The following is a 46,495-nucleotide window of genomic DNA, read 5'->3' as shown; positions in this document are numbered from 1 at the left end:
AGAGAAAACGCACATACCTACAGGATGAGAGTAAGTAAAAGCGCTTACATATAACGATTTTATAAAACCATATATAACCAAAAAAATCGGTCGAGAAAAAAATCTCCCACAAAGTCTTGACTCAAACGTGTTTGGCCTTCTGCTTTCCGCTTTTCTTGTATTATGCTAAAATGAAAAGCGTGAGAAAAGGAGGAACGAGGCGTTGATTGAATTTATTCGTGGATATGTCGATTACGTTTGCCCGGAATATGTTGTCATCGAAAATAACGGAGTAGGCTATCAAATTTTTACTCCCAATCCGTTTTCGTTTCAAATGAACAAACAGCAACAAATTGTTGTATATACATATCAGTACGTGCGTGAAGATGTGCTTGCGCTCTACGGTTTTCATACTCGCCAAGAGCGAACGTTATTTGCTAAACTATTGCAAGTATCAGGCATCGGACCGAAAGGGGCGCTTGCCATTTTAGCAGCTGGTCAGCTTGAGCAACTTGTTGAAGCGATTGAAGCAGAAAACGATCAGTTTTTATGTAAGTTTCCAGGTGTCGGGAAGAAGACGGCGCGGCAAATGATTTTAGATTTAAAAGGAAAACTGCAAGCCATTGTACCTGATGCTTTCCCGAATTTATTTACAGAGCCACTTGAAGAAACGAATGCGCTTTCTGAAGCGCTTGAAGCGTTAAAGGCGCTCGGTTATGCAGACAAAGAAATTCAAAAAGTTGTGCCGATGCTAAAACAAGAACGGTTATCGACAGAAGGATATATTAAGCTTGCTTTACAAAAACTACTAAAGTAAGGGGGATGCATGATGGAGGAGCGTCTCATTTCAAGCGCAGCTGACTATGATGACGCATCGCTTGAATACAGTCTTCGCCCGAAACAGTTGCGGGAATATGTTGGACAGCAAAAAGTAAAGGAAAACTTAACTGTATTTATTGAAGCGGCGAAAATGCGCGGGGAGACGCTTGATCACGTGTTGTTGTACGGTCCACCAGGGCTTGGAAAAACAACGCTTGCCGCGATTATCGCAAACGAAATGGGGGTGCAATTGCGTACAACAGCGGGACCAGCGATTGAGCGGCCCGGCGATTTAGCCGCGATTTTAACAACGCTTGAACCTGGTGATGTGCTCTTTATTGATGAAATTCATCGTCTGCCGCGAGCAGTAGAAGAAGTGTTGTATCCGGCAATGGAGGACTTTTGTTTAGATATTGTCATCGGTAAAGGACCAGCTGCTCGTTCTGTCCGCCTCGATTTACCACCATTTACGCTCGTAGGGGCAACAACAAGATCTGGGGCGCTTTCTGCCCCGCTGCGTGACCGCTTTGGTGTATTAAGCCGTTTAGAATACTATACCCCTGAGGAGCTTGCGCATATTGTGAAGCGAACAGCGCACATTTTTGCAGTACAAATCGAGGAAGAAGCCGCGTTTGAAATTGCTCGTCGTTCACGGGGCACACCGCGCATCGCAAACCGACTGTTGCGACGTGTACGCGATTTTGCCCAAGTGCGCGGTGATGGGACGATCACGTTTCTTTTAGCGAATGAGGCGCTCGAACAATTGCAAGTCGATCGATTAGGATTAGATCATCTTGACCATAAACTATTAAAAAGTATGATGGAAAAATTTCGCGGTGGGCCTGTCGGATTAGAAACGATTGCCGCAACGATTGGGGAAGAAGCACAAACGATTGAAGACGTATATGAACCGTATTTGTTACAAATCGGTTTTTTACAACGAACACCGCGTGGACGAATCGTTACACCGCTTGCATACCATCATTTTGGGATGGAGGTGCCGCAATGACGAACCTACCAAAAACAATCATGCTGATTGGTGTCGTTCTTATCATCGTCGGTTTTTTGATGCAATTTGTGAAACTTGGTCGATTACCAGGAGACATCGTCATCAAAAAAGAAAACGCAACATTTTATTTCCCGATCATGACATCTGTTATTTTAAGTGTCGTTTTATCGCTTATTTTTTATATTATCGGCCGTTTTCGTTAATACAATAAAGAAAGGGACGCGAATATGAAAATCGATTTATTTGATTTTTATTTACCAGAAGAACTCATTGCACAAACCCCGCTTCCGAATCGTGAAGCATCACGCCTTATGGTGCTCGATAAAAAAACAGGCGAAGTGACACATGAGCCAACATTTCGTTCTATTTTATCGTATTTGAAAGAAGGCGATTGCCTTGTTTTAAACGATACGCGCGTATTGCCAGCCCGACTATATGGAGAAAAAGAAGAAACAGGGGCGCATATCGAAGTGCTTTTATTGAAACAGCTCGATGGCGATCAATGGGAGACGCTTGTCAAGCCAGCGAAGCGTGTAAAAGTTGGAACGATCATCTCATTTGGTGACGGTCGTTTACGTGCGGAATGTGTCGCGGAGCTCGAACATGGTGGACGCATTCTTTCGTTTTCGTATGATGGTATTTTTCTTGAAGTGCTTGAGTCGCTTGGCGAAATGCCGCTTCCTCCTTACATTAAAGCACAACTTCATGACCGCGAACGATATCAAACGGTTTATGCTCGTGAAGCAGGATCAGCTGCGGCTCCGACAGCAGGGTTACATTTTACAGAGCAACTTCTTGAAGATGTACGGAAAAAAGGGGTACATCTCGCCTTCATTACGTTGCACGTCGGATTAGGGACGTTTCGTCCTGTGAATGTAGAAAACATTGAAGAACATGATATGCATGCAGAGTTTTATCAAATGTCAGAACAAACTGCGCAATTGCTGAACGATGTAAAAGCGCAAGGCGGACGTATTATCGCTGTTGGGACGACTTCAACACGCACGTTGGAGACGATTGCATCCCGTCACGATGGAACGTTTGTCGCTGAAAGCGGTTGGACGGACATTTTTATTTATCCGGGTTATACGTTTCGTGCAATTGACGGCATGATTACAAATTTCCATTTGCCAAAGTCGACGCTCATTATGCTCGTTAGTGCGCTAGCAGGTCGAGAGCATGTGTTGCGCGCTTATGAAGAAGCAGTAAAAGAGCGTTATCGGTTTTTTAGCTTTGGCGATGCAATGCTCATTATATAAGTTGAGAAAGGGGACTATATGTGACACCAATTCGTTACGAACTCATTAAAACATGTAAACAAACGGGGGCGCGCCTCGGTATTCTTCATACGCCGCACGGCTCGTTTGAAACACCGATGTTTATGCCTGTCGGTACACTCGCGACTGTAAAGACGCTTTCACCTGAGGAATTGAAGGAAATGGGAGCAGGCGTCATTTTAAGTAACACATATCATTTATGGCTTCGACCGGGGCATGATATCGTCAAAGAAGCAGGCGGGCTCCATTCCTTTATGAATTGGGATCGCGGTATTTTAACAGACTCTGGTGGATTCCAAGTATTTAGTTTAAGTGAGTTTCGCCGCATTGAAGAAGAGGGAGTATATTTCCGCAACCATTTAAATGGCGATAAACTATTTTTATCGCCAGAAAAAGCGATGGAAATTCAAAATGCGCTTGGATCTGATATTATGATGGCGTTTGACGAATGTCCACCGTATCCTGCTACGTATGAGTATATGAAGCGGTCAGTTGAGCGAACGAGCCGTTGGGCGGAGCGGTGCTTAAAAGCGCATCAGCGTCCGAATGAGCAAGGACTATTCGGCATTGTGCAAGGCGGGGAGTTTGAAGATTTGCGCAAACAAAGCGCGCAAGATTTAGTGTCGCTCGATTTCCCAGGATATGCAGTCGGCGGCTTGTCCGTTGGTGAACCGAAAGAAGTAATGAATCGGGTGTTAGAGTTTACAACGCCATTATTGCCAGCGAATAAACCGCGTTATTTAATGGGAGTTGGCTCGCCAGATTCTCTCATCGATGGGGCGATTCGCGGTATCGATATGTTTGACTGCGTACTACCGACGCGCATTGGTCGCAATGGGACAGTGATGACAAGCGAAGGTCGCGTCGTCATTAAAAACGCCAAATATGCGCGCGATTTTACACCGCTTGACCCGAATTGCGATTGTTATACTTGCCGTAATTATACAAGGGCGTATATTCGTCATTTAATTAAATGCGATGAGACATTCGGTATTCGCCTAACCTCTTACCATAATGTGTACTTTTTGATAAAATTAATGGAGCAAGTGCGACAAGCGATTCGCGAAGATCGCCTTGGCGATTTCCGAGAACAGTTTTTTGAACAATACGGTTTCAATAAGCCGAACGCGAAAAACTTTTAGAAAGGGGTGAAAATATGGAGACGTTAGCAAGCTTATTACCGCTTATTTTATTCTTTGCGATTTTTTACTTTTTGCTTATCCGCCCGCAACAAAAACGCCAAAAGGCTGTTCAACAAATGCAGGCAAATTTGCAAAAAGGAGACAAAGTCATTACGATTGGCGGATTGCATGGCATCATCGATTCACTTGATGAAAATACGGTCGTTATTCGCGCGGGCGACGGTTCGCGCCTTACATACGATCGTGCGGCTATTCGTGAAGTCGTCAATGAAAAATAAGACAGGTTTGTTGCCTGTCTTATTTTTATGCGCTTCGTGAGCGAGATGTCGCTACGTTGACGCCGATCATTCCGCCAATGATGGCTGTGATGAGAAATCCAGCATGGTATCCCCATTGTTCAATTGAAAACGTTTGATCCATGCCGAGAAATTGAAATAAAAAAATGATGGTTGTAAAAATGACACCCGTTGCCCCGCCAAGCATCCAGCCGCGCGTTTTCCCTTTTCCACCTGCAATAAACCCACCAAAAAACAATGATAAAAATGCGAGGCCGTGCATCACCCATTGCAATGATGTTTCGTCATAACTTGTCAACTTCAACAAAAGAGCGAATATAAAGCTGCATATGATAGCACTTATAAAAATTGTTATAACCCCATAAAAAATAGCACGAATCATTCGTAACCCTCCTTCCTGCATTTAGTACAAACATATTCGGTTGTCTATTTGTTTAGAATAAAAACGTAGCAACAAACGAGGAGGAATGAATGTGGAGTACGTCACGATTATTTTTCGAACGTTACTATTGTACGGTGTCATTTTATTTATTTTTCGTATGATGGGAAAGAGAGAGATCGGGGAGTTAAGCATTTTAGACTTAGTTGTGTTTATCATGATTGGGGAAATGGCCGTCATTGCAATCGAGCAGCCGAAAGATCCGATTTTTCACACGGTCGTACCGATGATTGTATTGACAACCGCTCAAATTGCTTTTGCGTATTTTTCTTTAAAAAGTGAAATGTTTCGCCGCCTCGTCGATGGATCACCGACGGTCATTATTAACAACGGAAAAATCGATGAAAAAGCGATGCGAAAGCAAAGATACAATTTTGATGATTTACTTATTCAGTTGCGGGAAAAAAATATTAAAAACGTTGCTGATGTCGAGTTCGCCATTTTAGAGCCGTCTGGTAAACTGTCTGTATTTGAAAAAGAAAGAGGAAAAAAGGAAACACCGTCTTTAGCGTTGCCGCTCATTAAAGACGGCGTCATTCAAGAAGAACATTTAGCGCTCATCAATCGAACAGCTGCATGGTTAATCGAACAACTAAAAAAACGTGGATATGAGCAGATCGATCACATTTCATATTGTACATATGAAGATGGAACGTTTTATATTGATGAAAAAGATGAGTGATTAACGAAATAATTGGCGGAACTCATCTTTTTCAATGAGCCGAAACGATTGAGCAAGAGCGAGATATACGAACGCCATAACTGTGATTGCGACAATTGTTTTTGTAAGCAATGAAAATGGCAAAAGCGGAACGAGCCAATGTCCAACTGTTCCAACAGAAACGATGACGAGAAAATGGGCGATGTATTGTTTAACGTATAAAGAGAGTGATATAGCTTTCACGATCGTTGCTGCATGTAATAATGTAACAACCATGATGCCAACGGTGATGGCGAGCGCAGCCCCCATAATGCCGAGCGATGGTTGAGAGGCGAGCCAAAAAATAAGTGCTGTTTTCACGATGGCACCGATCAAACTATTTGTCATCGCCTCTTTCGCTAAGTCGAGTGCCTGCAACACAGCTTGCAGTGGGCCTTGCAAGTAATAAAAGATGAAAAACGGAGCCATCACTTTAACAAAAATTGCAGCTCCATTCGCACCATACATCAATTGCATTATTTCTTCCGCCAATACGTACAACACAACAATCGATAGCCCTCCAGCTAAAAGGGATAGCCGCACAGCTTGATGCAAACGATACTCGATGAGTCGGTGTTGCTTTTGAGCAGCCGCTTCACTAATAGCCGGAACGAGTGAAGTGGCGAGCGCATATGTAATAAATGATGGAAGCATTAAAAGGGGCAGGGCGTATCCAGTCAGCTCCCCATATTGTTTTGTCGCATGGGTTGCAGTGATGCCAGCAAGCGCCAAACTTTGTGCCACGACAATTGGTTCAAAAAACCAGGCGATTGATCCAATCATTCGGCTCCCAAGTGTCGGTACAGCAATGCGCATAAGTGAAACGAACGTATCCTTTCCTTCCTTTACGTAAGCGAAAAAGCGATAACGAATGCGAATCGGCTTTTTTCGTTTAAACGTAATGAATAAATAAACGAGCGATACAAACTCCCCAACGACCGCAGAAACCATCGCCCCTGCTGCGGCATATTCGATACCATACGGCAAAAAAGCGGTTGTAAAAGCAGCGATAAGCGTGATGCGGACCGCTTGTTCAAGCAATTGAGAATACGCATATGGTTTCATTTGCTGTCTTCCTTGAAAATATCCACGCAAAACGGAAGATACAGCGACGATTGGGACGACTGGTGCAATGGCAACGAGCGGATAATAAACGCGTGCATCTGTAAATAACGTTTGAGAAAGAACAGGCGCAATGGCAAGTAGAGCTGGAAAAAAGATCATACTTAAAACAATTGTAATGGATAAAGACACGACTAATATTTTTTTTACTTTTCGTCTGTCGCCCACCGCTTCTGCTTCGGCGACAAGTTTTGAAATGGCGACAGGGAGGCCGAACTGTGTAATCGTAATGGCTAATACAAGTGTCGGAACTGCCATCATATATAAACCGACGCCTTCTTCACCAATGAGACGAGCAACGACGATGCGATTAATAAAACCGAGTATGCGCGTCAACAATCCTGCAACAATTAAAATGATCGTTCCTTTCAAAAATTTGGACATGTTCCTCCCTACCTTCTCAAATGAGGTCATCTTTTATACAATGAAATATATGCACATGTTGGCCAAGCATGACAAAATGGGGGAGATGAATGTGGATCGAAAACAATTAATGCCAGCGCTACAGAGTAAAGTAGATGAACTAAAATTGCTCGGTTATGAGCAAGCGACGATTGAAGATGTATGGAATTGTTTGATGGTGAAAAAATGGAAAAAAAACAAAGAGGAAAAGCGGCTGTTTGAACTTGTTAACGACATTTTATCATTGCGTGCAAGTGATTACATGGCATATGTCGTTCAAAAGGAACAAAAACATGATCATTGGTTTACAGAAGAAGGGCTTTCGGAGTTAGAACAATTGTTTTAATTGTTCGTTTGGAAATTGACAGAAAGTGTACTGTCATTCATAATTTGTTTTGTTGGTAAAAATTCTGGCAGATGCCAGAATAGAGGAGGATTTTTATGGTAAAACGTAGTCGCATCATTGCTTTTTTCCTTCTTGTCGTTTTACTAGGCGGCATGATGGGAACAACAGCGGAGAAAATTGTAAAAAACATTAAACTCGGCTTAGACTTGCAAGGTGGCTTTGAAATTTTATATGAAGTGAAGCCGACAAAAGAAGGAGAAAAAATTACGAAAGACGTGTTGCTTAGCACAGTTAGTGCCCTAAATAAACGCATTAACGTGCTTGGGGTGAGCGAACCACGCATTGACGTAGAAGGAAACGATCGTATTCGCGTTCAATTAGCAGGAGTGAAAGATCAAAATAAGGCCCGTGAAATTTTATCTACAGAGGCGAAGTTAACATTTCGCGATGTACACGATAACGTGTTAATGGATGGGAGCGACCTCGTTGAAGGGGGCGCGAAACAAACGTTTGACGATAAAGGGAAACCAAGCGTTGCCATTCAATTAAAAGACGCCAACAAGTTTAAAGAAGTGACACAAAAAGTATTAAGTATGGCACCGAACAACGTGCTTGTCATTTGGCTCGATTTCAAAGAAGGTGTTGACTCATACGCAAAAGAAGTAGGAAAAGAGCATCCGAAGTTTATTTCGGCAGCACAAGTGAACGAAGTGTTCAACCAGACAGACGTTTCAATCGTTGGAAATTTCACTGTTGAAGAAGCAAAACAATTAGCTGATTTATTAAACGCAGGAGCGCTCCCTGTTGAGTTAAAAGAAATTTATTCAACATCGGTCGGTGCCCAGTTCGGTGAACAGGCGTTACAAAAAACAATTTTTGCTGGCATTATCGGCATTGCCCTTGTCTTTTTGTTTATGCTCATTTTTTATCGTCTTCCAGGAATTGTCGCTGTTGTTACATTAAGTGTATATATTTATCTGATCTTACTTGTTTTCGATTGGATGAATGGTGTATTGACGTTACCGGGCATTGCGGCACTTATTTTAGGTGTTGGGATGGCAGTCGATGCAAACATTATTACATACGAGCGCATCAAAGATGAATTAAAGCTCGGAAAATCGCTCATGTCAGCATATCGCATCGGTAATCGCGGTTCTTTCGGCACGATTTTAGATGCAAACATTACAACGATCATTGCCGGTGTTGTTTTGTTTGCGTACGGGACGAGCTCTGTTAAAGGATTTGCGACAATGCTCATTATTAGCATTTTAGCGAGCTTTATTACAGCGGTATATGGTACGCGTCTCTTGCTCGGTTTGCTTGTGAAAAGTCGCTTATTCGATAAAAAACCACATTATTTTGGCGTTAATCCAAAAGACGTGTTAGATATTGCGAAAGTGACAGATGATACAGATGTGCCGACGAAGTTTGCACGTCTTGATTTTGTGAAACGAAGCAAACTATTTTTCATCATTTCAGGGGCCATGTTTGCCATCGGGCTTGTATTATTGCTAACGGCTAAATTAAATTTAGGAATCGATTTCTCTAGTGGTACGCGCGTTGATTTAATGAGCGAAAAATCATTAACGACCGAAGAAGTGAAGCAAGAGTTAAAACAATTGCAACTCGAACCGAAAGATATTGTCCTGTCTGGCAATAACAACGAAATGGCGATTGTGCGTTTTCTCGGGGTACTTGATCAAAAAGAAATTTCAAAGTTAAAATCGCATTTTAAAGAAAAATACGGGGTAGAACCGAACGTAAGTACCGTATCGCCGACAGTCGGAAAAGAATTGGCGCGCAATGCGTTTATTTCCGTACTCATTGCATCCATCGGTATCATCATTTACGTAACGGTTCGCTTTGAAATGTATATGGCGATTGCAGCTATTGTTGCGCTATTGCATGATGCGTTTTTTATCATCGCCTTCTTCAGCTTAACACGTTTAGAAGTTGATTTAACATTTATCGCTGCTGTGTTAACGATCGTAGGTTATTCCATTAACGACACAATTGTCACATTTGACCGCATTCGCTATTTGATGAAAAAGCGGAAAGTAAAAACGGTTGACGATTTAAAAGATATCGTCAACAAAGCGTTACAACAAACATTTGGACGCTCTGTAAATACGGTTTTAACCGTTGTGTTTACTGTTGTCGCACTTTTATTGTTCGGTAGTGAAGCGATTCGCAATTTCTCATTCGCATTGCTTGCTGGTTTAACTTCCGGCACATATTCTTCGCTTTTCATTGCTGCACAGCTGTGGCTCATTTGGAAAGCAAAGCAATTGAAAAAAGGAAAGCAAAAACGCGACCAACTAGAAGCAGAACCAGAAGTATAACGTCGTGGCGCATGCTGCGACGTTTTTTCGTGGCGTGAATAGGATACACTAAAAAAAACAAAAGGGAAAGGAAGCGAATGGGGTGAATGAACAAGCGCGCTTTCGCCAAGCTCAATTTGCCGCGATGGTTGGTGTTGTTGGCAACGTTGTTTTAGCAGTTATCAAAGGATGGATTGGGATGATCGCAAACAGTAAGGCGCTTATGGCTGATGCGGTACATTCCGCTTCTGACGTAGCAGGCTCACTTGCGGTATGGATTGGGTTACGGGCGGCAAAACAACCGCCTGATGACGATCATCCGTATGGACACGGGAAGGCGGAATCGATTGCTGCCATTATTGTCGCGGTTTTGCTTTTTCTCGTCGGAATAGAAATTGGAACATCTTCTTTTTCTTCATTTTTTCACCCGATTGAACCGCCAAAAATGATAGCTGTATATGCGGTCATCTTATCCATCATCGTAAAAGAAGCGATGTTTCGCTATAAATATGCGTTAGGGAAAAAAATTAAAAGCGATGCGATTATCGTTAATGCGTACGAGCATCGTTCGGATGTTTTTTCTTCGATTGCTGCATGCATTGGCATTGTTGCCGCGATGTTAGGTGAAACATTACATGCACCATGGCTCGTTTATGCAGATCCCGTTGCAGGGCTATTCGTTTCGCTCCTCGTTTTAAAAGTGGCGTGGCAGTTAGGAGCAGAGTCGATTCATCATGCGCTTGATCATGTGTGGCACGAAGAAGAGACGGTGAACTTGCGCGAAGCGGTTTTGTCATTTTCTGAAGTGAAACGCATTGATTCACTTTATGCTCGTCAACATGGGCATTATGTTGTTGTCGATTTAAAAATTGCTGTGTCACCACATTTAACAGTTTTAGAAGCGCATGAGATCGGGAAAAGGGTGAAAGAAAAGCTACTGACGTTTCCGCAAGTGCATAATGTGATGGTGCATATTAATCCGTACGATGAACAATGAATTGCCCCTCAGCCTATTGTTTTGTATAATAAAAAGGTTGAGGGGTGAATGACATGTTAGCATCGAAAACCCGTTGGAATATTCAACAAGTAAACGAGCAACAAGTGCAAATGATTGCGCAAGCGCTACATATCACTCCGCTCGTTGCCTCATTGCTTGTTAGCCGCGGCTACCATACCGTTGAAGCCGCTCGTTCTTTTTTTGAGCGAAAGCAATCATTTCACTCACCATTTTTATTAAACGATATGGAAAAAGCGGTTGAGCGAATAGAGAAAGCGATTACAAACGATGAACATATTCTCGTTTTCGGTGATTATGATGCCGATGGAGTAAGCAGTACAGTCGTCATGGTCAGCGCATTACGAGAAAAAGGAGCGAATGTGTCTTTTTACATTCCGAATCGTTTTACAGAAGGATACGGACCAAATGAACAAGCGTTTCGACTAGCGAAACAACAAGGTGTTTCGCTTATCATTACAGTCGATACAGGCATTTCTGCTTTACATGAAGCCAACGTAGCGAAACAGCTTGGGATCGATTTAATTATTACCGATCATCATGAACCTGGTCCGGTACTACCGGAAGCGTACGCAACGATCCATCCGAAAATAAGCCCGAATTATCCGTTTAAACATTTAGCTGGCGTCGGCGTAGCATTTAAGCTTGCTCATGCGCTTATCGGGCGCGTGCCGTATGAATGGTTGGACGTTGTTGCAATCGGGACAATTGCCGATCTCGTTCCGCTTCAAGACGAAAACCATTTACTCGCTCGGTTGGGCATTGAACAATTTCGTCAAACGAACCGTCTCGGTTTACAGGCACTTTGTAAACAATGTGGCGTATCACATACAGCGGTGACAGAAGATACGATTGCTTTCATGATCGGTCCGCGCGTTAATGCCGCCGGACGTCTCGATTGCGCTGATCCAGCTGTTCAGCTGTTGTTGACGACAGATGCACACGAAGCGGACATGCTAGCGGAGCAAATTGATGCAATGAACCGCGAACGTCAACAACTTGTTAACGAGATAACCGAAGAAGCGATTCAACTTGTCGAGCAACATTATAGAGATGATCGTGTATTAGTTGTGGCGAAAGAAGGATGGAATGTCGGTGTTATTGGCATTGTGGCATCTCGTTTAGTCGAAAAGTTTTATCGTCCGACGATCGTGTTAAGCATTGATCAAGAAAAAGGAATAGCCAAAGGATCAGCGCGAAGTATTGAGGGATTTGACTTATTTGCGAACTTGTCAAACTGTCGCGATATTTTGCCGCATTTTGGCGGGCATCCGATGGCGGCCGGAATGACGCTTTCTTTTCATGATGTAGATGAATTACGTCGTCGCCTAAACGAAGCAGCGGAGCAACAATTAACGGACGAACATTTCATTCCTATCACTCACATCGATTTATGTTGCTCCATCCCAGACGTTTCGCTTGAACTTATCGAACAAATGAATCGGCTTGCACCGTTTGGAATGGGGAATCCGAAGCCGCGTGTCCTTTTCCAACATGTGCAACTCGATACGTTGCGAAAAATTGGAACGGATCAAAACCACTTAAAACTGTTGTTAACGGAAGACGGAAAAACGTTAGAAGCGATCGGATTCGGTTTTGGCAACATCGGTGACGAAATTGCACCGAACGTTCGTCTTTCGATCGTAGGGGAACTTGCTATTAACGAATGGAACAACTTTCGAAAGCCGCAGTTAATGATTCAAGATATAGCAGTGAATGAGTGGCAATTGTTTGATATGCGTCACATTCGTCATCCAAGTAAGTTCATGGCATCGCTACCGAAAGAAAAGCGGTTATTGATCGCTTTTCATCGTGACACAGTAGACGCATTGCAATTGTCGGCATATGCAGATGAAATTGTATATGTGTCGCACGAACAAGAAGCGGTAATTGATGTAGGTGGAAAGTATATTGTTTTTCTTGATTTGCCTCCGTCACAGCAAATCGTTAAAGTTTTATTAAGTTGTAGTTTACCTGAACGCATTTATGCGTTATTCTATCAAAGGGAGAATCACTTCTTTAGCGTATTGCCAACGCGTGAACATTTTAAGTGGTTATATTCCTTTTTGCATAAGCGTAGCCCGTTTGATATGCGACGTTACGCTGATGACTTAGCTCGCTCGCGCGGATGGACAAAAGAAACGATTTTATTTATGATTCAAGTGTTTAAAGAGCTTGGCTTTATAACTGTTGAAAACGGAATCGTTTCTTTAGCTCGCGATGTCCAAAAACGGGATTTAACGGAATCGCCTTCTTACCGATTGAAACAAGCGCAGGCAGAGCTCGAGCATATGTTTTTATACTCATCTTATTCCCAACTGAAACGTTGGTTTGATTCATTGTATGAGGAGGAAAATGTCAATGGATTTAAAACAATACGTCACGATTGTTCCTGATTTCCCAAAACCAGGCATTCAATTTAAAGATATTACAACAATTATGGATAAAGGGGAAGTGTACAAGTACGCAACAGATCAAATCGTCAATTACGCACGTGAAAAGAAAATTGATGTCGTTGTTGGACCAGAAGCGCGTGGTTTTATTATCGGTTGTCCAGTTGCTTATGCGCTCGGTGTTGGATTTGTTCCTGTCCGTAAAGAAGGAAAATTACCTCGCGAAGTCATTCGTGTCGAATACGGTTTAGAATACGGCAAGGATGTATTAACGATGCATAAAGATGCGATTAAGCCAGGTCAGCGCGTCCTTATTACAGACGATTTGTTAGCAACTGGCGGAACAATTGAGGCGACGATTAAGCTCGTTGAACAGCTCGGCGGCATTGTCGCTGGGATTGCATTTTTGATTGAATTAACATATTTAGAAGGTCGCGAAAAGTTGAAAGGATACGATATTTTAACGCTAATGCAATTTTAAGGAAGGAGGGGCAAAACGCTCCTCTTTTTCGCATCATTGCTCTTTACATTTGAGAAAATTTTCATGATAATATTGTCAATACGTTTAAAACAAAGGTGATTGCATGGCAAATGAACAAGTATTAACGGCAGAACAAGTAATTGAAAAGGCGAGCCGTTATTTGTCGAAGGAAGATGTACAGTTTATTGAACGGGCATATGAGTTTGCAAAAGAAGCGCATCGCGAGCAATATCGGAAGTCTGGGGAACCATACATCATTCATCCGATTCAAGTGGCAGGGATTTTAGTCGATTTAGAAATGGACCCTGCGACAATTGCGGCTGGATTTTTACATGATGTCGTTGAAGATACACATGTGACGAAAGAAGATTTAGAAAGAGAATTTGGAAAAGAAGTAGCGATGCTCGTTGATGGTGTAACGAAGCTCGGAAAAATTAAATATAAATCGCATGAAGAACAACAAGCAGAAAATCATCGCAAAATGTTTTTAGCGATGGCGCAAGATATACGAGTCATTTTAATTAAGTTGGCGGACCGTTTGCACAACATGCGCACATTAAAACATTTGCCGATCGAAAAACAACGCCGGATTGCGAATGAGACGCTTGAAATTTTTGCTCCGCTTGCCCATCGGCTTGGAATTTCAAAAATTAAATGGGAGCTTGAAGATACAGCGCTCCGTTATTTAAATCCGCAACAATATTATCGCATCGTCAATTTGATGAAGAAAAAGCGGGCAGAACGTGAGCAATATTTAGAAGAAGTCATCCAAGAAATGCGTGCACGGTTACAGGAAGTCGGGATTCAGGCCGAAATTTCTGGACGTCCAAAACATATTTACAGCATTTATCGGAAAATGGTGTTGCAAAATAAACAATTTAACGAAATTTACGATTTGCTCGCTGTGCGCATTATCGTTGAAAGTATTAAAGATTGTTACGCTGTTCTCGGCATTATTCATACGTGTTGGAAGCCGATGCCGGGACGTTTCAAAGACTATATTGCCATGCCGAAGCCAAATATGTATCAATCGCTTCATACGACCGTTGTCGGACCAAAAGGCGAACCGCTTGAAGTGCAAATTCGGACGTTTGAGATGCATCATATTGCGGAATTTGGAATTGCTGCCCATTGGGCGTATAAAGAAGGAAAGACGATTCGACCGAATACGTTTGAAGAAAAACTAGCATGGTTTCGCGAAATTGTTGAGTGGCAAAACGAAACGAACAACGCAGAAGAGTTTGTCGAAACGTTGAAAATGGATTTATTTTCCGATATGGTGTTTGTTTTTACGCCAAAAGGTGATGTCATTGAGCTTCCAGCCGGTTCGGTGCCGATTGATTTTGCGTATCGCATTCACTCAGAAATCGGAAATAAAACAATTGGAGCAAAAGTGAACGGAAAAATGGTTCCGCTCGATCATCCGCTTCAAACGGGAGACATCGTTGAGATTTTGACGTCCAATCATTCATATGGCCCAAGTCAAGATTGGTTAAAAATCGCCCAAACATCACATGCGAAAAATAAAATTCGCCAATTTTTCAAAAAGCAACGCCGTGAAGAAAACGTTGAAAAAGGAAAAGAGCTTGTCGAAAAAGAAATTCGCAACATGGGTTTTGATGTCAAAGAAGTGCTCACTGTTGAAAATATGAAACGGGTAGCGGAAAAATTTAATTTTGCTAACGAAGAAGATATGTATGCTGCTGTTGGATATAACGGCATTACCGCTGCTCAAGTCGCGCATCGTTTAACTGAAAAGTGGCGAAAACAACGCGATTTAGAAGAACAAGCGAAACGCTTGTCGGACATGCTCCAAGAGGCGAAAACCATCACACCAATGAAAAAACGCGATTTTGGTGTATGCGTGGAAGGAGTAGATAATTTACTTATTCGTTTGTCACGTTGTTGTAATCCGGTGCCTGGTGATGAAATTATCGGTTTTATTACAAAAGGACGTGGCGTTTCTGTTCATCGTGCCGATTGCCCGAACGTGCTTGTTGAAGAAGCAAAAGAGCGACTTATTCCTGTGCAATGGGAGAGCGGGGCAAACTGTCAACGGGAATATACAGTCGACATCGAAATTACTGGATATGATCGACGTGGCTTGCTGAACGAAGTGTTGCAAGCTGTCAATGAGACGAAAACGAACATTTCTGCTGTATCTGGAAGAACGGATCATCGTAATAAAATGGCAACGATTCATATGACGATTTTTATTCATAACGTAAGTCATCTTCAAAAAGTGGTGGAGCGCATTAAACAAATTCCAGATATTTATTCAGTTAGACGGATCATGAATTAGAAAGGGTTGTCGCCATGAGAGTTGTCGTTCAACGCGCAAAAGATGCAAAAGTCACAGTAGCTGGCGAAGTAGTCGGAGAAATTGATTTTGGGCTTGTTTTGCTAGTTGGCATTACGCATGATGATACGGAGGAAGATGCAGCATTTGTTGCCGATAAAATTGCTCATTTGCGCATATTTGAAGATGAACACGGAAAAATGAACGTATCCCTTTTAGATGTTGGTGGAGCGATTTTATCAATTTCGCAATTTACGCTGTACGGAGACTGTCGCAAAGGAAGAAGACCGAACTTTATGGATGCTGCAAAACCGGAGCATGCGAAACAAATATATGAAGCATTGAATGAACAATTACGCCAAAAAGGAATTCGGGTGGAAACGGGCATATTCGGAGCGATGATGGATGTACAACTGACAAACGTTGGCCCGGTGACGCTTATTGTTGAAAGCAAATAAAAACCGTGCTCGCATGTGGACGAGCCCGGTTTTTTCTTATCCTCGTGCTAAATGTTTTTTTATTTTTTGTACGTCACGGAGGGTAAGGCCGAATTCAGAAGCGAGTTCAAACGATGTGAGCTCATTTTCTTTTTGAATAAATGAATGAAAATCGACGTGCATAAGTGGGGATTGTGAATGAATAAATTCCCCTTTTTCACTATGGCGCATGATCAATCTCCTTTCGCATCAAATGTCTTTCGTATTATTCCCAATTTTTCTACCTTTTCATTCAAAGAAGGATTTTGTTTATTTGTGAAGAAATAAAGTAGCGACCATTGACAACGTAGGAGGATGTACAGCATGAAAAAAACGTTCGTGGCTTCATTGTTCATTTGTTGTTGTTTCTTGATGATCTTTCAAACAGCATCAGCAGCAATGAACGTGCGCATCGTTGTTGACCGATTAAACGTACGAACAGGTCCGGGATTAACATTTCCGGTGCAAGGAAAAGTAGCGAAAGGAAAGCAATATGCTGTCGTTCAAAAGCGAGGGGAATGGCTGCAAATTCGGCTCGCTTCGAATCGGACAGGTTGGGTGTACGGCAAATACGTGCAAATGCAAAACGAACAGATGGAAAAGAAAAAACAAATACAACAACTTGTTGTATGCCAAGCAGACGGATTACGACTTCGTAAAGGACCAGGAACGACGTATGCGATCATCGGGTATGTCAATCGTAACGAAAAAGGAACGGCAACGATGATACAAGGGGATTGGATGTATGTGCGTTGGGATGGAAAAGAAGGTTGGGTGCATCGCTCATACATAGCAAATGTTGAAAAAAACACAGAAAAAAACACAGAACAAAATACAGAACAAAATACATACGTCCAAATGTTATATGACAATACAAATATTCGTTCTGCTGCTTCAACACAGTCCTCTATCATTACTAAAGCAAAACGTGGCGACCAGTTTGCAGTCATTCGAAAAGAAGGACGATGGTACGTCATACAAGTAGATGCACAAACGATCGGTTATGTCGCAGAATGGATCGTTCAAGTAACAAAGAAACCTGCGCCTTATCAAAAAACGATTGTAGGGAAAACGATTGTCATTGACGCAGGGCATGGTGGAAAAGATTATGGGGCGACTGGAGTCAACGGAACAATTGAAAAAATGTTAACGTTACAAACGGTATTGTTGTTAGGTGAAAAACTAAAGCAAATGGGTGCGAACGTCATTTTCACACGCGAAGATGATCGCTTTTTATCGCTTAGTGAGCGTGTCTACATAGCGGGGAAACATCAAGCAGATGCTTTTATTAGCATTCATTACGATAGCGCATTAAACCGCACAGCAAGTGGTTTAACGATATATTACTATAAATCAATTGATCGTTCGCTCGCGAATGCGATGTTTGATCCGCTGAGCCGTCTAACAGGCATTCAGCAACGCGGGATTCGAAGTGGCAATTACCATGTGTTGCGTGAAAATAGTCGCCCTTCTGTATTGCTTGAACTTGGCTATTTAAGCAATCCGAATGAAGAGTTGTTTGTTATGTCACAAGACTATCAACAAGCAGCGACAGAGGCGATTTATAATGGATTGCTTCAGTATTTCGGAAAATAAGGTCATCTTGACAAATGGTTTGTTCATACGTAATATAAAAAGAAAATTCAACATCTCGCCGATGATGGAGAAAAGTAGTTAAGAGTACACATGGCCAGAGAGGAAATGCCATAGGCTGGAAGCATTTCTCCATGATGACTTAACGAACGAACACTCCGTAGGTTTCTCTTTGAACGCGTCAGTTAGTAGGAGAGAACGCTTTCCGGGCGTTATCGGATGAAAGTGGAAGCATGCGCTTCAACTAGGGTGGCACCACGGGAACTCGTCTCTCGTCCCTAATTTATTAGGGGTGGGAGATTTTTATTTGCATAAAAACTGAAGGAGGGAAACATATGTCGTTTCAAATTCCGCGCGGAACGCAAGACATTTTGCCCGAACAAGCAGCAAAATGGCAATATATTGAACACATTGCGCGCGAACTTTGCCGTCGTTACAATTATCAAGAAATTCGCACCCCCATTTTTGAACATACGGAGCTGTTTTTACGAGGTGTTGGCGATACAACCGATATCGTTCAAAAAGAAATGTACACGTTTGAAGACCGTGGCGGTCGAAGTTTAACGCTTCGTCCAGAAGGAACAGCAGCAGTCGTTCGTTCATTTGTAGAAAATAAAATGTACGGGTATCCGAATCAGCCAGTTAAACTGTACTATATGGGGCCGATGTTTCGTTATGAGCGTCCGCAAGCTGGTCGTTTCCGCCAGTTCGTGCAATTTGGTGTTGAAGCGCTCGGAAGCAACGATCCTGCGATTGATGCTGAAGTCATCGCTTTAGCGATGGACATTTACCACACGCTCGGATTGAAAAAGCTGAAACTTGTCATCAATAGTTTAGGTGATGTTGAAAGTAGAAAAGCGCACCGCCAAGCGCTCATCGATCATTTCCAACCTCGCATTCATGAGTTTTGTGATGATTGCCAAGCGCGGTTACATAAAAATCCAATGCGCATTTTAGACTGTAAAAAAGATCGCGACCACGAACTGATGCGTACTGCACCATCGATTCTTGATTACTTAAATGAACAGTCGCGCACATATTTTGAAAAAGTGCAAATGTATTTACAGAAGCTTGGCATCGCATTTGAAGTCGATTCACGGCTTGTGCGCGGTTTGGACTATTACAATCATACCGCATTTGAAATTATGAGCGAGGCAGAAGGATTTGGCGCCATTACGACGCTATGCGGCGGTGGGCGTTATAACGGTCTCGTTCAAGAAATTGGCGGACCGGAAACGCCAGGGATCGGATTCGCTTTAAGCATTGAGCGCTTGCTTGCTGCATTAGAGGCCGAGGGCATTTCGTTACCGATTTTAGAAGGAATTGACTGTTATGTTGTAGCTTTAGGAGAACAAGCAAAAGAAGAAGCAGTTGCGCTTGTTGCTGCGCTACGTAAAGAAGGCATTTCGGCAGAAAAAGATTATCAAGATCGAAAAGTGAAAGCACAGCTTAAAGCTGCCGACCGTTTACATGCGACGTATGTTGCAATTTTAGGTGAAGATGAATTGCGAAAAGGTGTCATTAACGTAAAACATATGGCAACGGGAGAACAGCAAGAAGTGCCTCTTGACACATTTATTTCACATATGAAACACGTATTGAAATAGGAGGGGAAAGTATGTTCGGAAGGACGCATTATTGTGGAGAAGTAACAGATATGGCGATCGGTCAAACGGTGCGCTTAAAAGGATGGGTGCAAAAACGTCGCGATCTCGGAGGGCTTATTTTTATCGATTTGCGCGACCGTACAGGTATTGTGCAAATTGTATTTAGCCCAGATGTGTCAAAAGAGGCGTTGCAAGTAGCAGAAACAATTCGTAGCGAATACGTGTTAGACGTAGAAGGAACGGTCGTTCAACGCGAAGAAGGACAAGTTAATCCGAATTTACCGACTGGAACAATTGAAGTGCATGCGACGCACGTGACGATTTTAAGTGAAGCAAAAACGCCGCCGTTTCCGATTTCAGATAAAACAGATGTATCCGAAGACGTTCGCTTAAAATATCGCTACTTAGATTTGCGTCGCCCGGTGATGTTCCAGACGTTTCAAATGCGCCATCAAGTAACGAAAGCGATTCGCGACTTTTTAGACGAAGAAGGCTTTTTAGAAGTAGAAACGCCAATTTTAACGAAAAGTACGCCAGAAGGGGCGCGCGATTACTTAGTGCCAAGCCGTGTACATCCAGGCGAGTTTTATGCGTTACCACAATCGCCGCAAATTTTTAAACAATTATTAATGGTCGCTGGCTTTGAACGATATTATCAAATCGCTCGTTGTTTCCGCGATGAAGATTTACGTGCTGATCGTCAACCAGAATTTACACAAGTCGATATTGAAACATCGTTTATGAGTCAAGACGATATTTTAGCAATGATCGAGCGAATGATGGCGCGCGTCATGAAAGTCGCAAAAGGAGTCGACATCTCTATTCCGTTCCCGCGCATGTCATACGATGAAGCGATTGCGCGTTACGGTTCGGACAAGCCAGATACGCGTTTTGGACTTGAGCTTGTTGATTTATCCGAGCAAGTGAAAGATTGCGGGTTTAAAGTGTTTGCAAGCGCGGTGCAAAACGGCGGACAAGTGAAGGCGATCAATGTGAAAGGTGCAGCGGATAAATATTCGCGTAAAGATATTGATGCGCTAACGGAATATGTCGCTCGTTATGGAGCAAAAGGATTAGCTTGGTTGAAAGTTGAAGCAGACGGCTTAAAAGGACCAATTGCTAAGTTTTTCAATGAAGATGAACAAAAACAAATGATGCAAACACTTGAAGCAGAAACGGGTGACTTATTGTTATTTGTCGCTGATAAAAAATCGGTTGTTGCCGATGCGCTTGGTGCATTGCGTTCAAAGTTAGGAAAAGATTTACAGTTGATTGACGAATCAGCGTTTCATTTCTTATGGATTACAGATTGGCCACTATTTGAATACGACGAAGAAGAAGGTCGTTATTATGCAGCGCATCATCCGTTTACCATGCCTGTTCGTGAAGATGTGCCAAAATTTGAAACAGACCCAGCGAGCGTTCGAGCGCAAGCATACGATCTTGTGTTAAATGGATATGAGCTAGGTGGAGGCTCACTCCGTATTTTCGAGCGTGATATACAAGAAAAAATGTTTAAAACGCTCGGCTTTACTGAAGAACAAGCGCGTGAACAGTTTGGCTTTTTGCTAGAAGCGTTTGAATACGGTACGCCTCCACATGGGGGAATTGCGCTTGGATTAGACCGGCTTGTCATGTTGCTTGCGGGGCGTTCGAATTTACGTGATACAATCGCCTTCCCGAAAACAGCGAGCGCGAGTTGCTTGTTAACGGAAGCGCCAAGTGCAGTTAGCGAAGAGCAATTAGAAGAATTACATTTGCGAATCAAAGACGTTCAAAAAGTAGACTAAATTTGTAACGTTGCAAATACGTTCGAAGTGTGCTAACATACAAGTAACAACAAGTCCTGATGTGTTTGTCGTATCACCTATTGTTTTGACCGAACAATGTGTGATACGGGAGCCCGGGTTTTCAGGTGGCGTACATGCCTCATTTACATAGAGAGGACGTACATAAGCTTGAAACAGGGCACCCACCTGTGAGAGAGCGGGTTCAAAACAAAGGCCATCAGCGACGGCACGATTGGGACTTAGGAAACAAAAACGAATGAAGCCTTGACGTAAAGAACATGCTTTACGTCAAGGCTTTATTTGTGCCACAATGCATATATATCCGATTGAAAGACTTACATATGGGAGGAACAACATGTTACATCAATTTTCTCGTAATGAACTCGCAATCGGGAAAGAAGGTTTAAAAAAATTAAGCGAAAGCACAGTGGCCGTTCTTGGCATTGGAGGTGTCGGATCATTTGCGGTTGAGGCGCTTGCTCGTTCAGGGGTTGGACGTCTCATTTTAATCGATAAAGACGATATTGACATTACAAATGTGAACAGACAAATTCATGCGCTATTATCTACTGTCGGTCGTCCGAAAGTAGAAGTGATGAAAGAGCGCATCGCAGACATTAATCCAGCATGCGAAGTCATTGCGTTAAAAATGTTTTATACAGAAGAGACGTATGAACAAATTTTTTCGTACGATATTGACTACGTCATTGATGCATCCGATACGATTTCGTATAAAATTCATCTAATGAAACAATGTTTAGAACGAAACATCCCAATTATTTCAAGCATGGGAGCGGCAAATAAAATGGATCCGACCCGTTTTCGCATTGCTGATATTTCAAAAACGCATACGGATCCGATTGCAAAAGTTATTCGCACGAGATTGCGGAAAGAAGGAATTAAAAAAGGCATCACCGTTGTTTTCTCGGATGAAATTCCAATTGTCATTCGCGAAGACGTGCGAAAGGAAGTAGGAAATGATGAGGCAACCATTCGTAAGGCAAAAATACCACCTTCATCGAATGCGTTTGTTCCATCGGTTGCTGGCCTCATCATGGCTGCACATGTTGTACAACAATTATTAAAAGATATTCCGATCCAACGTGTCGATCAACAATGAGCGCAAAGGGAACTCCTTTGCGTTTTTTTACCGTTATTGACGTTAATTCTCGTTCCTGTTGTATACGAACTATTTTTCTTCCGTCAAGCGAAAAAAGAACGACAAGTATAATCGTTGCAGGCTGGCTGAAATTCGGTCAACCTGTTGTGTTATAATAAAATGAGAAACGAACAGTAAGGATGGAGCCTCATGAGCAGAAAAGAACAAATTATTGAAGTCGCAATGAAACTATTTGCTGAAAAAGGATATCATGCGACAACGATGCAAGAAATTGCTGAACATAGTCAGTTAGCCAAAGGATCATTATACAACAAAGTCATATGCGCCAATTTGTTCCTGCCCTACGTGCAGCGTTAGCATTGTGAGGTGAGAAAACGATGTTGTTTGCTCAAGAGCCGCTTGCTTATCGTATGCGCCCGCGTACGATTGATGAAGTTATCGGACAAGACGATGTCATCGGTTCACATACAGCGCTATATCGAATGATTAAAAATGGTTATGTGCCATCGTTATTGCTTTATGGACCGCCTGGCGTCGGGAAAACATCGCTTGCTTATGCGATCACTGGAACGGTACAACGTCCGTTTTATATGCTCAATGCGACGACGGCAGGAAAAAAAGAAATGGAAGAAATAGTGGCGGATGCTCGCTTTGAAGGCAACGTTATTTTATTTATTGATGAAATTCATCGTTTCACAAAAGCGCAACAAGATTATTTATTACCACATGTCGAAAGCGGTTTGATTACCCTCATTGGTGCGACGACAGAAAATCCATTTCATTCGATTAATCCGGCTGTTCGCAGTCGCTTAGGACAAATAAAACAGTTGCAGCCATTAACAAAAGAGAAGACGCTCGCATTATTGCACCGCGCTTTAGCCGATCGTGAACGAGGATTAGGCGATTGGCATATTGACATTAGCGATGAGGCGCTTTCGATCATTGCTGAAGGGGCAAACGGAGATGCTCGAGCGGCATTGACGATTTTAGAGGAAGTCGTATATGCAACGAAACAAAGGGATCAATATGCTGTTGTGGATGTGCAAGCTGTTTTGTCTTGTGTAGAAAACAAGTCGCTAACGTATGATAAACAAGGAGATACGTATTATTCTTTACTTTCCGCTTTTCAAAAAAGCATTCGCGGCAGTGACGTAGATGCTTCGCTTCACTATTTAGCAAGGCTTCTTGAAGGTGGCGATCTTACCGCTGTTTGCCGTCGCCTTGCAGTCATTGCTTATGAAGATATTGGATTAGCCAATCCACTGATCGGTGTGAAGGTGATGAGCGCGATCGAAGCCGCAGAGCGTCTCGGTATGCCAGAAGCACGCATTCCGCTTTCAGTCGTGACGATTGACATGTGTTTATCACCGAAATCAAATAGCGCCTATAAAGCAATCGATCAAGCGCTTATAGATGTGCGAAACGGAAAAGGACAATCGATTCCGCTTCATTTGCAAGATGCTCACTATGCGGGGGCGAAACATCTTGGACGCGGAATAGGGTATAAATATCCACACGATTATCCATACGGTTGGGTGGCACAACAATACTTACCTGATGATTTAATCGGAGTGCAATATTATCAACCGAAACAAAACGGCGAAGAAAAGCAATTCGCTTCCGTTTATGAGCGGCTCAATGAACGAAAAAAGCAGTAACGTTCCTCTGTTTCGTATTTTTATGTTATAATGGCTTGTGTTTCTTTTGACAGTGAATGAGGGGATGATCCGTTTGAAAATATCTACAAAAGGCCGATACGGTTTAACGATTATGATTGAGTTGGCGAAACGATATGGAGAGGGACCGATTTCATTAAAATCGATCGCTCAAATGAATAATTTGTCGGAGCATTATTTAGAACAACTCATTTCCCCATTGCGAAACGCTGGTTTAGTGAAAAGCGTTCGTGGAGCGTATGGCGGTTACATTTTAGCAGATGAACCATCAAAAATTACTGCGGGCGATGTTATTCGTGTGTTGGAAGGACCGCTTCAAGTCGTTGAAGGACTAGAAGATGAAGAACCAGCGAAACGTGAATTATGGATGCGCGTTCGCGATGCGGTAAAAGAAGTGTTAGATAGCACGACGCTTGAAGACTTAGCAAGTCATACCGACGACCACGGTGATGCATATATGTTTTATATCTAGGAAAGGAGAATGTATTTGGAGCGCATTTATTTAGACCACGCAGCGACGTCTCCTGTTCATCCGCAAGTTGTGGAGGCAATGGTACCGTACATGACAACATATTTTGGCAACCCATCAAGCATTCATTCATTTGGTCGTGAAACACGACGTGCCCTTGATGAAGCGAGGGAGACCATTGCTAAAACGATCGGGGCAAAAGCGAACGAAATCATTTTTACAAGCGGTGGAACAGAGGCGGATAATTTAGCGATCATTGGTGTGGCAATGGCGAATCGCGAGAGAGGACGACACATCATTACAACGTCTGTCGAACATCATGCTGTATTAAACACGTGCAAATATTTACAGAAACAAGGATTTGATGTGACATACTTACCTGTGGATGAGCATGGCATCATTTCTATTGAACAGCTAAAAAGCGCTTTGCGCGACGATACGGTTCTTGTCTCTATCATGTTTGGCAACAACGAAACAGGTGTGTTGCAACCAATTCATGATATTGGTCAATTGCTTCATGACCACGATGTGTATTTTCATACAGATGCAGTACAAGCGTATGGTCTCGTTCCGATCGATGTGCACGAACTCGGCATCGATTTACTTTCCGTATCAAGCCATAAAATTAACGGACCAAAAGGAGTCGGCTTTTTATACGTACGTGAAGGGGTTCGTCTGACGCCACACATATACGGCGGAGAACAAGAAAGAAAACGACGTGCAGGGACAGAAAACGTACCCGGTATTGTCGGATTGCAAAAAGCAGCTGAACTCGCACAACAAATGATGTCTGAAAAACGAGCGTTATATGAACAGTTTCAACGTATCATGTTGACGACATTTGAACGAGAAGGCATTCATTACGCGGTGAACGGTCATGAAACAAATCGTTTGCCACATGTATTAAATGTTGCGTTTTTCGAAACAAATGTAGAAGCATTGCTTGTCAATTTAGATTTAGCAGGCATTGCCGCCTCAAGCGGCTCGGCGTGTACAGCTGGCTCAATTGATCCGTCACATGTGTTAGTGGCGATGTACGGAAATGAATCGGAGCGCATTCGTTCTTCTGTTCGTTTTAGCTTTGGATATGGAAATACGTTGGAACAAATAGAACGTGCCGCACATGAAATATCAAAAATTGTAAAAAGACTAACGAAAGCGTGAAAGAGGGGGGAAAAATGGCAAGAGTAGTTGTTGGAATGTCAGGAGGAGTCGATTCGTCCGTTGCTGCCCTTTTATTGAAACAACAAGGGTACGATGTTATCGGTATTTTTATGAAAAACTGGGACGATACAGATGAAAACGGTGTATGTACCGCAACGGAAGATTACGAAGATGTCGTGCGTGTGTGCAACCAAATTGGTATTCCGTATTATGCGGTCAACTTCGAAAAGCAATATTGGGAAAAAGTATTTACGTACTTTTTAGACGAATATAAAGCAGGGCGTACGCCAAATCCAGATGTGATGTGCAATAAAGAAATTAAGTTTAAAGCATTTTTAGAACATGCGATGGCGCTTGGAGCGGACTATTTAGCGACAGGACATTATGCCCGCGTTGCCTATCGCGATGGAGAATATCAATTGTTGCGCGGGTTAGATGCAAATAAAGATCAAACGTATTTTTTAAATCAGCTTGGCCAAGCTCAATTATCGAAAGTGTTGTTTCCAATCGGCGAATTACAAAAGTCCAAAGTGCGTGAAATCGCCAAAGAAGCCGGACTTGCGACAGCAGGAAAAAAAGATAGCACCGGCATTTGTTTCATCGGTGAACGCAATTTTAAACAGTTTTTAAGCAATTATTTACCTGCACAGCCGGGCAAGATGCAAACGCTCGATGGAGAAGTAAAAGGTACGCACGATGGCTTAATGTACTATACGATCGGACAACGCCACGGACTTGGTATTGGTGGTAGCGGAGAGCCTTGGTTCGTTGTTGGGAAAAATTTAAAAGACAACATTTTATACGTTGCACAAGGATTTGATAACGAATTGCTTTATTCTGATGCAATTATTGCAACGAACGTCAATTGGGTCAGCGATCGAAAACCGAATGAACCGATTGCTTGTACAGCGAAATTCCGTTATCGTCAACCAGATGTACCGGTGACAGTAGAAATGATTGATGAAACGACGGCACGCGTATCATTTAGCCAACGCGTACGCGCAGTTACGCTGGGGCAAGCGGTCGTTTTCTACAACGGTGAACAATGTCTCGGTGGCGGAACGATCGATCAAGTATTTCGCAACGGTGAAAGATTGACATACGTTGGCTAACCTTCAACTCAACAGACGAGTTGAAGGCTTTTTTGTTATAATATGCATATGAGGTGATAGTAATGGATTACAACGCACAAGGCATTCAATATATGCAGCAAGGACAATATGAAGAAGCGGTTAAATGTTTTCATGAAGCGATTGAACGACAACCGAACGATCCTGTTGGTTACATTAATTTTGGAAACGTATTAGCAGCTGTCGGTGAAGAAGAAAAAGCGATTCGCTTTTTCCATAAAGCACTTGAACTTGATGAAAAAGCAGCGACCGCTTATTACGGACTCGGATCCATTTATTACAATCGCCAACAATTTGAACGAGCGAAAGAACAATTTGAACGGGCGATTCGAGTCGGATTAGCAGATGGAGATGTGTTTTTTATGCTTGGCATGTCGCTTATGTACTTAGAGCAACCACGTTTAGCGCTACCATATTTTCAGCGGGCAGTAGAATTAAACGAGCGCGATGTCGAAGCGACATTTCAGCTCGGGCTTTGTTTCGCGCAACTACAGTTCGTGGATGAGGCGATGACGTATTTTGAACGGACGATTCATTTAAACGACCAACATGCAGATGCGTATTACAATTTAGGTGTCGCATATGCATACAAAGACGATCCGAAAACGGCATATGAGATGTTTGAAAAGGCGCTGGCTATTCAACCGGATCATTTGTTAGCAGGTCATGGGAAAAAGCTAATGGAACGCGCATTGCAATAACAAAGGGGGAGATGGCGTTGCAACAACAGTTAGATTTAGACGGACGATCGTTTATTAAAGGCGTCCATGTCGGTACCATTTTTCATAACGAAGACAATTTATATTCAGTTATTCGTGTACGCGTAGAAGAAACAAATGAAGCGCATATAGAAAAAGACGTTGTTGTGACAGGCTATTTCCCTTTGCTCGGTGAGTATGATACATATACGTTTTTCGGCACATTTAAAGAACATCCGCGCTTTGGAAAACAATATGTTGTTGATCATTTTCGAAAAGAGTTTCCTGAAACGAAAGAAGGAGTGATTCAATATTTATCGGGCGGCATGTTTAAAGGAATCGGAAAAAAAACAGCGGCGGCGATCGTGGAAACGTTAGGGGAGCGAGCGATTTCAAAAATATTAGAAGATCCCGATGTGCTTGCGAACGTACCGAAGCTAACAAAAGCAAAAGCAAAGCAGCTGTATGAGACGTTGCGCGAACATGAAGGATTAGAACAAATTATGATTGCTTTGTCGCAATTTGGGTTTGGACCTCAATTATCGATGAAAATTTATCAAGTGTACAAAGATGAAACGTTACAAATCATTCGCACAAATCCATATCAACTTGTCGAAGACGTTGAAGGAATTGGATTTGGTCGCGCTGATGATCTCGGCTTGCAGCTCGGTATTTCGGGCAATCATCCGGATCGCATTCGGGCAGGTTGTTTATACGTCATGGAGCAACATTGCATGCAAGAAGGACATGTGTATATGACGTATGAACAACTCCTTACAGAAGTGAAACAATTGTTAGAGGCGAAACGGCAAGAAGCCGTTGAAGTTGCTTGCATTTCCCGTGAAATGATCCATTTATCTGAAGAAGGGAAGTTAATTGTGGAAGAAGATCGTTTTTACATCCCTTCCTTGTATTTTGCGGAAAAAGGTATCGTGTCAAACGTGAAGCGGCTGCTTGAGCAAAAGGGCATGACTACGTTTTCTGAAGCCGAATTTTTACTAGCGCTCGGTGAATGGGAAGAAGAAGCAAACATTCAATATTCGCAAAAACAAAAAGAGGCGATTCAACAAGCCCTTTGTTCCCCGTTGTTCATTTTAACAGGCGGACCAGGGACAGGAAAAACGACGGTCATTAATGGTATTGTTCATTTGTTCGCTAAATTGCATGGGCTATCGCTTGATCCGACGAGCTATGATACGGACGAGCCGTTTCCGATTTTACTTGCTGCTCCAACCGGCCGTGCAGCGAAGCGCATGACGGAATCGACAGGTTTGCCGGCGATGACGATTCATCGTTTGCTCGGCTGGAGTGGTGACGGGTTTCAACGTGGGGAAGACGAACCGATTAACGGAAAGTTGTTAATTGTCGATGAAATGTCCATGGTCGATACGTGGCTAGCGAATCAGTTATTAAAGTCTGTTCCATCATCCATGCAAGTCATTTTCGTTGGCGATGAAGACCAATTACCGTCCGTCGGACCAGGACAAGTGCTGAAAGACTTGCTTCGCGCAAACGTCATTCCGACCGTTCGCTTGACAGACATTTATCGCCAGGCAGAAGGTTCGTCGATCATTTCCCTTGCCCATGCGATTAAAGATGGAAACATTCCTCACGATTTGACGTTTCCACAAAAAGACCGTTCATTTATTCGTTGCACGGGCGGACAAGTCGTTGACGTCGTAAAAAAAGTAGCTGAAAACGCAAAACAAAAAGGATATCGCGCAAAAGACGTTCAAGTGCTCGCACCGATGTATCGCGGTCATGCAGGAATTGATCGATTAAACGAAACGTTGCAACAGCTATTTAATCCAAAACATGATCATAAACGAGAGCTTACGTTTGGTGATGTCGTTTATCGCGTAGGCGATAAAGTGTTGCAGCTAGTCAATCAGCCGGATGAAAATGTGTTTAATGGCGATATCGGTGAGATCGTTGCGATTTTCTATGCCAACGAAAACGTAGAAAAACAAGATCTCGTTGTCGTTTCGTTTGATGGAAACGAAGTGACATACCCAAAACAAGAATTGAATCAAATTACGCACGCCTACTGTTGTTCGATTCATAAATCGCAAGGAAGCGAATTTCCGATCGTCATTTTGCCTGTTGTAAAAAGTTATTATCGCATGTTAAGGCGCAATTTATTGTACACAGCCATTACGCGCAGTAAACGATATTTAATTTTGTGCGGTGAAGAAGAAGCGTTCCAGCTTGGGGTCATGCGAACAGATGACGGAACGAGACAAACGACATTGTACGAAAAATTAACAAATACTATTTCGCCTGAGCAACAGCTGCTTCCGATGGAAGATGCAAACATCGGAATGGAAGGTGTTACCCCGTATGACTTTATGGAAAATGACGTAACATAATGACGGACACACATATTGGCACGCTCCTTCTTTCCGTGACGTATGTTTACGTAAAAAAATGACAAAGATAGAAGAAAAAATAAAGAGGAGTGTGTCCTTTATGTTAAAGTGTCCGAATTGTCAAAGTAAAGATTTGGGTAAAATCGGCGTTAATCAGTATTATTGCTGGAATTGCTTTATTGAGCTAACCGTCCAAAAAGGAATGATTTATACGCATCAAGTAGAAGAAGACGGAACGCTTAGCTCGCTCGACGATTTGTTTAGCGAACAGGAACGAACTTTGTTTTCGTAATGAAAGGAGAATGACGATGAATCGAACAATCGCTTCTTTAATTGCGATCGGTGCAGGAGTAGCAGCATACCAATTAGCGCAACGAAACGGCGGCATGAACATGCGCAATGTGCGAAAAGTCGGCAAACAAATGTTGCGCCCATTTATGTAACGAAAAAACGGCAATCTCATTTGAGGTTGCCGTTTGTTTGTATAACATCCCCTTTATATTCTAACACTATAACAAGGAGGGATGGTCTTGGAGCATTCACATCTGCATTTTTTCGTTCGTTTAACGAAGTTGCTATTCATTTTAGTTTGCTTATATTTTATTGTAAAGCTTCAGTCGGTATGGCTGCCGTTTTTACATGTATTTATTAAAATTATGACCCCTTTTCTCATCGCCGCATTCATTACATACTTATTGCATCCTGTTGTTGAATACGTTCATAAGCGAGGCATGCCGAGAGCGCTTGCCATTCTTGCCATTTATGCACTATTTTTTGGTGGAATCGGTTTTGCTATTTACAAAGGGGCACCGTTGTTCATTGCTCAGCTAGAAGATTTAAATAAAAGCTTACCGATATTTGTTCGTACGTATGAACAATGGACGAATTATATTCATGAAGAAACAGCCACATGGCCTTATGATGTCCATCAACGCATTGAGGCGATGATGACAGAAGCGGAGTCATTTATTAGCGAGGCGGTTACAGGTGCGATTATTGGAGTGAAACAACTCATTAATCGAATCATCATCTTTTTTATTATTCCTTTCATTGCGTTTTACATGTTAAAAGATGTGGAGCTTATTAAAAAAGCAGCGTGGGAATGGACTCCGAAAAAATGGCGCCATAAAGGTATGCAATTTTTACGCGACGTTGATCAAACGCTCGGTGGATATATTCGTGGACAATTGTTCGTCTGTTTTTTGATCGGAACGGCTGCTACGCTTTCGTTTTGGCTTATTGATATGAAATATCCCCTCTTGCTTGGCATGATCGTCGGGGTTACAAATGTCATCCCGTATTTCGGACCAATTATTGGAGCTATTCCAGCGGCGATTATTGCTGCAACCGTATCAGTAAACAAACTGCTTCTTACTGTTGGAATCGTCTTTTTATTGCAGTTCATTGAAGGAAACATTTTATCCCCACTTATTGTAGGGAAAAGCTTACATTTACATCCGCTTATTATTATGTTTTCCTTATTTGTTGGTGGGGAAATCGGTGGCATCATCGGTTTAATTGTTGCTGTTCCGATCGTTGCGATTGCTAAGGCGACATTTGTACACATTCGCTCGCTGAAAACAAATTGACAAAAAAAAGGGGCTTGTCTATAATTTTCACAAGAGTGATACATAAAAAACGATGACGGATCGAGTATGTTACAGTCCATCTTAAAGCGCTTTTGGCGCACAGAGAGGAATTTCCGTGGCTGAAAGAAATTCCAGATGAAGAGTAACAGAACGCTAATCCTGAGTGCAGGCAAACCCTGCCGACGAAGCCACGTTACGGCGGTTGAGGTGATGGACGTTTTGTCCATAAACAGGGTGGTACCGCGAGCAAGCTCTCGTCCCTGAGCAGGGATGGGAGTTTTTATATTTTTATAAGGGAGGAAGGAAACGTGAAGAAGCTAACATCTGCTCAAGTTCGTCAAATGTTTTTAGACTTTTTTAAAGAAAAAGGTCACGCTGTTGAGCCGAGCGCATCGCTTATTCCGATTGACGATCCGTCATTGTTATGGATCAATAGCGGTGTCGCAACGTTAAAAAAATATTTTGATGGCCGCGTCATTCCAGACAATCCGCGCATTTGTAATGCGCAAAAATCAATTCGTACAAACGACATTGAAAACGTCGGAAAAACAGCGCGCCACCATACGTTTTTTGAAATGCTCGGAAACTTCTCGATCGGCGACTATTTTAAACGAGAAGCAATTCATTGGGCATGGGAGTTTTTAACGAGCGAAAAATGGATCGGTTTTGATCCGAACCGTCTTTCTGTGACAATTCATCCAGAAGATGAAGAAGCGTTTGACATTTGGCATAACGAAATTGGATTGCCAGAAGAACGCATTATTCGATTGGAAGGGAACTTCTGGGATATCGGGGAAGGTCCGAGCGGTCCGAACACAGAAATTTTCTACGACCGCGGGGAACAATTTGGCAACGACCCGAACGATCCAGAATTATATCCGGGTGGAGAAAACGAACGTTATTTAGAAGTATGGAACCTCGTCTTTTCGCAATTTAACCATAACCCTGACGGTACATATACACCGCTTCCTAAGAAAAACATTGATACGGGCATGGGATTAGAGCGGATGTGCTCGATTTTACAAGACGTTCCGACAAACTTTGATACCGATTTATTTATGCCAATCATTCGTGCAACTGAACAAATTTCAGGGGAAACATATCGCACGGATGCCGAAAAAGACGTAGCATTTAAAGTCATTGCCGACCATATTCGTACGGTCACGTTTGCGATTGGCGACGGGGCGCTGCCATCGAACGAAGGACGCGGTTATGTGTTGCGTCGTTTGTTGCGCCGTGCCGTTCGCTATGCGAAACAATTAAACATTCAACGTCCATTTATGTATGAGCTCGTTCCAGTGGTCGGTGAAATTATGGTCGACTATTATCCGGAAGTGAAAGAAAAAGCATCGTTCATTCAAAAAGTAATTAAAAATGAAGAAGAGCGCTTCCATGAAACGTTAAATGAAGGACTTGCAATTTTAGCAAGCGTCATCGAAAAAGAAAAACAACGTGGTAGCGATACAATTAGCGGCGAAGATGTATTCCGCTTGTACGACACATACGGCTTCCCTGTGGAATTAACGGAAGAGTATGCGGAAGAAGAAGGAATGAAAGTCGATCACGGCGGTTTTGAACGTGAAATGGAGCGCCAGCGCGAACGGGCACGTGCTGCACGTCAAGATGTTGATTCGATGCAAGTCCAAGGCGGCGTATTAGGCGACATTAAAGTAGAAAGCACGTTTGTCGGTTATGACCAGCTTTCTGTTTCTTCTGTTGTCGAAGTAATCGTAAAAGACGGACAACTTGTCAATGAGGTAAGCGAAGGACAAGAAGCGCAATTGATTTTACGTGAAACGCCGTTTTATGCAGAAAGCGGTGGACAAATTGCTGACCGCGGTTGGATTGAAGGAGAGACAGGAAAAGCGTACGTAAAAGACGTACAAAAAGCACCAAACGGTCAACATTTACATCACATCGTCGTCGAACAAGGGGTTATTCAAACAAACGGCACATATATCGCACATGTCGACGAAGCAGCGCGCGTCGATATTGTGAAAAACCATACAGCGACGCATTTGTTGCATCAAGCGTTAAAAGATGTGCTTGGTGTGCATGTGAACCAAGCTGGTTCGCTTGTTGCTCCTGATCGTTTACGCTTTGACTTTACGCATTTCGGTCAAGTAAAGCAAGAAGAGCTCGAGCAAATTGAAGCGATCGTTAACGAGCAAATTTGGCGCAATCTCCCTGTTGCGATTGAATATAAACCGCTTGATGAAGCAAAAGCGATGGGGGCGATGGCGCTATTTGGTGAAAAATATGGTGACATCGTGCGCGTCGTGCAAGTAGGCGATTACAGCCTAGAGCTTTGCGGTGGCTGCCATGTGAAAAATACAGCCGAAATCGGTTTGTTTAAAATTGTTTCTGAATCGGGCATTGGGGCAGGCACACGTCGGATTGAAGCAGTTACAGGAAAAGCTGCGTATCGTTTAATGAATGATCAAATTGCATTATTAAAAGAAGTAGCGGAAAAATTAAAAACGAATCCGAAAGATGTGTTAACGCGCATCGATACACTCATGAACGATATGCGCGAATTGCAACGTGAAAATGAATCGCTTGCTGCTCGTTTAAGCCATATGGAAGCAGAAAATTTAGTGAACCAAGTAAAAGAAGTAAACGGTGTTCCACTTGTCACAAGTAAAGTGAACAACGCCGATATGAACAGCTTACGTGCAATGGTCGACGATTTAAAACAAAAATTAGGTTCAGCGATCATTGTGCTTGCTTCTGTACAACAAAATAAAGTAAACTTAATTGCTGGTGTCACAAACGACTTAATCGACCGCGGTTATCACGCTGGAAAACTCATTAAAGAAGTGGCGACGCGTTGTGGCGGCGGCGGCGGTGGCCGAGCGGATATGGCACAAGCGGGCGGAAAAGATGCGAATAAAGTAGATGAGGCACTTAAATTTGTCGAACAGTGGGTAAAATCTGTTTAATAAACGGTGGAAATCGTGTACAATGGATGTAAGGATGGATATGCCAGATTTCGTGGAACGTGAGAGTGGGGTGCAAAAAAACGGTGAGTTCGTTTGATAACACAATGCAATTTAACTTCTCGGAAGAACCGATGGACGTCGATGTTCGGGAAGTATTGCTTGCCGTATACGACGCATTACAGGAAAAAGGGTATAACCCAATTAACCAAATTGTCGGTTACTTGTTGTCTGGTGATCCAGCTTACATCCCTCGTCATAAAGATGCCAGAAACATGATTCGCAAAGTCGATCGCGACGAATTAATTGAAGAATTAGTGAAATTCTATTTACGAACACATCGTGAGGAATAGACACATGCGCATTTTAGGATTAGACTTTGGAACGAAAACGCTCGGCGTTGCCGTAAGCGACGAGTTAGGATGGACGGCTCAAGGCGTCGAGACGATTCGTATCGATGAAGAAAACGGTGAATACGGCTTTGACCGTTTGCGCCAATTAATTGAAAAATATGCGGTCGAAGAAATTGTGATCGGGTTTCCGAAAAATATGAATGGTACAATTGGACCGCGCGGCGAGGCGACACAACGCTTTGCCGAACAAGTGAAACAAACGTTTTCACTTCCTGTCGTCTTGTGGGATGAAAGACTGTCCACCATGGCGGCAGAACGAATGTTAATCGCTGCGGACGTTAGTCGAAAAAAACGTAAAAAGGTGATCGACAAAATGGCTGCGGTGATGATTTTACAATCTTATTTGGACCATAAACAATTGAGGTGAACATGATGGAACACGGTGAAAAACACATTACAGTCGTTGACGAAGACGGCAACGAACAACTTTGCGAAGTACTATTTACATTTGAATCTGAAGAATTCGGAAAATCTTACGTTTTGTACTACCCAATCGGTGCAGAAGAAGATGACAACGAAGAAATTGAAATTCACGCATCTTCTTTTATCCCAGGAGAAGATGGGCAGGCAGGAGAATTGCAGCCGATCGAAACAGAAGAAGAATGGGATATGATCGAAGAAATGCTAAACACATTTCTCGGTGAAGAGGAAGAAGATGAAGAATAAGAGGTTGACTATGCGTCAGCTTCTTTTTTTATTTATGTCGTGTCGGTGTTTGTAGTATAATGTGAAAAGTGAGGGAGGATGACGTATGTTACAAGAACATGAAGCGAAGACGGTGCGAAAAATTGTCCTATACATTACAGCACCTTTGTTATTGTTGATAATTGCCGCATGCATTGGCTTGTTTGTATATATTCGTTCCGCATTGCAGCCTGTTGATCCGAACGACAAAACGCCGATTCATGTTGAAATTCCGATCGGTTCATCGGTGTATACGATTGCGAATGTATTAGAAAAAAACGGTGTGATTAAAAATGCGACCATTTTTCGCTACTACGTGAAATTTAAAAATCATGCTGACTTTCAAGCGGGCAATTACACATTTACAAAAGCGATGACGTTAGCACAAATTGCTGAGCAGCTAAAAACGGGAAAACTCGTGAAAGAAGCGAAGCTAAAAATAACGGTTCCAGAAGGAAAACAACTGACACAAATTGCGACGATCATTTCACAAAAAACAGGCTATTCGACCGAAGAGATTATGGCGAAACTAACAAATCGTTCATATATCGAGGAGTTAGTGGAAAAATATCCTTCTGTTTTGACATCCGACATTTTCAATAAAAACATTCGTTACGCATTAGAAGGATATTTATTCCCAGCGACATATTCGTTTACAGAAGAAAAACCTTCGCTTGAAGAAATGATTGAAACCATGGTTGCGAAAACGGAAGAAGTATTAGCAAAATATACAGAAGACATGGAAGCGCGTGGCTTGACCGTCCATCAATTGCTAACGATGGCGTCACTTATTGAAGAAGAAGCAACGGAAAAAGCGGATCGCGAAAAAATCGCAAGCGTGTTTTACAATCGATTAGAAAAAGGTATGCCATTACAAACAGACCCGACTGTTTTATATGCGCTCGGACAGCATAAATCACGTGTATACTATAAAGACTTAGAAGTAAACTCGCCTTACAATACGTATATGCATAAAGGACTTCCGCCAGGGCCGATTGCAAACGCAGGCGAAGCATCGATTCAAGCGGCTCTTCATCCTGCTGAAACAGACTACTTTTACTTTTTAGCCACGCCAGCGGGAGATGTCATTTTTACAAAAACACTTGACGAACATAATCGCGAAAAGGCAAAATATATCGGAAAGCAATAAAACGTTCGCTTTTTGTTTTGATTTATGGTAGTATATATAAAGTTATGGATCGTGATGAAACAAGAGTTCAATTCGTTTGAACTCTTGTTTTTGCGAGGAGGACAGTTCGTTGGTAAATGAGGAAATGATTCATTATTTAGAACGATTACTACCAAAAAAAGAAGAAGCGATCGTAGCGATGGAACAATATGCGCATGAACATCATGTGCCGATTATGGATGCGCTCGGCATCGAAACGATGTTGCACATTTTAAAACTTGTTCAACCGACGCGCATTTTAGAAATTGGCACCGCGATCGGATACTCCGCCATACGCATGGCAAAAGCGTTGCCAAATGCGCACATTGTTACGATTGAACGAGATGAAAAGCGCTATAAACAAGCGCTCGTTTATGCAGAACAAACGAATACAAAAGCACAAATGACGTTATTGTTTGGCGATGCGCTTCATATAAGCGATGAAGTAAAAAAACATGCTCCGTTCGATGTATTGTTTATTGACGCGGCAAAAGGACAATATCGCCGCTTTTTTGAGTTGTACGAGCCGCTATTAAGCGAGCGAGGAATTATTATAACGGATAACGTACTATTCAAAGGGCTTGTAGCAACAAACGAACCGATTGAACAAAAACGCATTCGTCAGCTTATCAAAAAAATTCAAGCATATAACGAATGGCTGATGGCGCATCCACGCTATGAGACAGTCATCATTCCGATCGGTGACGGAATGGCGATATCGAGAAAACGAGGTGAATAGAATGAAAAAACCAGAATTGCTTGTTACGCCAACGAGCGTGGCGCATATTGAACAACTCGCACAAGCAGGAGCGAATGCTGTCATCATTGGTGAACAACGGTACGGCTTGCGTTTAGCAGGTGAGTTTTCACGTCAAGATGTGATCGATGCGATGCAAGTCGCCCGAAAAAACGATGTACGTGTATATGTGGCAATGAACGCACTTTTTCATAATGACAAAGTTGATGAACTGAGCGACTATGTCCGCTTTTTAGCAGAGCAACAAGTCGATGCGATCGTGTTTGGCGACCCAGCTGTCTTAATGACAGTACGGGAAGTGGCACCGCATATGAAACTTCATTGGAATACAGAAACGACAGCGACAAACTGGTACGCTTGCAACTATTGGGGACGAAAAGGAGCAAAACGTGCCGTTCTTGCCCGCGAGTTGAATATGGAAGAAATCATTGATATTAAAAATCATGCGGAAGTGGAAATTGAAGTGCAAGTACATGGAATGACATGCATGTTCCAATCGAAACGTTCCCTCATCGGTAACTATTTCGAATATCAAGGCAAGTTTATGGAAATTCAACAAATGAAATACGCAAAAGGGCTCTTTTTGTACGACAAAGAACGCGACAACAAATATCCGATTTTCGAAGATGAAAACGGTACGCACATTATGAGCCCTAATGATATTTGCATTATTGATGAACTTGAAGACATGATTGACGCCAAAATCGATAGCTTTAAAATTGACGGCGTCCTTCATGAGCCAGAGTATATTACCGAAGTAACAAAACGATATCGCCGTGCTATTGATTTATGCGTAGAACATCGCGAACAATACGAAGAAGAAAAAGCAAAGTTGTTTGCAGAAATTGAAGCGATTCAGCCGACACATCGCCCGTTAGACACCGGCTTTTTCTTTAAAGAAACGGTATATTAAACGAAAAGGAGGGAGCCTTCATGAGCATATCACAAATTATCAATGGCAAGCGTGTCATTGTGAAAAAACCAGAGTTGCTTGCGCCCGCTGGCAACTTAGAAAAATTGAAAGTGGCTGTGCATTATGGAGCAGACGCGGTCTTTATCGGCGGACAAGAATACGGTCTTCGTTCTAATGCCGATAACTTTACGCTTGAAGAAATGGCGGAAGGTGTGCAATTTGCAAGCAAATACGGTGCGAAAATTTATGTGACGACAAACATTTACGCACATAACGAAAACATTCCAGGGCTAGAAGAGTACTTGCGTGGGTTAGAGCGCGTCGGCGTGCACGGTATTATTGTCGCTGATCCGCTCATTATTGAAACCGCACGTCGCGTTGCACCAAAGTTAGAGGTGCATTTAAGTACGCAACAGTCGCTCACGAACTGGAAAGCGGTGCAATTTTGGAAAGAAGAAGGGCTTGAACGGGTCGTTTTAGCACGCGAAACAAGCGCGGAAGAAATTCGCGAAATTAAAGAAAAAGTCGATATTGAAATCGAAACATTTATTCACGGTGCAATGTGTATTGCATATTCTGGTCGCTGTGTATTAAGCAACCATATGACTGCGCGTGATTCGAACCGCGGCGGCTGTTGTCAATCGTGCCGCTGGGATTACGATTTGTACAAGCTTGAAGGCGATCAAGCAGTCGCATTATTTGACAAAGAAGACGATCCGTTTGCGATGAGCCCGAAAGATTTAAACTTAATTCAATCGATTCCAAAAATGATTGAGCTCGGTATTGATAGTTTAAAAATCGAAGGACGCATGAAGTCCATTCACTACGTCGCAACGGTTGTAAGCGTGTATCGTAAAGTGATTGATGCATATTGTGCTGATCCTGACAATTTCGTCATTCGTAAAGAGTGGCTAGATGAGCTTGATAAATGTGCGAATCGTGACACCGCGCCAGCCTTTTTTGAAGGTGTTCCAGGCTATAAAGAGCAAATGTTTGGCGTTCATAGCAAAAAAACGACGTACGATTTCGTCGGACTTGTGCTTGACTATGACAAAGAAACGGGCATCGTGACGTTGCAACAACGCAACTTCTTTAAGCCGGGCGATGAAGTGGAATTTTTCGGACCTGAAATTGAAAACTTTACACAAGTCATTGAAACCATTTGGGATGAGGAAGGAAATGAGCTTGATGCTGCTCGTCATCCGCTCCAAATTGTTCGTTTTAAAGTCGATCGCGAAGTTTTCCCATACAACATGATGAGAAAGGGGCACTAACATGAGGAAGAAACCGGTTGTCATCGGGGTCGCTGGAGGCTCCGGTTCGGGGAAAACGACCGTTACGAAAGCGATTTATGAACATTTTCAAGGACATTCCATTTTAATGCTCGAACAAGATTTTTATTATAAAGATCAAAGCCACTTGCCGTTTGAAGAGCGCTTAAAAACGAATTACGACCATCCGCTTGCTTTTGACAATGATTTGCTTATTGAACATATTCATAAATTGTTGAATTATGAGCCGATTGATAAACCTGTATACGACTATACGCTTCATACGCGTTCAAACGACGTTATTCGCGTCGAGCCGAAAGATGTCATCATTTTAGAAGGTATTCTTGTATTAGAAGACGAACGATTGCGCAACTTAATGGATATTAAAGTGTACGTTGATACCGATGCTGACATTCGCATCATTCGTCGCCTATTGCGCGACATTAAAGAGCGCGGACGCACGCTTGAATCAGTCATCGAGCAATATGTAAACGTCGTGCGTCCAATGCACAATCAATTTATTGAACCGACGAAACGGTATGCCGACATTATCATCCCAGAAGGCGGTCATAATCACGTTGCTATCGATTTAATGGTTACAAAAATTCAAACGATTCTTGAACAAAATTCTATTTTGTAATACCATAGCATAGATAATATGTAAACTTTTTGTCTTGTGTACGAACTGCTCGTTCGTACATTTTCCATACATAAATAAAAAGGAGTGAATGACATGTCAATGGAAAAGGAATACCCAATGACGAAAGCGGGGAAGGAGAAGCTCGAGCAAGAACTTGAATATTTAAAAACGGTGAAACGAAAAGAAGTCGTTGAGCGCATTCAAATTGCGCGCAGCTTCGGGGATTTATCGGAAAACTCGGAGTACGATGCGGCAAAAGATGAGCAAGCGTTCGTGGAGTCACGCATTCAAATGCTTGAAAATATGATTCGCAATGCGAAAATTATCGAAGAAGATTTAGAAAAGACAGATACCGTATCGCTTGGAAGAACGGTAACATTTATTGAGCTTCCAGATGGAGAAGAGGAATCGTATACGATCGTCGGTAGTGCAGAAGCTGATCCGTTCGAAGGGAAAATTTCAAACGACTCCCCAATTGCCAAATCGCTTATCGGTCGTCGCGTTGGTGAAGAAGTAACCGTTCATACACCTGGCGGCGACATGGTTGTCAAAATCGTTGCAGTCAAATAGGTTTTAAAAGACAACACCTCGTCGACAATGAAGACGAGGTGTTTTTTATGGTAAAAAAACGAATGGTCATCATATTAATAATGATTCAACTAGCCATATTCGGTTTGATCGGTCGACTCGTTCAATTACAACTTGTGAGCACCGAGTCGTTTCACGGGATAAACTTAATTGAAGCGAGCGTCGCTCAGCGCACCGAACAGCTCGTGATCGACGATGGACGCGGCGTATTCGTTGACCGAAACGGCCAGCCGCTCACATATGAATACGTTCCAACGCTCGTTTTATTTCCATTCTTAAAGAAAATGGATTGGCCAATCGATCAAATTGCTGCGATCGTTTCCGTGTCCAAAGAAACAATTAAACGACAGCTAGAAGAGGCGAAAGGTCCGATCATTTTACATGATGGTCAACAGCCGATTCAACTACAACCGTGGCAAATGGAACGGATTAATGATTTGCGCATCCCAGGTGTGATTGCCGTTCATAAACAGTATGAACTCAAACAAAAATATGCGCAACATGTCATCGGTTTACTTGGAGAAAATGAAAAATTGCTGAAAGAACGGTACGGGGATAAAACATTATCACCACAAACAAAAATTGGTGTATCTGGGTTACAAAGTTCTTTTGATGAATTTCTCATTCCAGATGGGGAAACGAAACTATTGTATCATGTCGATGCGCGCGGTGAGCCGCTGTTCGGTATGGATGTGAAATATACAGAGCAGGCGAATCCGTTTTATCCAATTACGGTACAAACGACGATTGATCGTACTCTGCAACAACGTGTTGAGCAAATCGTTGCACAACATGGCATGGAAAAAGGGGCGGTCGTTTTGCTTGATGTCGAAACGAATGATGTTGTTGCGTTAGCGAGCGCTCCCGCCATTGATGAACGAGATCCGTACAAAGATGGAGCGATGGAAAATAAGGCGCTTCTTCCGCAAGTGCCGGGATCTGTTTTTAAAATTGTCGTTGCAGCCGCAGCGTTTGAAAACGGGCTTGTTCACGGACAGACGTTTAACTGTGATCGTAAAATTAACGGTGAGCAAGAAGAGAAAAAGAAAGGGATGCGCTCGTTTGAAGATAGCTTTGCGATTAGTTGCAATCGAACGTTTGGAGAGCTAGGAAAACAGCTCATTGCGATAGACGAAAATATGTTTGATGTATATGCTCGAAAGCTCGGTTTGCTTCCGCGCGTGGGTTGGGAAGGAGATGTATATCATTTTCAATCGTTTCGCCCGCTTCGTGAAGAGAAAAAAGGGAACATTTGGGGAGATGCACGGGATAAACATATTCCGCTTGCTATTGCTCAAACGTCAATCGGTCAAAAAGATGTACGCGTTTCACCGCTGGCGGTGGCGAATATGATGGCAACGATTGCTCGCGGTGGTGAGGCAAAACAAGTGCGCATCACTAAAAAAATGATGTATAAAAACGGAACGACATTTTTCACATTTGATGAGAAGCGGTTAACGATGGATTCATTGCAGAAAGAGACGATCGACAAACTACAAGAGCTATTACAACTCGTTGTGACGCATCCGGAAGGGACTGGGCGTTCGTTTCAATCATTGCCATATGCCGTGGCAGGAAAATCAGGAACAGCAGAAACAGGGAAAGGAGAACTCGTAAATAAATGGTTTGCGGGTTATTTCCCAGCTGATCGTCCAAAATACGCGCTCGTTGTGGTACAATTAGAAACAACGTCATCTGCCTCCGTCACGAATGCCATTTTTGCTGATATCGTTCGCGCAACATATGATTTGGAAGAGAAAGGAAGGTATGAAGAGTGAGCAGCCGTTTTGCGAAACGTTCAAAACAAAGAAAAGTAAACCGCATATTGAATACGTTAATTACCATTGTATTTGCGCTTATTTTATTTTTTGGATGGAAATGGTTGTTCGCCAACGACCGACCGACAAAAGAAACGAATGCTTCGCCACAACCGGTTGAAGTGGAGACAAATGAGCCGCCAAACGATGAGCAACCATCCGAAACGGAAACAGAAACAAATGAGCAACAATCGAACGACAACGTTGAAGAAACGGTTGTCGATGATCCAAACTCAAACGTGATTCGTGAGATCGTCAATCCGACATGGCAGCCGATCGGCACGACCCAATCTGAGCCACATGTGACACAATACGATAAAAACTCGGTCGATTGGAAAGAGATGCTCGATGCTATTAGTTATGCGACAGGCATTTCTTCGTCCGATCTTATCGTCTGGTTTATCGGAAATGGCGGCAGCCCGAATCACGCCGTTGCTACCGTTTCCAAAAAAGATAAAACAGAACATTATAAAGTGTTTATCGAATGGGTGACAAATGAAGGGTGGAAGCCAACAAAAGTACAGCAATTAAAAGAAATAGAGCGCCGTCCGTGACGCTCTATTTTTTTGCTTTGAAATGCACCATGGCACTATAAAGACGTTGCCCGTTTTCGAGCAGTTGCATTTGATAGGAAACATGATGTACTTCAAGCATAATCGCTTTGTTATGTTCAATTTGGTCGTTAATTTTTTTCTCTAACGTCGCTAAGTCTGTCGCTTCGAAAAATTCTACTTTATCTTGAATGAGATCAAACGTAATCATCGTCTTCCTCCTCTCTACACGTAGTTTAACACATTTCCATTGAACATCGACAAAAAATGTGATAGATTGAGAACAGTAATACGTTTAATTCATACTATACTTATAGGAATTATTACTTTTAAATGGAGTGTGACATCATGGGACGTGAGTTTTTAGACATCTTTGAAACGTGGGCACAGTCGTACGATTCGTCAGTATACGGGCACGATGAGCAATATCGTGACGTATTTGACGGATATGAGACGATTTTAAATACAGTTGTTGAAAAAAGCGGCAACGTCGTGTTAGAGTTCGGCGTTGGCACAGGAAATTTAACAAAAAAACTAATTGAGGCGAATAAAACCGTATATGGCGTTGAACCGTCTGCACCGATGCGTGAGCTCGCCAAAGAAAAACTCGGTCATGTGACGATTGAAGACGGAGACTTTTTACAGTTTCCTTTGCCAAATGAACCGATCGATACGATCGTGAGCACATATGCTTTTCACCATTTAACAGATCAAGAAAAAGAAGAAGCGATCGGCAAATATAGCACACTTCTTCGTAAAGGTGGTAAAATAGTGTTTGCGGATACAGCGTTTATTGACCGCGAAGCGTACGAGGCGATGATTGCAGAAGCGAAACAAAAAGGATTTGTCGATTTAGCGGAAGACTTACAGCGCGAATATTACACGACAATTCCTGCCTTAGAGCATATGTTTACAACGCACGGTTTTACCGTCACATTTACGCCAATGAATCGTTTCGTCTGGTTGATGGAAGCTGTCAAACAATAAGTGAAAGAGGTTGAAACGATGAACATAGCAATCATTGGAGCGATGGAAGAAGAAGTAGCCATTTTACGAGAAAAAATAGCGAACCGAACAGAAACAACGGTAGCAAATTGTTCTTTCTATAGCGGCACGTTAGACGGAGCGAACGTCGTCTTATTAAAATCAGGCATTGGAAAAGTAAACGCAGCGATGTCAACAACGATTTTGTTAGAGCGGTTTGCGCCAGATGTCGTTATTAATACAGGTTCGGCCGGCGGTTTTGCGCCGTCGCTAAACGTTGGCGATATCGTCATTTCAACCGAAGTTGTTCATCATGATGTAGATGTGACGGCATTCGGCTATACGTACGGACAAGTGCCGGGCATGCCGGCGCGCTACGCCGCAGATGAGCGGTTAGTGCAAGCGGCTGAAACGAGCGCGGCGCACATTCGCGACATTCAAGTGGCAAAAGGATTAATTGCGACAGGCGATTCCTTTATGCACGATCCAGCGCGCGTCGATTTTGTACGCAAGCAATTCCCTGACTTATACGCAGTTGAAATGGAAGCTGCTGCGATTGCGCAAGTATGTCATCAATTTAACGTCCCGTTTGTCGTCATTCGCGCATTATCAGACATCGCAGGTAAAGAGTCGAACGTATCGTTTGAACAATTTTTACAAAAAGCAGCTCTTCACTCATCTGAACTTGTGCAATTAATGGTGAATGAATTAAATAAATAGGGAGAGGCATCCTCTCCTTCTTTTCATCTTTTGGGAGGTCACAACATGAAAGTAGCGAAAAACGTGCATGAATTAATCGGCCGTACGCCAATCGTTGAAATTACGCAATTTCCGCTGCCAAAGGGGGTACGCATATTTGCGAAATTGGAATATTTTAACCCAGGCGGAAGCGTCAAAGATCGTCTCGGCCAAGAATTGTTAAACGATGCGCTAGCGACAGGCAAGTTAAAAGAAGGTGGAACGATTATCGAGCCGACGGCAGGCAATACAGGGATCGGTCTTGCGCTTGCGGCGATCGGAAAAAACATTCGCGTCATTTTTTGCGTCCCCGAAAAGTTCAGCATCGAAAAACAACAACTCATGCGCGCGCTTGGCGCAACAGTAATCAACACCCCAACGAGCGAAGGGATGGAAGGAGCGATTCGTAAAGCGAAAGAGTTGGCGGCTGAAATTCCAAACTCCTACTGCCCACAGCAGTTCGCTAATCCAGCGAACCCACGCACGTATTATAAAACGCTCGGTCCAGAAATTTGGGAGCAACTGGACGGACATATTGACGTATTTGTCGCCGGTGCAGGAACAGGCGGTACATTTATGGGAACGGCGCAATTTTTAAAAGAAAAAAATGCGCGTGTGAAAACGGTCATCGTAGAACCAGAAGGCTCGATTTTAAACGGTGGAAAACCAGGCCCGCACCGAACGGAAGGCATCGGTATGGAGTTTTTACCGACGTATATGGATCCGAGCTATTTTGATGCGATTCATACTATACTTGATGATGATGCGTTTCGGCGCGTGAAAGAGTTGGCGCAAAAGGAAGGCTTGCTTGTTGGTAGCTCGTCTGGTGCGGCGTTTCATGCAGCGTTATTAGAGGCGGAACAGGCGAAAGAAGGAACGAACATTGTCGTCGTATTTCCAGATAGTAGCGAACGGTATTTAAGTAAAAACATTTACGGGGGAAGCGCAAGAAAGCCCCTGCCTTTAGACAAGGGGATGAATTGCGTATTTTTTTGATAAATTTATTAGATGTGTTTATTTTATCTATTGTTTATGGTATATTTAGTATAGAGGTGATTGTTTTTGGAAAACGAAAAATACACCCATAAAAAAGGGATTGTTTATCTCAATCAATATCATATTGTGTTTTGTCCAAAATACCGTAGAAAAGTGTTAGTTGGAGATATTGAACGAGATTTAAAAAAAATTTTTGAAGAAGTTGCCAAAGAACATGATGTACAAATCAAAGCAATGGAAATTATGCCTGATCATGTTCATTTGTTCATTTCTTTTGACCCTCGTCAACATTTGCACAAAATTATACAAGCGTTT

General features: G+C 42.7%; 47 protein-coding genes, 1 other RNA gene, 1 pseudogene and 1 other annotated feature. Of the genes and pseudogenes, 45 read left to right on the top strand and 4 right to left on the bottom strand.

The genetic code is table 11. The features are described from left to right. The first annotated feature begins 202 nt into the window (after positions 1-202). The 6 genes from ruvA to yajC are packed head-to-tail and all read left to right on the top strand — an operon-like array spanning position 203 to position 4,504. Positions 203-796, top strand: a complete 594-nt coding sequence (gene ruvA, locus ETB99_RS12220; RefSeq protein WP_171700721.1) for a Holliday junction branch migration protein RuvA — start codon at positions 203-205, stop codon at positions 794-796. A 12-nt stretch (positions 797-808) separates the two neighbouring features. Beyond that, positions 809-1,807 carry a Holliday junction branch migration DNA helicase RuvB gene (gene ruvB / locus ETB99_RS12215; protein WP_171700720.1) on the top strand — a complete coding sequence of 333 codons (999 nt, stop codon included), beginning with the start codon at positions 809-811 and terminating at the stop codon, positions 1,805-1,807. Continuing rightward, a complete protein-coding gene (locus ETB99_RS12210) occupies positions 1,804-2,010 on the top strand; it encodes a DUF2905 domain-containing protein (RefSeq protein WP_012574396.1) in 207 nt (68 codons plus the stop codon). The genes ruvB and ETB99_RS12210 overlap by 4 nt, the downstream gene beginning before the upstream one ends. 24 nt (positions 2,011-2,034) lie before the next feature. Then, positions 2,035-3,066, top strand: coding sequence for a tRNA preQ1(34) S-adenosylmethionine ribosyltransferase-isomerase QueA (gene queA, locus ETB99_RS12205; protein ID WP_077429382.1), 1,032 nt, complete (start codon positions 2,035-2,037; stop codon positions 3,064-3,066). Between the two features lie 20 nt (positions 3,067-3,086). Beyond that, the gene (tgt, locus tag ETB99_RS12200; protein WP_006320469.1) at positions 3,087-4,226 is read left to right on the top strand and encodes a tRNA guanosine(34) transglycosylase Tgt; all 1,140 of its coding nucleotides are present in this window, start codon (positions 3,087-3,089) and stop codon (positions 4,224-4,226) included. Positions 4,227-4,240: 14 nt separating this feature from the next. Then, positions 4,241-4,504, top strand: coding sequence for a preprotein translocase subunit YajC (yajC, locus tag ETB99_RS12195; RefSeq protein ID WP_077429381.1), 264 nt, complete (start codon positions 4,241-4,243; stop codon positions 4,502-4,504). A gap of 25 nt (positions 4,505-4,529) precedes the next feature. On the opposite strand, the gene ETB99_RS12190 is transcribed toward yajC, so the two are convergent. Then, positions 4,530-4,904: a TIGR04086 family membrane protein gene (locus ETB99_RS12190; RefSeq protein WP_035019982.1), complete on the bottom strand. Its 375-nt coding sequence runs from the start codon at positions 4,902-4,904 to the stop codon at positions 4,530-4,532. Positions 4,905-4,989: 85 nt separating this feature from the next. On the opposite strand from ETB99_RS12190, the gene ETB99_RS12185 reads away from it, so the two are divergent. Further along, positions 4,990-5,643 (top strand): DUF421 domain-containing protein, encoded by a 654-nt coding sequence (locus ETB99_RS12185; protein WP_216366179.1) that lies wholly within the window; start codon positions 4,990-4,992, stop codon positions 5,641-5,643. Here ETB99_RS12185 and spoVB read toward each other — a convergent pair whose 3' ends face one another. Further along, positions 5,644-7,167, bottom strand: coding sequence for a stage V sporulation protein B (gene spoVB / locus ETB99_RS12180; RefSeq protein WP_077429379.1), 1,524 nt, complete (start codon positions 7,165-7,167; stop codon positions 5,644-5,646). It abuts the gene before it with no gap. Between the two features lie 85 nt (positions 7,168-7,252). Between spoVB and ETB99_RS12175 the strand changes: the two genes are divergently transcribed. From ETB99_RS12175 to dtd, 7 genes are all read left to right on the top strand, one after another. Then, entirely contained in the window at positions 7,253-7,531 is a 279-nt protein-coding gene (locus tag ETB99_RS12175; protein WP_216366178.1) for a post-transcriptional regulator, read from the top strand. 95 nt (positions 7,532-7,626) lie between these two features. After that, positions 7,627-9,873, top strand: a complete 2,247-nt coding sequence (secDF, locus tag ETB99_RS12170) for a protein translocase subunit SecDF (protein WP_171700719.1) — start codon at positions 7,627-7,629, stop codon at positions 9,871-9,873. Positions 9,874-9,955: 82 nt separating this feature from the next. Then, on the top strand, positions 9,956-10,849 hold the full coding sequence (locus ETB99_RS12165; protein WP_129000629.1) for a cation diffusion facilitator family transporter: 894 nt from the start codon (positions 9,956-9,958) through the stop codon (positions 10,847-10,849). A gap of 53 nt (positions 10,850-10,902) precedes the next feature. Next, on the top strand, positions 10,903-13,263 hold the full coding sequence (recJ, locus tag ETB99_RS12160; RefSeq protein ID WP_129000628.1) for a single-stranded-DNA-specific exonuclease RecJ: 2,361 nt from the start codon (positions 10,903-10,905) through the stop codon (positions 13,261-13,263). Then, positions 13,229-13,741, top strand: coding sequence for an adenine phosphoribosyltransferase (locus ETB99_RS12155; protein ID WP_004889284.1), 513 nt, complete (start codon positions 13,229-13,231; stop codon positions 13,739-13,741). The genes recJ and ETB99_RS12155 overlap by 35 nt, the downstream gene beginning before the upstream one ends. A gap of 103 nt (positions 13,742-13,844) precedes the next feature. After that, positions 13,845-16,043, top strand: coding sequence for a RelA/SpoT family protein (locus tag ETB99_RS12150; RefSeq protein ID WP_077429375.1), 2,199 nt, complete (start codon positions 13,845-13,847; stop codon positions 16,041-16,043). A gap of 14 nt (positions 16,044-16,057) precedes the next feature. Then, on the top strand, positions 16,058-16,498 hold the full coding sequence (dtd, locus tag ETB99_RS12145) for a D-aminoacyl-tRNA deacylase (protein WP_077429374.1): 441 nt from the start codon (positions 16,058-16,060) through the stop codon (positions 16,496-16,498). Positions 16,499-16,534: 36 nt separating this feature from the next. Here the strand turns inward: dtd and ETB99_RS12140 are convergent, their stop codons facing one another. Further along, positions 16,535-16,708, bottom strand: coding sequence for a hypothetical protein (locus ETB99_RS12140; RefSeq protein WP_006320494.1), 174 nt, complete (start codon positions 16,706-16,708; stop codon positions 16,535-16,537). 132 nt (positions 16,709-16,840) lie between these two features. Here ETB99_RS12140 and ETB99_RS12135 point away from each other — a divergent pair, with 132 nt between their 5' ends. The 27 genes and pseudogenes from ETB99_RS12135 to ETB99_RS12005 all read left to right on the top strand — a co-directional run bounded on the left by ETB99_RS12135 (position 16,841) and on the right by ETB99_RS12005 (position 43,465). Next, complete coding sequence (locus ETB99_RS12135) at positions 16,841-18,112, top strand: N-acetylmuramoyl-L-alanine amidase family protein (RefSeq protein WP_171700718.1); 1,272 nt, start codon at positions 16,841-16,843, stop codon at positions 18,110-18,112. Positions 18,113-18,164: 52 nt separating this feature from the next. Beyond that, positions 18,165-18,392 (top strand) — a binding site (T-box leader). A 52-nt stretch (positions 18,393-18,444) separates the two neighbouring features. Continuing rightward, entirely contained in the window at positions 18,445-19,716 is a 1,272-nt protein-coding gene (hisS, locus tag ETB99_RS12130) for a histidine--tRNA ligase (protein WP_077429372.1), read from the top strand. An 11-nt stretch (positions 19,717-19,727) separates the two neighbouring features. Further along, positions 19,728-21,506, top strand: a complete 1,779-nt coding sequence (aspS, locus tag ETB99_RS12125; protein WP_077429371.1) for an aspartate--tRNA ligase — start codon at positions 19,728-19,730, stop codon at positions 21,504-21,506. Between the two features lie 50 nt (positions 21,507-21,556). Next, positions 21,557-21,749: non-coding RNA, 6S RNA (gene ssrS, locus ETB99_RS12120), on the top strand. A 112-nt stretch (positions 21,750-21,861) separates the two neighbouring features. Further along, positions 21,862-22,626 carry a tRNA threonylcarbamoyladenosine dehydratase gene (locus tag ETB99_RS12115; RefSeq protein WP_077429370.1) on the top strand — a complete coding sequence of 255 codons (765 nt, stop codon included), beginning with the start codon at positions 21,862-21,864 and terminating at the stop codon, positions 22,624-22,626. Positions 22,627-22,815: 189 nt separating this feature from the next. Further along, positions 22,816-22,938 (top strand): annotated as a pseudogene (locus ETB99_RS12110) (helix-turn-helix domain-containing protein); the annotation flags it as partial. Positions 22,939-23,003: 65 nt separating this feature from the next. Further along, a complete protein-coding gene (locus ETB99_RS12105; protein WP_171700717.1) occupies positions 23,004-24,284 on the top strand; it encodes a replication-associated recombination protein A in 1,281 nt (426 codons plus the stop codon). Positions 24,285-24,357: 73 nt separating this feature from the next. After that, complete coding sequence (gene cymR / locus ETB99_RS12100; protein WP_171700716.1) at positions 24,358-24,774, top strand: cysteine metabolism transcriptional regulator CymR; 417 nt, start codon at positions 24,358-24,360, stop codon at positions 24,772-24,774. Between the two features lie 15 nt (positions 24,775-24,789). Continuing rightward, entirely contained in the window at positions 24,790-25,935 is a 1,146-nt protein-coding gene (locus ETB99_RS12095; RefSeq protein WP_171700715.1) for a cysteine desulfurase family protein, read from the top strand. A 14-nt stretch (positions 25,936-25,949) separates the two neighbouring features. Continuing rightward, a complete protein-coding gene (gene mnmA / locus ETB99_RS12090) occupies positions 25,950-27,047 on the top strand; it encodes a tRNA 2-thiouridine(34) synthase MnmA (protein ID WP_216366177.1) in 1,098 nt (365 codons plus the stop codon). A gap of 62 nt (positions 27,048-27,109) precedes the next feature. Continuing rightward, entirely contained in the window at positions 27,110-27,766 is a 657-nt protein-coding gene (locus tag ETB99_RS12085) for a tetratricopeptide repeat protein (protein WP_041638053.1), read from the top strand. Between the two features lie 11 nt (positions 27,767-27,777). Then, positions 27,778-30,132 carry an SF1B family DNA helicase RecD2 gene (gene recD2 / locus ETB99_RS12080; RefSeq protein ID WP_077429364.1) on the top strand — a complete coding sequence of 785 codons (2,355 nt, stop codon included), beginning with the start codon at positions 27,778-27,780 and terminating at the stop codon, positions 30,130-30,132. A 100-nt stretch (positions 30,133-30,232) separates the two neighbouring features. Continuing rightward, positions 30,233-30,424: a hypothetical protein gene (locus ETB99_RS12075; protein ID WP_021093919.1), complete on the top strand. Its 192-nt coding sequence runs from the start codon at positions 30,233-30,235 to the stop codon at positions 30,422-30,424. A gap of 10 nt (positions 30,425-30,434) precedes the next feature. Next, on the top strand, positions 30,435-30,575 hold the full coding sequence (locus tag ETB99_RS12070; protein ID WP_006320530.1) for a YrzQ family protein: 141 nt from the start codon (positions 30,435-30,437) through the stop codon (positions 30,573-30,575). 87 nt (positions 30,576-30,662) lie between these two features. Then, positions 30,663-31,721, top strand: a complete 1,059-nt coding sequence (locus tag ETB99_RS12065) for an AI-2E family transporter (RefSeq protein ID WP_171700713.1) — start codon at positions 30,663-30,665, stop codon at positions 31,719-31,721. 308 nt (positions 31,722-32,029) lie between these two features. After that, positions 32,030-34,663 (top strand): alanine--tRNA ligase, encoded by a 2,634-nt coding sequence (alaS, locus tag ETB99_RS12060; RefSeq protein ID WP_171700712.1) that lies wholly within the window; start codon positions 32,030-32,032, stop codon positions 34,661-34,663. Positions 34,664-34,746: 83 nt separating this feature from the next. Continuing rightward, positions 34,747-35,013, top strand: a complete 267-nt coding sequence (locus ETB99_RS12055; protein WP_035020016.1) for an IreB family regulatory phosphoprotein — start codon at positions 34,747-34,749, stop codon at positions 35,011-35,013. 4 nt (positions 35,014-35,017) lie between these two features. Further along, complete coding sequence (gene ruvX, locus ETB99_RS12050) at positions 35,018-35,440, top strand: Holliday junction resolvase RuvX (RefSeq protein ID WP_171700711.1); 423 nt, start codon at positions 35,018-35,020, stop codon at positions 35,438-35,440. Positions 35,441-35,445: 5 nt separating this feature from the next. Next, positions 35,446-35,739 (top strand): DUF1292 domain-containing protein, encoded by a 294-nt coding sequence (locus ETB99_RS12045; protein WP_004889318.1) that lies wholly within the window; start codon positions 35,446-35,448, stop codon positions 35,737-35,739. An 85-nt stretch (positions 35,740-35,824) separates the two neighbouring features. Continuing rightward, complete coding sequence (gene mltG, locus ETB99_RS12040) at positions 35,825-36,907, top strand: endolytic transglycosylase MltG (RefSeq protein WP_171700710.1); 1,083 nt, start codon at positions 35,825-35,827, stop codon at positions 36,905-36,907. 109 nt (positions 36,908-37,016) lie between these two features. Beyond that, positions 37,017-37,664, top strand: a complete 648-nt coding sequence (locus ETB99_RS12035) for an O-methyltransferase (protein ID WP_041638056.1) — start codon at positions 37,017-37,019, stop codon at positions 37,662-37,664. Between the two features lies 1 nt (position 37,665). Then, positions 37,666-38,595: a peptidase U32 family protein gene (locus tag ETB99_RS12030; protein ID WP_171700709.1), complete on the top strand. Its 930-nt coding sequence runs from the start codon at positions 37,666-37,668 to the stop codon at positions 38,593-38,595. 20 nt (positions 38,596-38,615) lie between these two features. Continuing rightward, a complete protein-coding gene (locus tag ETB99_RS12025; RefSeq protein ID WP_171700708.1) occupies positions 38,616-39,869 on the top strand; it encodes a peptidase U32 family protein in 1,254 nt (417 codons plus the stop codon). Between the two features lies 1 nt (position 39,870). Next, complete coding sequence (gene udk, locus ETB99_RS12020; protein WP_077428918.1) at positions 39,871-40,506, top strand: uridine kinase; 636 nt, start codon at positions 39,871-39,873, stop codon at positions 40,504-40,506. 93 nt (positions 40,507-40,599) lie between these two features. Beyond that, positions 40,600-41,076 (top strand): transcription elongation factor GreA, encoded by a 477-nt coding sequence (gene greA / locus ETB99_RS12015; protein WP_004889325.1) that lies wholly within the window; start codon positions 40,600-40,602, stop codon positions 41,074-41,076. Positions 41,077-41,123: 47 nt separating this feature from the next. After that, positions 41,124-42,872 (top strand): peptidoglycan D,D-transpeptidase FtsI family protein, encoded by a 1,749-nt coding sequence (locus tag ETB99_RS12010; RefSeq protein WP_171700707.1) that lies wholly within the window; start codon positions 41,124-41,126, stop codon positions 42,870-42,872. Next, a complete protein-coding gene (locus tag ETB99_RS12005) occupies positions 42,869-43,465 on the top strand; it encodes a YrrS family protein (protein WP_077428916.1) in 597 nt (198 codons plus the stop codon). The genes ETB99_RS12010 and ETB99_RS12005 overlap by 4 nt, the downstream gene beginning before the upstream one ends. Before the next feature lie 4 nt (positions 43,466-43,469). Here the strand turns inward: ETB99_RS12005 and ETB99_RS12000 are convergent, their stop codons facing one another. Next, a complete protein-coding gene (locus ETB99_RS12000) occupies positions 43,470-43,673 on the bottom strand; it encodes a DUF2536 family protein (protein ID WP_035018511.1) in 204 nt (67 codons plus the stop codon). Positions 43,674-43,810: 137 nt separating this feature from the next. On the opposite strand from ETB99_RS12000, the gene ETB99_RS11995 reads away from it, so the two are divergent. The 4 genes from ETB99_RS11995 to tnpA all read left to right on the top strand — a co-directional run. After that, entirely contained in the window at positions 43,811-44,449 is a 639-nt protein-coding gene (locus ETB99_RS11995) for a class I SAM-dependent methyltransferase (protein ID WP_171700706.1), read from the top strand. An 18-nt stretch (positions 44,450-44,467) separates the two neighbouring features. Further along, positions 44,468-45,166 (top strand): 5'-methylthioadenosine/S-adenosylhomocysteine nucleosidase, encoded by a 699-nt coding sequence (mtnN, locus tag ETB99_RS11990; RefSeq protein WP_171700705.1) that lies wholly within the window; start codon positions 44,468-44,470, stop codon positions 45,164-45,166. Between the two features lie 45 nt (positions 45,167-45,211). Beyond that, a complete protein-coding gene (locus ETB99_RS11985) occupies positions 45,212-46,180 on the top strand; it encodes a PLP-dependent cysteine synthase family protein (protein WP_171700704.1) in 969 nt (322 codons plus the stop codon). Positions 46,181-46,246: 66 nt separating this feature from the next. Further along, positions 46,247-46,495: IS200/IS605 family transposase (gene tnpA / locus ETB99_RS11980; protein WP_171700703.1), on the top strand; the 249-nt coding region annotated here is incomplete at its 3' end.

The organism is Anoxybacillus sp. CHMUD, assembly GCF_013096965.1.
In the GTDB taxonomy this organism is placed as follows: Bacteria; Bacillota; Bacilli; order Bacillales; family Anoxybacillaceae; genus Anoxybacillus; species Anoxybacillus kestanbolensis_A.
The sequence above is the reverse complement of the archived record's forward strand: the minus strand, read 5'-3'. Positions and strand labels throughout refer to the sequence as shown.

What these genes read in the sequence shown, in the direction of transcription:
- ETB99_RS12070 (WP_006320530.1), top strand. Translation starts at nt 30,435, where the DNA reads ATGACGATGAATCGAACAATCGCTTCTTTAATTGCGATCGGTGCAGGA.
- greA (WP_004889325.1), top strand. Translation starts at nt 40,600, where the DNA reads ATGTCAATGGAAAAGGAATACCCAATGACGAAAGCGGGGAAGGAGAAG.
- recD2 (WP_077429364.1), top strand. Translation starts at nt 27,778, where the DNA reads ATGGCGTTGCAACAACAGTTAGATTTAGACGGACGATCGTTTATTAAA.
- hisS (WP_077429372.1), top strand. Translation starts at nt 18,445, where the DNA reads ATGTCGTTTCAAATTCCGCGCGGAACGCAAGACATTTTGCCCGAACAA.
- ETB99_RS12175 (WP_216366178.1), top strand. Translation starts at nt 7,253, where the DNA reads ATGAATGTGGATCGAAAACAATTAATGCCAGCGCTACAGAGTAAAGTA.
- mltG (WP_171700710.1), top strand. Translation starts at nt 35,825, where the DNA reads ATGTTACAAGAACATGAAGCGAAGACGGTGCGAAAAATTGTCCTATAC.
- mtnN (WP_171700705.1), top strand. Translation starts at nt 44,468, where the DNA reads ATGAACATAGCAATCATTGGAGCGATGGAAGAAGAAGTAGCCATTTTA.
- dtd (WP_077429374.1), top strand. Translation starts at nt 16,058, where the DNA reads ATGAGAGTTGTCGTTCAACGCGCAAAAGATGCAAAAGTCACAGTAGCT.
- ETB99_RS12185 (WP_216366179.1), top strand. Translation starts at nt 4,990, where the DNA reads ATGAATGTGGAGTACGTCACGATTATTTTTCGAACGTTACTATTGTAC.
- ETB99_RS12010 (WP_171700707.1), top strand. Translation starts at nt 41,124, where the DNA reads ATGGTAAAAAAACGAATGGTCATCATATTAATAATGATTCAACTAGCC.
- spoVB (WP_077429379.1), bottom strand. Translation starts at nt 7,167, where the DNA reads ATGTCCAAATTTTTGAAAGGAACGATCATTTTAATTGTTGCAGGATTG.
- ETB99_RS11985 (WP_171700704.1), top strand. Translation starts at nt 45,212, where the DNA reads ATGAAAGTAGCGAAAAACGTGCATGAATTAATCGGCCGTACGCCAATC.
- mnmA (WP_216366177.1), top strand. Translation starts at nt 25,950, where the DNA reads ATGGCAAGAGTAGTTGTTGGAATGTCAGGAGGAGTCGATTCGTCCGTT.
- ETB99_RS12210 (WP_012574396.1), top strand. Translation starts at nt 1,804, where the DNA reads ATGACGAACCTACCAAAAACAATCATGCTGATTGGTGTCGTTCTTATC.
- yajC (WP_077429381.1), top strand. Translation starts at nt 4,241, where the DNA reads ATGGAGACGTTAGCAAGCTTATTACCGCTTATTTTATTCTTTGCGATT.
- ETB99_RS12155 (WP_004889284.1), top strand. Translation starts at nt 13,229, where the DNA reads ATGGATTTAAAACAATACGTCACGATTGTTCCTGATTTCCCAAAACCA.
- ETB99_RS12105 (WP_171700717.1), top strand. Translation starts at nt 23,004, where the DNA reads ATGTTGTTTGCTCAAGAGCCGCTTGCTTATCGTATGCGCCCGCGTACG.
- ETB99_RS12140 (WP_006320494.1), bottom strand. Translation starts at nt 16,708, where the DNA reads ATGCGCCATAGTGAAAAAGGGGAATTTATTCATTCACAATCCCCACTT.
- ETB99_RS12085 (WP_041638053.1), top strand. Translation starts at nt 27,110, where the DNA reads ATGGATTACAACGCACAAGGCATTCAATATATGCAGCAAGGACAATAT.
- ruvB (WP_171700720.1), top strand. Translation starts at nt 809, where the DNA reads ATGGAGGAGCGTCTCATTTCAAGCGCAGCTGACTATGATGACGCATCG.
- ETB99_RS12045 (WP_004889318.1), top strand. Translation starts at nt 35,446, where the DNA reads ATGGAACACGGTGAAAAACACATTACAGTCGTTGACGAAGACGGCAAC.
- aspS (WP_077429371.1), top strand. Translation starts at nt 19,728, where the DNA reads ATGTTCGGAAGGACGCATTATTGTGGAGAAGTAACAGATATGGCGATC.
- ETB99_RS12000 (WP_035018511.1), bottom strand. Translation starts at nt 43,673, where the DNA reads ATGATTACGTTTGATCTCATTCAAGATAAAGTAGAATTTTTCGAAGCG.
- ETB99_RS12030 (WP_171700709.1), top strand. Translation starts at nt 37,666, where the DNA reads ATGAAAAAACCAGAATTGCTTGTTACGCCAACGAGCGTGGCGCATATT.
- ETB99_RS12025 (WP_171700708.1), top strand. Translation starts at nt 38,616, where the DNA reads ATGAGCATATCACAAATTATCAATGGCAAGCGTGTCATTGTGAAAAAA.
- ETB99_RS12135 (WP_171700718.1), top strand. Translation starts at nt 16,841, where the DNA reads ATGAAAAAAACGTTCGTGGCTTCATTGTTCATTTGTTGTTGTTTCTTG.
- ETB99_RS12115 (WP_077429370.1), top strand. Translation starts at nt 21,862, where the DNA reads ATGTTACATCAATTTTCTCGTAATGAACTCGCAATCGGGAAAGAAGGT.
- ETB99_RS12150 (WP_077429375.1), top strand. Translation starts at nt 13,845, where the DNA reads ATGGCAAATGAACAAGTATTAACGGCAGAACAAGTAATTGAAAAGGCG.
- queA (WP_077429382.1), top strand. Translation starts at nt 2,035, where the DNA reads ATGAAAATCGATTTATTTGATTTTTATTTACCAGAAGAACTCATTGCA.
- udk (WP_077428918.1), top strand. Translation starts at nt 39,871, where the DNA reads ATGAGGAAGAAACCGGTTGTCATCGGGGTCGCTGGAGGCTCCGGTTCG.
- ETB99_RS11995 (WP_171700706.1), top strand. Translation starts at nt 43,811, where the DNA reads ATGGGACGTGAGTTTTTAGACATCTTTGAAACGTGGGCACAGTCGTAC.
- recJ (WP_129000628.1), top strand. Translation starts at nt 10,903, where the DNA reads ATGTTAGCATCGAAAACCCGTTGGAATATTCAACAAGTAAACGAGCAA.
- ruvX (WP_171700711.1), top strand. Translation starts at nt 35,018, where the DNA reads ATGCGCATTTTAGGATTAGACTTTGGAACGAAAACGCTCGGCGTTGCC.
- ETB99_RS12190 (WP_035019982.1), bottom strand. Translation starts at nt 4,904, where the DNA reads ATGATTCGTGCTATTTTTTATGGGGTTATAACAATTTTTATAAGTGCT.
- secDF (WP_171700719.1), top strand. Translation starts at nt 7,627, where the DNA reads ATGGTAAAACGTAGTCGCATCATTGCTTTTTTCCTTCTTGTCGTTTTA.
- ETB99_RS12075 (WP_021093919.1), top strand. Translation starts at nt 30,233, where the DNA reads ATGTTAAAGTGTCCGAATTGTCAAAGTAAAGATTTGGGTAAAATCGGC.